General features: G+C 70.2%; 49 protein-coding genes. 19 read left to right on the top strand and 30 right to left on the bottom strand.

The annotated features are described in order from the left end of the window. Nucleotides 1-126: 126 nt before the first annotated feature. Entirely contained in the window at nt 127-1191 is a 1065-nt protein-coding gene (locus tag BUQ68_RS04220; protein WP_139315147.1) for a coiled-coil domain-containing protein, read from the bottom strand. Nucleotides 1192-1458: 267 nt separating this feature from the next. On the opposite strand from BUQ68_RS04220, the gene BUQ68_RS04225 reads away from it, so the two are divergent. Next, the gene (locus BUQ68_RS04225; protein WP_075214673.1) at nt 1459-2190 is read left to right on the top strand and encodes an alanyl-tRNA editing protein; all 732 of its coding nucleotides are present in this window, start codon (nt 1459-1461) and stop codon (nt 2188-2190) included. A gap of 119 nt (nt 2191-2309) precedes the next feature. Next, the gene (sseA, locus tag BUQ68_RS04230) at nt 2310-3158 is read left to right on the top strand and encodes a 3-mercaptopyruvate sulfurtransferase (protein WP_075214674.1); all 849 of its coding nucleotides are present in this window, start codon (nt 2310-2312) and stop codon (nt 3156-3158) included. Nucleotides 3159-3539: 381 nt separating this feature from the next. Here the strand turns inward: sseA and BUQ68_RS04235 are convergent, their stop codons facing one another. Continuing rightward, complete coding sequence (locus tag BUQ68_RS04235; protein ID WP_075214675.1) at nt 3540-4979, bottom strand: peptidoglycan-binding protein; 1440 nt, start codon at nt 4977-4979, stop codon at nt 3540-3542. Between the two features lie 186 nt (nt 4980-5165). Next, complete coding sequence (gene eno / locus BUQ68_RS04240) at nt 5166-6440, bottom strand: phosphopyruvate hydratase (RefSeq protein ID WP_075214676.1); 1275 nt, start codon at nt 6438-6440, stop codon at nt 5166-5168. A 147-nt stretch (nt 6441-6587) separates the two neighbouring features. Between eno and BUQ68_RS04245 the strand changes: the two genes are divergently transcribed. Beyond that, nucleotides 6588-7274: an HAD hydrolase-like protein gene (locus tag BUQ68_RS04245; RefSeq protein WP_075214677.1), complete on the top strand. Its 687-nt coding sequence runs from the start codon at nt 6588-6590 to the stop codon at nt 7272-7274. 4 nt (nt 7275-7278) lie between these two features. Here BUQ68_RS04245 and BUQ68_RS04250 read toward each other — a convergent pair whose 3' ends face one another. From BUQ68_RS04250 to tpiA, 7 genes are all read right to left on the bottom strand, one after another. Further along, nucleotides 7279-8142, bottom strand: coding sequence for a VOC family protein (locus BUQ68_RS04250; RefSeq protein ID WP_075214678.1), 864 nt, complete (start codon nt 8140-8142; stop codon nt 7279-7281). Nucleotides 8143-8344: 202 nt separating this feature from the next. Next, nucleotides 8345-8932: a GNAT family N-acetyltransferase gene (locus BUQ68_RS04255; RefSeq protein ID WP_075214679.1), complete on the bottom strand. Its 588-nt coding sequence runs from the start codon at nt 8930-8932 to the stop codon at nt 8345-8347. 252 nt (nt 8933-9184) lie between these two features. Continuing rightward, a complete protein-coding gene (locus tag BUQ68_RS04260) occupies nt 9185-9571 on the bottom strand; it encodes a type II toxin-antitoxin system VapC family toxin (RefSeq protein WP_075214680.1) in 387 nt (128 codons plus the stop codon). Then, a complete protein-coding gene (locus BUQ68_RS04265; RefSeq protein WP_075214681.1) occupies nt 9568-9843 on the bottom strand; it encodes a hypothetical protein in 276 nt (91 codons plus the stop codon). The genes BUQ68_RS04260 and BUQ68_RS04265 overlap by 4 nt, the downstream gene beginning before the upstream one ends. Nucleotides 9844-9902: 59 nt before the next feature. Continuing rightward, nucleotides 9903-11531 carry a CTP synthase gene (locus BUQ68_RS04270; protein WP_075214682.1) on the bottom strand — a complete coding sequence of 543 codons (1629 nt, stop codon included), beginning with the start codon at nt 11529-11531 and terminating at the stop codon, nt 9903-9905. Nucleotides 11532-11770: 239 nt separating this feature from the next. Next, nucleotides 11771-12400, bottom strand: a complete 630-nt coding sequence (gene secG / locus BUQ68_RS04275; protein ID WP_075214683.1) for a preprotein translocase subunit SecG — start codon at nt 12398-12400, stop codon at nt 11771-11773. A gap of 600 nt (nt 12401-13000) precedes the next feature. Next, nucleotides 13001-13747, bottom strand: coding sequence for a triose-phosphate isomerase (tpiA, locus tag BUQ68_RS04280; RefSeq protein ID WP_075214684.1), 747 nt, complete (start codon nt 13745-13747; stop codon nt 13001-13003). Nucleotides 13748-13993: 246 nt separating this feature from the next. On the opposite strand from tpiA, the gene BUQ68_RS04285 reads away from it, so the two are divergent. The 6 genes from BUQ68_RS04285 to lexA all read left to right on the top strand — a co-directional run bounded on the left by BUQ68_RS04285 (nt 13994) and on the right by lexA (nt 20551). After that, nucleotides 13994-15880 carry a SurA N-terminal domain-containing protein gene (locus BUQ68_RS04285; RefSeq protein ID WP_075214685.1) on the top strand — a complete coding sequence of 629 codons (1887 nt, stop codon included), beginning with the start codon at nt 13994-13996 and terminating at the stop codon, nt 15878-15880. An 88-nt stretch (nt 15881-15968) separates the two neighbouring features. Next, nucleotides 15969-16994, top strand: coding sequence for an anthranilate phosphoribosyltransferase (gene trpD, locus BUQ68_RS04290; RefSeq protein WP_075214686.1), 1026 nt, complete (start codon nt 15969-15971; stop codon nt 16992-16994). After that, complete coding sequence (gene trpC / locus BUQ68_RS04295) at nt 16991-17782, top strand: indole-3-glycerol phosphate synthase TrpC (RefSeq protein WP_075214687.1); 792 nt, start codon at nt 16991-16993, stop codon at nt 17780-17782. The genes trpD and trpC overlap by 4 nt, the downstream gene beginning before the upstream one ends. A 116-nt stretch (nt 17783-17898) precedes the next feature. Then, nucleotides 17899-18381: a cyclic pyranopterin monophosphate synthase MoaC gene (gene moaC, locus BUQ68_RS04300; RefSeq protein WP_075214688.1), complete on the top strand. Its 483-nt coding sequence runs from the start codon at nt 17899-17901 to the stop codon at nt 18379-18381. 29 nt (nt 18382-18410) lie between these two features. Further along, nucleotides 18411-19622 (top strand): molybdopterin molybdotransferase MoeA, encoded by a 1212-nt coding sequence (locus BUQ68_RS04305; protein WP_075214689.1) that lies wholly within the window; start codon nt 18411-18413, stop codon nt 19620-19622. Nucleotides 19623-19843: 221 nt separating this feature from the next. Then, nucleotides 19844-20551, top strand: coding sequence for a transcriptional repressor LexA (gene lexA / locus BUQ68_RS04310; protein ID WP_075214690.1), 708 nt, complete (start codon nt 19844-19846; stop codon nt 20549-20551). Here the strand turns inward: lexA and BUQ68_RS04315 are convergent. Then, entirely contained in the window at nt 20545-22905 is a 2361-nt protein-coding gene (locus BUQ68_RS04315; RefSeq protein ID WP_083656264.1) for a ComEC/Rec2 family competence protein, read from the bottom strand. The two genes, lexA and BUQ68_RS04315, sit on opposite strands and share 7 nt — an antisense overlap. Before the next feature lie 124 nt (nt 22906-23029). Here BUQ68_RS04315 and gltX point away from each other — a divergent pair, with 124 nt between their 5' ends. Together gltX and gltA are read left to right on the top strand one after the other, a co-directional pair. Further along, nucleotides 23030-24451 (top strand): glutamate--tRNA ligase, encoded by a 1422-nt coding sequence (gene gltX, locus BUQ68_RS04320; protein WP_075214692.1) that lies wholly within the window; start codon nt 23030-23032, stop codon nt 24449-24451. Between the two features lie 421 nt (nt 24452-24872). Next, nucleotides 24873-26165 carry a citrate synthase gene (gene gltA, locus BUQ68_RS04325; protein WP_075214693.1) on the top strand — a complete coding sequence of 431 codons (1293 nt, stop codon included), beginning with the start codon at nt 24873-24875 and terminating at the stop codon, nt 26163-26165. 261 nt (nt 26166-26426) lie between these two features. On the opposite strand, the gene lpxB is transcribed toward gltA, so the two are convergent. The 19 genes from lpxB to BUQ68_RS04420 form a co-directional block, all read right to left on the bottom strand. Continuing rightward, a complete protein-coding gene (gene lpxB / locus BUQ68_RS04330; RefSeq protein WP_075214694.1) occupies nt 26427-27632 on the bottom strand; it encodes a lipid-A-disaccharide synthase in 1206 nt (401 codons plus the stop codon). Nucleotides 27633-27687: 55 nt separating this feature from the next. Then, on the bottom strand, nt 27688-28590 hold the full coding sequence (locus tag BUQ68_RS04335; RefSeq protein ID WP_075214695.1) for an LpxI family protein: 903 nt from the start codon (nt 28588-28590) through the stop codon (nt 27688-27690). Further along, nucleotides 28590-29393, bottom strand: coding sequence for an acyl-ACP--UDP-N-acetylglucosamine O-acyltransferase (lpxA, locus tag BUQ68_RS04340; RefSeq protein ID WP_075214696.1), 804 nt, complete (start codon nt 29391-29393; stop codon nt 28590-28592). The genes BUQ68_RS04335 and lpxA overlap by 1 nt, the downstream gene beginning before the upstream one ends. Nucleotides 29394-29419: 26 nt before the next feature. After that, a complete protein-coding gene (fabZ, locus tag BUQ68_RS04345; RefSeq protein ID WP_245293161.1) occupies nt 29420-29842 on the bottom strand; it encodes a 3-hydroxyacyl-ACP dehydratase FabZ in 423 nt (140 codons plus the stop codon). Between the two features lie 62 nt (nt 29843-29904). Continuing rightward, entirely contained in the window at nt 29905-30948 is a 1044-nt protein-coding gene (lpxD, locus tag BUQ68_RS04350; protein ID WP_075214698.1) for a UDP-3-O-(3-hydroxymyristoyl)glucosamine N-acyltransferase, read from the bottom strand. 138 nt (nt 30949-31086) lie between these two features. Continuing rightward, nucleotides 31087-33444: an outer membrane protein assembly factor BamA gene (gene bamA / locus BUQ68_RS04355; RefSeq protein WP_075214787.1), complete on the bottom strand. Its 2358-nt coding sequence runs from the start codon at nt 33442-33444 to the stop codon at nt 31087-31089. Nucleotides 33445-33635: 191 nt separating this feature from the next. Beyond that, nucleotides 33636-34754, bottom strand: a complete 1119-nt coding sequence (rseP, locus tag BUQ68_RS04360; RefSeq protein WP_075214788.1) for an RIP metalloprotease RseP — start codon at nt 34752-34754, stop codon at nt 33636-33638. A 177-nt stretch (nt 34755-34931) separates the two neighbouring features. Beyond that, entirely contained in the window at nt 34932-36152 is a 1221-nt protein-coding gene (gene dxr / locus BUQ68_RS04365) for a 1-deoxy-D-xylulose-5-phosphate reductoisomerase (protein ID WP_245293154.1), read from the bottom strand. A gap of 11 nt (nt 36153-36163) precedes the next feature. Further along, on the bottom strand, nt 36164-37024 hold the full coding sequence (locus BUQ68_RS04370; RefSeq protein ID WP_075214699.1) for a phosphatidate cytidylyltransferase: 861 nt from the start codon (nt 37022-37024) through the stop codon (nt 36164-36166). Between the two features lie 2 nt (nt 37025-37026). Next, entirely contained in the window at nt 37027-37788 is a 762-nt protein-coding gene (locus BUQ68_RS04375; protein ID WP_075214700.1) for an isoprenyl transferase, read from the bottom strand. A gap of 73 nt (nt 37789-37861) precedes the next feature. Further along, complete coding sequence (gene frr / locus BUQ68_RS04380; protein ID WP_075214701.1) at nt 37862-38425, bottom strand: ribosome recycling factor; 564 nt, start codon at nt 38423-38425, stop codon at nt 37862-37864. A 154-nt stretch (nt 38426-38579) separates the two neighbouring features. Beyond that, on the bottom strand, nt 38580-39299 hold the full coding sequence (pyrH, locus tag BUQ68_RS04385; protein WP_075214702.1) for a UMP kinase: 720 nt from the start codon (nt 39297-39299) through the stop codon (nt 38580-38582). A gap of 180 nt (nt 39300-39479) precedes the next feature. Further along, a complete protein-coding gene (tsf, locus tag BUQ68_RS04390; protein WP_075214790.1) occupies nt 39480-40406 on the bottom strand; it encodes a translation elongation factor Ts in 927 nt (308 codons plus the stop codon). Between the two features lie 195 nt (nt 40407-40601). Beyond that, the gene (rpsB, locus tag BUQ68_RS04395) at nt 40602-41381 is read right to left on the bottom strand and encodes a 30S ribosomal protein S2 (RefSeq protein WP_075214703.1); all 780 of its coding nucleotides are present in this window, start codon (nt 41379-41381) and stop codon (nt 40602-40604) included. A gap of 288 nt (nt 41382-41669) precedes the next feature. Then, on the bottom strand, nt 41670-42341 hold the full coding sequence (locus BUQ68_RS24520; protein WP_175577727.1) for a hypothetical protein: 672 nt from the start codon (nt 42339-42341) through the stop codon (nt 41670-41672). Between the two features lie 257 nt (nt 42342-42598). Continuing rightward, a complete protein-coding gene (locus tag BUQ68_RS04405) occupies nt 42599-45067 on the bottom strand; it encodes a BON domain-containing protein (protein WP_075214704.1) in 2469 nt (822 codons plus the stop codon). Nucleotides 45068-45408: 341 nt separating this feature from the next. Further along, the gene (locus BUQ68_RS04410; protein WP_075214705.1) at nt 45409-46347 is read right to left on the bottom strand and encodes a porin; all 939 of its coding nucleotides are present in this window, start codon (nt 46345-46347) and stop codon (nt 45409-45411) included. A 636-nt stretch (nt 46348-46983) separates the two neighbouring features. Beyond that, complete coding sequence (locus BUQ68_RS04415) at nt 46984-48111, bottom strand: porin (RefSeq protein WP_139315148.1); 1128 nt, start codon at nt 48109-48111, stop codon at nt 46984-46986. A gap of 513 nt (nt 48112-48624) precedes the next feature. After that, nucleotides 48625-49560, bottom strand: coding sequence for a c-type cytochrome (locus tag BUQ68_RS04420; protein WP_075214707.1), 936 nt, complete (start codon nt 49558-49560; stop codon nt 48625-48627). Between the two features lie 186 nt (nt 49561-49746). Here BUQ68_RS04420 and alr point away from each other — a divergent pair, with 186 nt between their 5' ends. The 8 genes from alr (at nt 49747) to BUQ68_RS04460 (ending at nt 57655) form a co-directional block, all read left to right on the top strand. Continuing rightward, on the top strand, nt 49747-50868 hold the full coding sequence (gene alr / locus BUQ68_RS04425; RefSeq protein ID WP_075214708.1) for an alanine racemase: 1122 nt from the start codon (nt 49747-49749) through the stop codon (nt 50866-50868). 139 nt (nt 50869-51007) lie between these two features. Next, nucleotides 51008-52435 carry a DNA repair protein RadA gene (gene radA / locus BUQ68_RS04430; protein WP_075214709.1) on the top strand — a complete coding sequence of 476 codons (1428 nt, stop codon included), beginning with the start codon at nt 51008-51010 and terminating at the stop codon, nt 52433-52435. A 70-nt stretch (nt 52436-52505) separates the two neighbouring features. Beyond that, nucleotides 52506-53147, top strand: coding sequence for a CvpA family protein (locus BUQ68_RS04435; protein ID WP_075214710.1), 642 nt, complete (start codon nt 52506-52508; stop codon nt 53145-53147). Between the two features lie 198 nt (nt 53148-53345). Further along, on the top strand, nt 53346-54815 hold the full coding sequence (purF, locus tag BUQ68_RS04440; protein ID WP_095407269.1) for an amidophosphoribosyltransferase: 1470 nt from the start codon (nt 53346-53348) through the stop codon (nt 54813-54815). A 65-nt stretch (nt 54816-54880) separates the two neighbouring features. Next, nucleotides 54881-55627 (top strand): SDR family NAD(P)-dependent oxidoreductase, encoded by a 747-nt coding sequence (locus BUQ68_RS04445; RefSeq protein ID WP_075214712.1) that lies wholly within the window; start codon nt 54881-54883, stop codon nt 55625-55627. A gap of 91 nt (nt 55628-55718) precedes the next feature. Beyond that, nucleotides 55719-56192, top strand: coding sequence for a DUF983 domain-containing protein (locus tag BUQ68_RS04450; RefSeq protein WP_075214713.1), 474 nt, complete (start codon nt 55719-55721; stop codon nt 56190-56192). Continuing rightward, nucleotides 56182-56925: an NUDIX hydrolase gene (locus BUQ68_RS04455; RefSeq protein WP_075214714.1), complete on the top strand. Its 744-nt coding sequence runs from the start codon at nt 56182-56184 to the stop codon at nt 56923-56925. The genes BUQ68_RS04450 and BUQ68_RS04455 overlap by 11 nt, the downstream gene beginning before the upstream one ends. 103 nt (nt 56926-57028) lie before the next feature. Next, nucleotides 57029-57655 carry a GNAT family N-acetyltransferase gene (locus BUQ68_RS04460; protein ID WP_075214715.1) on the top strand — a complete coding sequence of 209 codons (627 nt, stop codon included), beginning with the start codon at nt 57029-57031 and terminating at the stop codon, nt 57653-57655. Nucleotides 57656-57671 lie beyond the last annotated feature (16 nt).

Below are 57671 nucleotides of genomic sequence, written 5' to 3' on the forward strand. Positions count from 1 at the left end.
TTTCACGGCTCGTGAAGGTCGGACTCGTCCGACCTTCACGAGCGCTACGGCCTGACCGGCCGGCGCCCGTTCGGGCTTGCCTGCGCCCGCAAAGGTCCGACACGTCGATACCTTACGGGCTTGGCATCACTTCTCCAGCATGGCGGCCTGGACGGTGTCGGCGTCCAGCACCTGGTCAACGGCGGCGAGGTGGCCGGCGACGGCCCGGGCGGCGTCGGCGAGGCGGCCGAGGCGGGTCTCGGCGATGTCGAGGCGATCCTCCAACTCTTGATTGGCGAGCATGAGGGCGGCGTTCTCCGTCTCGGCGGCGGCGACGCGCTTGGCGAGGTCGACGAGCTGGGTCTCGCGGGCGCTGGCGGCGGCGAGCGCCGGCACGAGGCGGTTGTTGGCCTCCACGATGGCCTTGCCGATCTGCTCGCGCTCGATCTTCATGGCCGCGATGGCGGTGTTGAGGTCGCGCAGCTGGTGCTCGTGCTCGAGGACCGTGACGGTGGAGCGACGGACGACCTCGTCCGCCTCGGCCTTGCCGCGCAGGGCCTCGCCGAGTTCGGTCTTGCGGTAGGCGATGGCGGCGGTCAGCGACGTGACGGTGTTCTCAAGGCCCACCACCTCGCGGGCGAGGCGCTCGCTGGCGGCGGTGAGCTTGTCGCCCTCCACCTTCCAGCGCTCGGCCTTGGAGACCAGCTCCTTGTTGCGCTCCACGGAGGCGATGAGGCCGGTGAGTTCGGTGCGCCGGGCGCCGACGGCGGCGGTGAGGGAGACGTGGGCGTTGGAGAGCTGGCGGACGGCCGGCTCCAGCACCTTGTTCTCCTTGTCGAGGGTGGTGAAGAGGCTCGAGGCGGCACGCTCGGCGGTGGTGGCGCTCAGCGCCTTGGCTTCGACCACCTGCAGCTTGGCGGCGGCCTTTTCGACCTGCGACGCGCGCGCATTCGCCGCAGCCGAGGCGGCGGTCAGGGCGTTCTCCACGCGCACCAGATCGCGCTTGGCGCCGGCGATGTCGTCGCGGAGGGTGCCGGCGGTGCTGGCGTCGAGGCCGACGGCGGCAAGTTCGGCCCGAAGGCCGGCGATCTCGTTGCGGCTCGCATAGGTTTCCGACCAGCCGACGGTGGCGGCGACGACCGCCGCGCCGAACCCCAGGATGACGCCGCGCGAGGCGCCGTCCGTCCAGCTTTTCCGTGTTTCCCCACCCATGGCCATCCCCCTTCGTGTTTGTTCTCGGGGATGCGTCGACCGGCGCCGGTCGGGTCGACCGGCGGGGATCTCGCCCCCGTCGCAAGCTTAAGCGGGGCAAGTGTGCGGCCGCGGGGGGTGCGAATCAAGACTGGGAACGGGGATGCGGCCGGCGCGGATGGCGGCCGAAGCCGGCGGGGCGCCGCAACGCGGTTGAAACCACGATTAAAACCGCCGAAGCTGCGGCCCCTGGACGGCACGCCGCCGTTCGGCTTGGAGCCCTGCCCGATGACCGATGCGCTCTTCCGCGACGACGCCTACCTCTCCGTGGCGGAGGCGACCGTGGTGGCGGCGGACGGCGACGGGATCGTGCTCGACCGGTCGATCTTCTATCCGGCCGGCGGCGGCCAGCCGGGCGACGGCGGCAGCCTGGAGCTTGCCGACGGGCAGGTGCTGGCGATCGCCACGGCGGTCTACGAGGCCGACCGGACGCGGATCCGCCTGAAGGCGGCGGACGAGGGTGTGGCGCTGCCGGACGTGGGCGCGCGGGTGGTGCAGCATCTGGACTGGGCGGTGCGCTACCGGCACATGCGCATCCACACGGCGTTGCATCTCCTCTCCGTGGTGCTGCCGTTTCCGGTGACGGGCGGGCAGATCGGGGCGGACGAGGGGCGGCTCGACTTCGACATGCCGGAGGGCGGCGTCGACAAGGAGGCGGTGACGGCGGCGCTGATGGCGCACGTGGCGGCCGACCACGCCATCACGACGGAGTGGATCACCGACGACGAGCTGATGGCCAATCCGGGGCTCGTAAAAACCATGAAGGTAAAGCCGCCCATGGGCCAGGGCCGGGTGCGGCTGGTGCGCATCGGCGAGAGCCTTGACCTGCAGCCGTGCGGCGGCACGCACGTGCGCTCCACTGCGGAGGTGGGCGAGATCCACGTGGCCAAGGTGGAGAAGAAGGGCAAGATCAACCGCCGCGTCCGCCTGCGGTTCGGCCCCCTCCCCGCCGAGGGCTGATCCCCGGCCGCGCCGGCGGCTCACACGCGGCCGCGCCAGCGGCTCACCCGCGGCCGCCTCGGCGGCTCACCCGCGGCCGCCTCGGCGGCCGCCAGACGAACAACGACGAGGAGACGCTGATGGCGACGAACCGCGACGACGTGCTTGTGTCGGTGGACTGGCTGGCCGACCGGCTGCGGGCCCCGGACGTGGTGCCGGTGGACGCCACCTGGCACCTGCCGACCACCGGCCGGCTGGCCGCGGAGGAGTATCTGGCCGGGCACATCCCCGGCGCGGTCTTCTTCGACATCGACGGCATCACCGACCAGGCCTCCGGCCTGCCGCACATGCTGCCCCCGCCGGAGGTGTTCTCCAGCCGCATGCGCCGGCTCGGCATCGGCGACGGCCAGACGGTGGTGGTCTACGACGCCTACGGGCTGTTCTCCGCGCCGCGGGCGTGGTGGACGTTCAAGGTGATGGGCGTCAAGGACGTGAAGATCCTCGACGGCGGGCTGCCGGCCTGGGTGGCGGAGGGGCACATGCTGGCGGAGGGGCCGACCCGGCGGACGGAGCGGCACTTCACCGCGCGCATGGACCACACAGCCGTGCGCGACTTCGCCGCCGTGAAGGCCGCGCTCGACGGCGGCACGGCACAGGTGGTGGACGCCCGCCCGGCCGGGCGCTTCCGCGGCGACGACCCGGAGCCGCGCCCGGGCCTCAAGGCCGGCCACATGCCGGGGGCGGTGAACCTGCCGTTCGGGGAGCTGGTGGAGGACGGCCGGCTGAAGGATCCGGCGGCGATCCGCGCCGCCTTCGCCGCGCGGGGCGTGGACCTCGACAAGCCGGTGATCACCACCTGCGGCTCCGGCGTGACGGCGGCCATGCTGACGCTGGCGCTCGAAACGGTGGGGGCTCGGACGGTGACGCTTTACGACGGCTCGTGGGCGGAATGGGGCGGTCGGGAGGACGCGCCGGTGGAGAAGGGGTAGGAGCGGCAGTCGGGGTTCGGGATTCGGCAGTCGGGCTTCGGCAGTCGGGCTTCGGCAGTCGGGCTTCGGCAGTCGGGCTTCGGGTGTCGGACGTCCAGCCCTGGGCTTTGCGACCGGTGCCGTCTGCGCTAGGGGCTGGAACGGCTGATCGGCGACGGGCTGTTCATCTTCGACGGCGAGACCCGGGCGGCGCGCCGGCCGCTGGTGACGAACATCGTGGACGAGAGCGGGCAGCTGGTGTCCGGCCCGGTGACGGAGGCCGCGGCCGGTGATCGAGCCGCTCCTTCGCGAGCGGCTCGATCGATGGTTCTGGCTGGACAATCGGCTGCAGGGATGAGGCGAGTTCCTGACGACGTCAGGAGGTGCTGGTCCCTCCCCCGATCATCGGCCGAGGTGGAGGCCCTGTCGGTGGTCCTCGACGCGGCGCTCCTGGGCCTTGCCGGCGAGACGGGTGACCAGAAGGCCGCCGACGAGGGAGAGGATGGAGGCGCCGCCGAACGGGATGAAGGGCCCGACGAACTGGACGAGGAGATCCACGAGGGGCACCGTGCCGCTGGCGCCCGGCGTCGTCAGGACCGTGAGGAGGCCGCCGATACCGCCGCCTTCCACCGCCTGCTGGACGGTCCTTCCGAGGGCGGCGCAGCCTTCGAGCACGGCCGCCGGGGCATTGTTGGTCGAGACCACGAAGGCGCAAACCTCGCGGACGCTGGACTCCACCCCTCCCGTGACGGCGCCGACGGCGCTGTTCGCCGCCACGTCGGCGGCGGTCTTGCCGAGGCCGAGTGCGCCGAGAGCCGTCGCGATCCAGCCGACGATGCGCGCCTTGTCGAGGGTGAGGATGATGGTGGAGCCTTCCGCCCGGAGGGTGGCGGTGGTGGCGCCGACCCTGCCGGCCGAGAGCTGCCGGTCCGGCGCGCCGGCAAGCGCCGCGAGGGTTTTGGCGTCCGCCATGCCGGTGACAGGCAGGCCGTGGTCGCGCTGGAAGGCCAGCACGGCGGCGGCGGTGAGGGTGCCGAAGATGCCGTCCGACTTGCCGACCGCATAGTTCTTCGCTTTCAGGAGGTTTTGCAGGCCCTTCACCTCGTCGTGGGACATCGGCACGCCGGCGGCAGCTGGCGTCGGGATCACGGTCGCAGCGGTGCCGTGGCCTCCCGTATCGGAAAAGGCGAACCCGGCCGAGCTTGTCGTCGATGTGGCGGCGAGGATCCGGCGCACGCGGGCGAGCGTAGTCCGCCGCTCCTCATAGCTGTCGGTGTAGCGGTTGATGATGGCGGTCACCTTGTCGAGAGAGCCGCGGTCGGCGACTTCGTTGACGTCGTTCACCGTCCACCAGCCGGCGGCCACATCCCAGGCGAACGCCGGGTCGGCGGCCTTGTCCGGGTTGGCGACGAGGTCGATGCCGATCGCCTCCCCGACCTCCCGGTAGTTGGCCTTGCCGGTGATCTGGATCAGGCCGCGGCCGCGGTATCGCCAGCCATCGCCCGGCTGGTCGTTGCCGAGGTCGGCGCGGTTGCCATAGACGCGGTCGGCGAGCGCTTCCTTGTTGCGCACGAAAGGCGCGGCGTCGGCCTCGTCGGCGAAGCGCTTCGGCCACACCTCCAGGATCCGGGCGGCGGTGCGGTAGGTGAGGTTCTCCTCAAGACGCACGTGCGGTCCGGTTTCGTAGGCGGTCTGGGCGAGGAAGAAGGCGAGCCGGGTCTCGCTGTCGAGGATGCCGGCCTTCTTGAGCGCGGCCTCGCCGCGCGTCCGGTAGGCCTCGGCGATGGCGGCGCTGTTCGGGCCGTAGATGGCGCGGATCTGCTGTTCGGTCAGGGACTGCATACGGTAACCCCCCTTCAGATCGGGACGAGTTGTCCCGGACCCGAGGAGGCCCGATCGTCAAATACGTGTCAACGTGGATATCTATCGCTTTGGTTGTGCAACTTGAGTGAAGCGGTTGAACGGAAAAGGCCGCGCATGGGGACACGCGCGGCCTTCTGACATGTGGATGTCCGCGTCCGGCGGGCGTCAGCCCTTGAGGATGCCGCGGCCCATGTAGCGGGCCTGGGAGCCGAGCTCTTCCTCGATGCGGATGAGCTGGTTGTACTTGGCCACCCGGTCGGAGCGGGCGAGCGAGCCGGTCTTGATCTGCCCGCAGTTGGTGGCGACGGCGAGGTCGGCGATGGTGCTATCCTCGGTCTCGCCGGAGCGGTGCGACATGACGGCGGTGTAGGCGGCCTTGTGGGCGGTCTCCACGGCGTCGAGCGTCTCGGTGAGCGAGCCGATCTGGTTGACCTTCACCAGGATGGAGTTTGCCGTGCCGGTGGAGATGCCGTGGCGCAGGCGCTGGGTGTTGGTCACGAAGAGGTCGTCGCCGACGAGCTGGCAGGTCTTGCCGATCTTGTCGGTGAGGAGCTTCCAGCCCTCCCAGTCGTCCTCGGACATGCCGTCCTCGATGGAGATGATCGGGTACTTGGCGGCGAGCGAGGCGAGATAATCCACCTGCTCCTCGATGGAGCGCACCTTGCCCTCGCCCTCGTAGTGGTAGGCGCCGTCCTTGAAGAACTCGGTGGCGGCGCAGTCGAGCGCCAGATAGACGTCCTCGCCCGGGCGGTAGCCGGCCTTCTCGATCGACGACATGACGAAGTCGAGCGCGTCGGTGGCCGAGGCCAGATTCGGCGCGAAACCGCCCTCGTCGCCCACGTTGGTGTTGTGGCCGGCGGCCTTAAGGCCCTTCTTCAGGGTGTGGAAGATCTCCGTGCCGATGCGGACGGCGTCGGCGATCGACTCCGCGCCGACCGGCATGATCATGAATTCCTGGAAGTCGATCGGGTTGTCCGCGTGGGCGCCGCCGTTGACGATGTTCATCATCGGCACCGGCAGGACGCGGGCGTTCGGGCCGCCGATGTAGCGGTAGAGCGGCAGGCCGGCGGCTTCGGCGGCCGCCTTGGCGGTGGCGAGCGAGACGCCGAGGATGGCGTTGGCGCCGAGGCGGGCCTTGTTGGGGGTGCCGTCGAGATCGATCATGGTCTGGTCGATCTGGATCTGGTCTTCCGCCTCGAGACCGCCGATGGCGGCGAAGATCTCGTCGTTGACCGCGGCCACCGCCTTGGTGACGCCCTTGCCGAGATAGCGATCGCCGCCGTCGCGCAGCTCGACCGCCTCGTGGGCGCCGGTGGAGGCGCCGGACGGCACGGCGGCGCGGCCCATGGAGCCGTCCTCCAGGATGACATCGACCTCGACGGTCGGGTTGCCGCGGCTGTCGAAGATCTGACGGCCGACGATGTCGATGATGGCGGTCATGGAAAGGCTTACTCCGTGCGGGGGTGGGATGCGACTGAAGCCGGGCGTTCTATAGCCTGCCCGGCCCGCGCTGCAAAGGTGCGCCGCCAAGCCGAAGCTGGTAGACGAACGGCGTCTTGCCCCACCCTTCCGCCGCAGGTGCCATGGATGACCGCCCCTGTTCCGCCGCCCGGCAACCCGGTTCCGGGCGCGCCGAGGCTGGCGATGTTCGACTTCGACGGCACGCTCGCCGACAGCTTTCCGGTGTTCGCCGCGACCCTCGGCGCAGTGGCCGACCGGCATGGCTTCCGCCGGTTCGGCCCGGAGGAGATGGACGACTTGCGGGCGCTCGGGGCGCGGGAGATTCTCGCCCGCGCGGAGGTGCCGCTCTGGAAGGTGCCGGCGATCGCCGCGGACATGCGCCGGCGGATGGCGGCGCGAATCGAGGAGATCCGCCTGTTTCCGGGCACGGCGGAGATGATCGAGGATCTCGTCGCGGCGGGCGTGAGGATTGCGGTGGCGACCTCCAACAGCGAGGCGACGGTGCGGCGGGTGCTGGGCGCGGATCTCGCCGGGCGGATCGACCACTATGGCTGCGGGGTGGCGCTGTTCGGCAAGGGGCGGACGATCCGGCGCCTGCTCGCCGCCGCCCGGGTGGCGCCGGGCGAGGCCGTGCTGGTGGGCGACGAGCTGCGCGACCTGGAGGCGGCGCGCGAGGCGGGCGTGCGCTTCGTGGCCGTCGCATGGGGCTACACGCTTCCTACGGCATTGGCGGCGGCGGGCGCAGACCGGCTGGTGGATCGGATGGACGGGTTGGCGGCGGCGGTTCTGGAGGGCGGCGGCGCGGCAGGCTGATCGATCAGCCGAACACGAAGGTGGTGCCGAAGAGATCGGAGGCCGGGACGAGCGTGCCGAACGGGCGCGACAGGGTCGTGAGGCCGGCGGCGCGGGCGCGGTCGGCCATGTCGCCCCGGTCGGTGCCCTTGATGCGGACGACGGCGATCCGCGGCGTGGGGGAGAGGCCCGGCAGGGTGTCGAGCCCGTAGAGGATGCTCGCCGCGCCGGGGGTGCGGACGGAGAGGACGCCGCGGCCGGTGTCGATGTCGAAGCCGTGCGGCGGGGTGCGGACGGCGGGCGCGTCGGCGAAGGCGGTGAAGAAGGGCTCCAAGGCGGTCGGGTCGCGGGCGATCAGGTCGACGCGCTCGATGCCGGCGGCGCCGTTCGGGTGGCGCTGCAGATCGGCCGACCAGAAGTTCTCCGGAAAGTGCTGCTCGCAGGTGAAGGCGCCGACCTCCGGCATCAGCGGCGAGGCGGTGAAGGCGAGCGAAAAGGCCACCGTGCGCACGCTGCCGTCCGGCCGCGCCGCCTGCCGTTCGAAGCGGAAGGGGGCGAACACCGGCAGGCCGGCGGCGATGAAGGCGGCGCGATCGGCTTCGGCGCTCCGGCTCTCCAGCACCAGCATGGACGTGCCCTCGCGGACGGCGAGGACATCGCGGTTGAAGGCGCCGAACGAGAAGGCGCCCGGCTCCGCGTCCGGGATGGCGGCGGGATCCGGCACGGCGAGGAGTTCCAGGAAGGCGCCAGGGAACTGGACGAGGCTGTTCTCCGTGCCCCAGGGATGACGCGCCACCGGCGTGGTCAGAAAGCCGAGCGTCTGGAACCGGGCGCGGGCGACGCCGAGATCACGGACCGGCATGACGAGGTGGTCGATCGCACGGGGCAAGGGGGGTGTCCTTCAGTACCGGAGGGGAGACATTGGCCAGTGAGTCGGGGCAACCACCGGTGACACCGGAACCATGGCAACCCACCGCCCCGGTGAGAAGATCGAAGGGCAGATTATTGTCATTTCTGCTTAATGGCGGGAGATGTGCGGTCGCGCTGGGAGGCGCCGGCGGTCCGTCAGCCTCGGCACGCCGTGGGGATCGTCACGCTTCATGAAGGACGAGGCGCATCAAAGGGCGACGGGGGGAGCGGCGGGCGACTTCGACGAAGCCGAGGCGGGTGAAGACGGGCGTGAAACCCACGAAGCCCTCGCCCCATATCGCCGGCCGGTCCGGATCGAGCGCGCAGGCCTCGACCGCGCGGGCGCCGGAGGCTCTGGCCAGATCCACGGCGGCCTCGGCCAGGACGGACGTCAGCCCTTGCTTGCGGTGGCCGCTGCGGATGAAGAAGCAGGTGATGGCCCAGACGTCGTCACCGTCGAAACCGTCGGTGGGGCGGCTCGCCTTGGCGGTCTGGAAGCGAAGGTATTCGGGCCGGGGACGCACCGCGCACCAGCCGACCGCCCGGTCGCCGTCATAGGCAAGGAGGCCCGGCGCGGGCCCCCGATCGACGATGCCGTGGAAGCCGTCGCGACGGGCCTCGCGGGACATCGCCTTCCAGTCCCCGCCCTGGAGCCGCGGCCAGAGGCACCAGCAGCCGGAATTGGCGCCCCGTTCGGGTCCGAAAAGATCGACGAGGTCGTCCCAACGATCGGGGGTCAGCGGGTGGATTGCGGTCGTTTCAGGCGCCACGGGGTCTGGTCTCCGATGCTGTCTCGGGATGGACAGTCTACCGGACGAACCATCGGGAAATGTCAGGAGCGAGTAGCGGGTTCTTTTGCAGGCCCCGCACGCTCACACAGGCTGACGTGCCGAGGGTTTCACCGGGTCTACCGCGGCTGCAACGGTTCGCCCGCTGACTGGGATTGCGCCAAGCCACTCCGGGAGAGGACCTGCGTCATCCGTGACCGGCGTGGCTGCTGTTTGCGAGGCGGACCGTAGCTCTCACCAGAGCCGCTCCACCCCAAAGCCGTCGAGAGCCGTGTCGGCGGAGAGCAGGAAAAGCCCGTTCACGAGCGCCTGGGCCGCGAGCATGCGGTCGAAGGGGTCGCGGTGGGTGGAGGGGAAGGCGGCGGCGCACGCGGCCTCGTCCGGTCTGAGGTCGATCAGCGTGAAACCATCCCGTGCCAGGATCGCTTGCCAGTCAGAGATGAAACGACCGGCCTGAGGAAGTTTCCCAATCATATGCTTTCGTACAATTTCGTAGATCGAAATGGCGCTGACGATCAACTCATTCGCTGCGTCGTCCAGTGCTCGACGTGCATTTGACGAGATTCTGTTCTCCTCGCTGTAGATGAATAAAATGACGTGAGTATCGAGGAGGATTTTCAATCGCCCTCCCAAGCTCTCAACTCGTCTTCCGGCAGAGGATCAAAAAAACTGTCCGGAACAACGAGTTCGCCACGCAACAGGCCGTAGCTCAGGCGCCGCGTCGCCGACGGTGGCGTATTCAGCCGTTCGCGCGCCGTTGGCGATAGCTCGGCAATCGACCGCTCCAACGCCGCCAGCCCTTCGTCGTCGAGGTCGTCGGCGCGGACGAGCGCGTCCGCCAGGGCGACCCGGCGGGCGAAGCGGTCGAGAGCGGACTTGTCGCGGGCGTTCACGAGCGGCACCTCCGCAGGCAGTCTAGCGCAGGACGACGCCGGGGAGAACGCCCCGCCCGTCAGACCAGCCGGCTCTGCTCCATCGCGGCTTCGATGAAGCTGGCGAAGAGGGGGTGGGGTTCGAAGGGGCGGCTTTTCAGTTCGGGGTGGTACTGGACGCCGATGAACCAGGGGTGGTCCTTGATCTCGACGGTCTCCGGGAGGACGCCGTCCGGCGAGAGGCCGGCGAAGACGAGGCCGCAGGCTTCCAGCTTCTCCCGATAGTCGATGTTCACCTCGTAGCGGTGGCGGTGACGCTCCGAGATGCGATCGGAGCCGTAGATGGCGGCGATCTTGGAGTCCTGCGCGAGGCGCGCCTCGTAGGCGCCGAGCCGGAGCGTGCCGCCGAGGTCGCCGTCGGCCTTGCGCTTTTCAAGGGCGTTGCCCTTCAGCCACTCGGTCATCAGGCCGACCACCGGGTGCTCGGCCGGGCCGAATTCGGTGGAGGTGGCGTCGTCGATGCCGGCGAGCGAGCGGGCCGCCTCGATGACGGCCATCTGCATGCCGAAGCAGATGCCGAAATAGGGCACCTTGCGGGTGCGGGCGAAACCGGCCGCGCGGATCTTGCCTTCCGAGCCGCGCTCGCCGAAGCCGCCCGGCACCAGGATGCCGTGGACGTGCTCCAGATAGGGCGTCGGATCCTCCTTCTCGAAGATCTCGCTCTCGATCCACTCGATGTTGACGCGCACATTGTTGGCGATGCCGCCGTGGACGAGCGCCTCGATCAGCGACTTGTAGGCGTCCTTCAGCACCGTGTACTTGCCGACCACGGCGATGTTGACCTGGCCTTCCGGGTTCTTGACCCGGTTAACGATGCCCTGCCAGCGCTCGAGGTTCGGCGCCGGCGCGCCGGTGATGCCGAAGGCGGCCAGCACCTCGGTGTCGAGGCCTTCCTGGTGGTAGGCGAGCGGCACCTCGTAGATGGACGAAACGTCGAGGCCCGGGATGACGGCGCTCTGGCGCACGTTGCAGAAGAGCGAAAGCTTGCGCCGCTCGCCGTCCGGGATCGGCCGGTCGCAGCGCACGAGCAGGATGTCGGGCTGGATGCCGAGGGAGCGGAGCTCCTTCACGGAATGCTGGGTCGGCTTGGTCTTCAGCTCGCCGGCGGACGGGATCCAGGGCATGAGCGTCAGGTGGATGTAGACGCACTGGCCGCGCGGCAGCTCGTTGCCGAGTTGGCGGATCGATTCCAGGAAGGGCATCGCCTCGATGTCGCCGACGGTGCCGCCGATCTCGGTGAGGACGAAGTCCACGTCGTCGTTGCCGTCGAGCACGAAGGCCTTGATGGCGTCGGTGACGTGGGGAATCACCTGCACGGTGCCGCCGAGATAGTCGCCCCGCCGCTCCTTGGCGAGGATCTCCTGGTAGATGCGGCCGGTGGTGATGTTGTCCTGCTTGGTGGCCGGGCGCCCGGTGAAGCGCTCGTAGTGGCCAAGGTCGAGGTCCGTCTCGGCGCCGTCGTCGGTCACGAACACTTCGCCGTGCTGATAGGGCGACATCGTGCCGGGGTCGACGTTGAGGTAGGGATCGAGCTTGCGCAGGCGGACCTTGTAGCCGCGGGCCTGCAGGAGAGAGCCGAGCGCGGCCGAGGCAAGACCCTTGCCAAGGGACGAAACCACGCCGCCGGTGATGAAGATGTACCGCGCCATGGGCCTTGAACCTATCCGTAATTCAGACTGCAGCGAAGACGGCTTTTCGGGTTATCCGCACCTTTCAAAAACGCCCGAGGCCGACGCGGCGAAGGACTGTCGCCACGCGGCCGGCGTTCCGGATCGGATCGGGTCCCGAAGGACGGCGGCCGTGCCTGAAGGCCGGCCACCGGAACGGCCGCCGGAGGCAGGCGGCCGAAGACGCGCGGAGCGGGCGCGGAAGAACGGACGGACCGTCCTCACTGACCCGGCGTCGGCGCGGTCGGCGCCGGCGATTCGGGCGCGGTCACGGCCGGCGGGACCGCCGGAGCCGGCGCCTCGGGCGCGGTCGCGGCGGGGGGTGTCGGCGCGCCGGGCGCGGGTGCGGCCGGTGCCGGATCGACCGTGAAGGGCGCGTCGGCGGCCGGCACGTCCGGCGTCACGGGAGCCTGGTCGAGGGTGGCGCCGCCCGACGGCGCGGCCGGAGCCGGAACGGCGGGGACCTGCGGGGCGCCGGCCGGCGCTTCCGGGATCTGCGCGCCCGGCGCGGGGGTCCGCCGCAGCTGGTTGAGGTCGTCGAGCACGCCGCCGCTGCCGCCGCCGACGGCGCCCGGATCGGTCGCCGGCGCGGTGGCGCCCGGTACGGTGTCGAACACGGATCCCGCGTCGCCCATGAAGCGCGGCAGCACGGAGAGGGCGAGCGAGGTGAGGAAGAACACGGTCGCCAGGATGGCGGTGGTGCGGGTGAGAACGTTCGCCGTGCCGCGGCTGGTCATGAACCCGCCGCCGCCGCCGATACCGAGCGCACCACCTTCGGAGCGCTGCAGGAGTACGACGCCGACCAGGGCGACCACCACCATGAGGTGGACGACGAGAAGAACCGTTTGCATGAGGTCAGGAAACCTTGTCCAGAAAGCACGGCACGAGGGCGGCGCACGCGCCAACGGGCCCTCGCGGGTACTCGAGCCGGCGGCGTTGTACACGAAGGCTCGTCGGCTTTCCACCCTCGCCGTGGCTATGGGCCCGACGGCCGATGCCGGTAGATAAGGCGACGGGCGTTCCGGCACCAGGGTGGGGATGCGGGAAGGTTGGGGGAATGGGGAGTTGGCGGAGGGGATGGGGCGGTTGGGGGTGGAGGGGCTGGGCGGTTAGGGGCGGAGGTTCCCCCTCTCCCCAACCCTCTCCCTCAAGGGGAGAGGGGGTCGGTTGGAGGTGGGGGTGAGGCGATCGCCTGCCCATGAACTCCAAGATCCTCATGGTCCGCGAAGGCGGACCAGCCACGCATTGAACGATCGCCGAACGGGCGCCGGGGTGCTTGCGCAAATGCGTGGGTGGTCCGCCTTCGCGGACCATGACGGATGTTGCGGCAGGGCGGGGGGCACTTTTGCCACGGCATTTTCGTTGCGCCCTCTCCTTCAAGCCCTCCACCCTCTCCTTCAAGCCTCCCGCCCTCCCCTACACGGGAGACGAAGCGACGACCGCGCCCTTGCTCAGCGGTAGGCGTCGATGATGGCGAGCAAGTCGGCGGCTTTCAGGCTGGCGCCGCCGACGAGGGCGCCGTCGACGTCGGGGACGGCCATGAGCTCGCGGGCGTTCGACGGCTTGACGGAGCCGCCGTAGAGGATTCGGACCGCCGCGCCGGCCTCGCCGAAGCGCGCCACGAGCGCGCCCCGGATGGCGTGGTGCACCTCCGCGACGTCGGCGGTCGTGGGGGTGAGGCCGGTGCCGATGGCCCAGACGGGCTCGTAGGCGACGACGGTGTTGGCGCCCGTGACGCCGTCCGGCAAGGAGCCGGCGAGCTGGGTGCCGACGACCGAAAGGGTCTGGCCAGCCTCGCGCTCGGCGCGGGTCTCGCCGACGCAGACAATGGCGGCGAGGCCGGCGCGCCAGGCGGCCTCGGCCTTGGCGCGGACGACCGCGTCGGTCTCGCCGTAGTCGGCGCGGCGCTCCGAATGGCCGACGATCACGAAGGCGCAGCCGGCGTCCTTCAGGGCCTCGGCGCTGATGTCACCGGTGTGGGCGCCGGCGGATTCCGCGTGGCAGTCCTGGCCGCCAACGGCGAGGGTGCCGCGGGCCGCGAAGGCGGCGACGAGGGTGGCGGGCGGGCAGATGAGCACCTCCACGCGGGCAGCGAGCGCCGGGTCCAGCCGCTCCGCCATGGCGTCGAACTCGGACATGGAGGCCTTGAGGCCGTTCATCTTCCAATTGCCGGCGACGAGCGGGGTGCGGTGGACCATGGGGGACTACTCCTTTTGACGAGGATCCGGCTCTAGCCCAAGTGCGCGGTGTCGGCCATTGGGCGTTTGGTGCATCGGCTGGCGGGCGGAGGGGGGCTGCCCGGGGTGGAAGGCGCACTGGCGGGTCGCCTTGTGTCGGCCGGGCGGCGTCCTTATGATCCGCCCGCTTCGCGCCGGGGGGTCCGGCGCCTGACGACAGACATGGGACCGGCGCCGGGCGGCGCCCCTCCTTCATCGGACGGATCAATGCTTGACGCTCTGCGCCGCGGCGCCACCACCTGGGTCGCCAAGATCCTTCTCGGCCTCCTGGTTCTCTCCTTCGCCATCTGGGGCATCGCGGACGTGTTCCGGGGCGGGCAGACCCGCGCCGTCGCCGAGGTGGGCGACACGGAGATCGACCTGCCGGCCTTCCAGAGCACCTACCAGCGCGAGCTGCAGGCGCTGTCGCGCCAGATCGGCCAGCCGCTGACGGCAGACATGGCGGCGCAGTTCGGCCTGCCGCAGCGGGTGCTGGGCCGGATGATGGCGGAGGCGACGCTGACGGAATCGGCGCGGCGCCTGGGGCTCGGCGTCTCGGACCAGACGGTGGCGACGACGATCGCGGCGGACCCGTCCTTCATCACGGGCGGCCAGTTCAATAGGGCGCAGTTCCAGCAGCTGCTGCGGCAGGCGGGGCTGACGGAGGTGCAGTATCTGGCCGACCAGCGCGAGCTGACCATCCGCCAGCAGGTGTTCGAAGGTCTCGTCGGCGGCCTCCGGGTGCCGACGGCCCTCGTGGAGCCGATCGCGCGGTTCCGCAACGAGGTGCGGACGGTGGACTATGTGGTGCTGGAGCGCGCCGCCGTGGAGCCGATCGCGCCGCCGACGGAGGACGAGCGGACCGCTTACTTTGAAGAGAACAAGGCCGCCTTCCGGGCGCCGGAATATCGCAAGCTGCAGGTGGTGGCGCTGACGCCGGCCGCGCTCGCCGACCCCTCCGCGGTGACCGACGAGGCGGCGCGGGCCGAATACGAGCGCACGCGCGGCCAGTATGGCCAGCCGGAGCAGCGGCGGGTGCAGCAGATCCTGTTCCCGACCGTGGAGGAGGCCGAGGCGGCCGCCACGCGGATCGCCGGCGGCACGACCTTCGAGGCGGTGGCGGAGGAGCGCGGGCTGTCGGCGACGGACCTGGACCTGGGGCTCCTGGCCAAGAGCGCCATGGTGGACCCGGCGGTGGCGGACGTGGCCTTCGGGCTCGCCCCGAACACGGTGAGCGCCCCGGTGAAGGCGCGCTTCGGCGGCGCGCTGGTGCGCGTGACCGAGGTGGTGCCGGAGAGCATCCAGCCGTTCGAGGCGGTGGCGGGCGGGATCCGCGACGCGATCGCGCAGCGGACCGCCGAGCGGACGCTGCTTGAGACCGAGCAGGAGATCGAGGACGCGCGGGCGGGCGGCGCCACCCTGCAGGAGGTGGCGGACCGGTTCGGCCTGACGCTGCAGACCATCGAGGCGGTGTCGGCCGAGGGCACGGACCCGGCCGGCCAGATGGTGATGCTGCCGGACGCCGAGGGGCTGCTGGCGGCGGCCTTCGAGAGCGACGTGGGCGTGGAGAACGACCCGCTGGCGGTGACCGGCCGGGGCTATGCGTGGTTCGAGGTGGTGTCGGTGACGCCGGCCCGCGACCGCACCCTGGAGGAGGTGTCCGACCAGGTGGTGGAACGCTGGACCAACGATCAGGCGGCCGAGCGGCTGGCCGAACGGGCCGACCAGCTGGTGGCGGACGTGAAGGGCGGCAAGCCCTTCGCCGAGGCGGCCGCCGGCGCCGGGCTGACGGTGACCCGCTCGCCGGCCTTCGCCCGCAACGGCGATCTGCCGGGGCTCGGCGAGGTGGGCGTCGACGCGGCGTTCGGCGGGCCGGACGGCTATGTGACGTCCGTGGATGCGGACGACGGGCGGCAGATCGTGCTGCAGGTGGTGAACGCCGTGGTGCCGCCCTTCTTCGCCGAGGAGGCGGGCAACGCCGAGGTGGCGACCGCCTTCAGCGAAGAGATGCGCGAGAGCCTGATCACCCGCTACGTGGACGGCCTGCAGGCGAGCCTCGGCGTTGCGGTGAACCAGCAGGCGCTGGATCTGGCGATCGGCGTCTCGGGGCGTTGACGCCCGGCGGCGGCGGTCCGCAGAGTGGCGGGCGGCGGCGGCGATCGGCGGCGCGATACGGGGACAAGCGGGGGCGAAGGTCACCACCATGAGCGAGTTCAAGGCGTTGATCGGCAAGGTCGCGACCGGCGCGGCCCTGTCGCGGGAGGAGGCCCGGGCGGCCTTCGGCGTGATGATGTCGGGCGAGGCGACGCCGGCCCAGATCGGCGGCTTCCTGATGGCGCTCCGGGTGCGCGGCGAGACGGTCGACGAGATGACCGGCGCCGTGGAGGTGATGCGGGCGAAGATGCTGCGCGTCGCCGCCCCGGCGGACGCCCTCGACATCGTCGGCACCGGCGGCGACGCCTCGGGCAGCCTCAACATCTCCACCGCGTCCGCCTTCGTGGCGGCGGGCGCCGGGGTGCCGGTGGCCAAGCACGGCAACCGGGCGCTGTCGTCGCGCTCCGGCTCGGCGGACGTGCTCGCCGCGCTCGGCGTCGGCATCGATCTTTCGCCGGACCAGATCGCCCGCTGCATTTTGGAGGCGGGCTGCGGCTTCATGTTCGCGCCGGCACACCACGCGGCCATGAAGCACGTGGGGCCGAGCCGGGTGGAGCTCGGCACGCGAACCATCTTCAACCTGTTGGGGCCGCTCTCCAACCCGGCCGGCGTGCGGCGCCAGCTGGTCGGCGTGTTCGCCGCCCCCTGGCTGGAGCCGGTGGCGGCGGTGCTGCGCGACCTCGGGTCCGAGGCGGTGTGGGTGGTGCACGGCTCCGACGGGCTCGACGAGATCACCACGGCCGGCCCGACGCGGGTGACCGAGCTGAAGGACGGCGCGCTCCGCTCGTTCGACATCACACCGGAGGACGCGGGCGTGCCCGGCCATCCGAAGGACGCCGTGAAGGGCGGGACGGCGGAGGAGAACGCCGCCGCACTCCTCGCCCTCCTCGACGGGGCGCCCGGCGCCTACCGGGACACGGTGCTGATGAACGCCGGCGCCGCCCTCCTGGTGGCGGGCCGGGCAGAAGGCCTGAAGGAGGGCGCGATGCTCGCCGCCCGGTCGATCGACAGCGGCGCCGCGCGCGGCGTGCTCGACGCGCTGAAGCGCGCCTCCAACCCGCCGGCGGACGCATGAGCGACATCCTCACCCGGATCGAGGAATACAAGCGCCAGGAGATCGCCGCCGCGGAGGCCGCGATCCCCCTCGCGCGCATCAAGGACATGGCGCTTGCCGCCGACCCGCCGCGCGGCTTCCGGGCGGCGCTGGAGCGGGCGAAGGCGGAGGGCCGCTACGGGCTGATCGCCGAGATCAAGAAGGCGAGCCCGTCGAAGGGGCTCATTCGCGCGGACTTCGACCCGCCGGCGCTCGCCCGCGCCTACGAGGCGGGCGGCGCGGCCTGCCTGTCGGTGCTGACCGACACGCCGTCCTTCCAGGGCCGGCCGGACTACTTGACCGCGGCGCGCGCCGCGACGGGGCTGCCGGCGCTCCGCAAGGATTTCCTCTTCTCGCCCTACCAGGTGTTCGAGGCGCGCGCCTGGGGCGCCGACGCCATCCTGATCATCCTCGCCGCCGTCGACGACGACCTCGCGCATGCGCTGGAGGAGACCGCCTACGACCTCGGCATGGACGTGCTGATCGAGGTGCACGACGCGGCGGAGACCGAGCGGGCGCTGACGCTCTCCTCCCCGCTGATCGGCATCAACAACCGCAACCTCCGCACCTTCGAGACGCGGCTGGAGACCACCGAGGCGCTGGCGCCGCTGGTGCCGGCCGACCGGATGGTGGTGGGCGAATCCGGCCTCTTCACAACCGCCGACCTCGACCGCATGGCGAAGGCCGGCGTGACCACCTTCCTGGTGGGCGAGAGCCTGATGCGCCAGGACGACGTGGCCGCCGCGACCCGGACGCTGCTCGGCATCTGACCCGGACTAGGGCCGCCGGGGCGGCCGCCTCCCGCTTTGGTGCAAGGCCGGCGGGCTTTCGCGCCGGCGGGGCGGCGTCTACACTCCGCCGCCCGACCGACGAGGAATGCGCGCCCGTGAGCGACCAGCTGACCCATCTCGACGCCCGCGGCGCCGCCGCCATGGTGGACGTGACCGACAAGGCCGCCACCACCCGCACGGCGGTGGCCGAAGGCCGCGTGGTGATGCGCGCCGAGACGCTGGCCGCCATCATGGACGGCGCGGTGCCGAAGGGCGACGTGGTGGCGACCGCGCGCATCGCCGGCATCATGGCGGCCAAGCGCACCCACGAGCTGATCCCGCTCTGCCATCCGCTCGCCGTCACCAAGGTGGCGGTGGAGATCGTGCCCGACCCCGCCCTCCCCGGCCTGACGGTGACCGCCACCGTGCGGGTGACCGGCCAGACCGGCGTGGAGATGGAGGCGCTGACGGCGGCGTCGGTCGCCTGCCTCACCATCTACGACATGGCCAAGGCGGTGGAGAAGGGCATGCGCATCGAGGGGCTCCGCCTTCTGGAAAAGACCGGCGGCAAGTCCGGCGTGTGGACCGCGTCCGCCTGAGGCGGCCAAGCCGCGAGGAGGCGAAGCCAATGGCTCTGATGCCTGTTGCCGAAGCCCAGGCCCGCATGCTGGCCGGGGTGGACCCGCTGCCGGCGGAGCGCGTGCCGCTGGAGGCCGCGGCCGGCCGGGTGCTGGCGGAGGACCTTGTAGCGCTCCGCACCCAGCCGCCGTTCGCCGTTTCGGCCATGGACGGCTATGCGGTGCGCGCCGAGGACCTTGACGGCGGCGGCGTGCTGACGCTCGTCGGCGAGGCGGCCGCGGGGCACCGGTTCGCCGGCACGGTCGGGATCGGCGAGGCCGTGCGGATCTTCACCGGCGCGCCCATGCCGGACGGCGCCGACACGGTGCTGATCCAGGAGAACGCCGACCGGGACGGCGCCTCCATCCGGCCCCTTCAGGCCGAGATGCGCGGCCGCCATGTGCGCCGGGAGGGCCTGGATTTCCGCGCCGGCGACCGACTGTTGAGCGCCGGCACGCGGCTGGACGGCCGGCGGATCGCGCTCGCCGCCGCGGCCAACCACGCGACGCTGTCCGTGCGGCGGCGGCCGAAGGTGGCGCTGATCGCGACCGGCGACGAACTAGTGCGCCCCGGCGCGCCGATCGGGCCGAACCAGATTGTCGCCTCCAACGGTTTCGGGCTCGCGGCCATGCTGGCCGCGCTCGGGGCAAAGCCGGTGGACCTCGGCATCGCGCCGGACGTGCTGCCCGAGATCCGCGCGCGTCTGGCGACGGCGTTCGACGGCGGCGCGGACGTGGTGTGCCTGCTCGGCGGTGCGTCGGTGGGCGACCACGACCTGACCCGGCCGGCGCTCGCGGCGGAGGGCGTCGACCTCGACTTCTGGAAGATCGCCATGCGGCCCGGCAAGCCGCTGATGGTCGGCCGGCGCGGCGCGGTGCGGGCGCTCGGCCTGCCGGGCAACCCGGTGAGCACGCTCGTCTGCGGCATCCTCTTCCTCATGCCGCTGGTGCGCGCGCTTCTCGGCGAGCCGAACCCCCTGCCCCGCACCGAGGCGGCCGTGCTTGGCGGCGACCTTCGGGCCAACGACCAGCGGCAGGACTATCTGCGCGCCCGCATCGTCGGCGAGGCGGACGGCCGGCCGGTGGTGGACGCATTCGACGTGCAGGACAGCTCCATGGTGTCGACCCTCGCCGCCGCGGACGCTCTGATCGTGCGCGAGCCGCACGCCCCGGCCGCGCGGGCGGGCGAAACGTGCCGGGTGATCCGGCTCGACCGGGGCTGACGCACGCGCCGGACCAGCCGACAGCGCCCCGGCAAAAAACCGCACGGGAACGAACGGCCACAGGCGCGATCCGTGACGGCACGCTTGCGGAACGCAGGCAGAACATGCTAACCCTGTTCGTGTTTTGTACCGAGCTTGGTGCGAACCATCAACCACTCGCGCCGCAGGCTGCGAGACGCCTGTCGCCAACCCGCCGCCTGACCCGCGCGAACGAGGGCCGTATGCTGACGAAAAAGCAGTTCGAGCTCCTGATGTTCATCCACGAACGCCTGAAGGAATCCGGCGTGCCGCCGTCGTTCGACGAGATGAAGGACGCCCTGGACCTGAAGTCCAAGTCCGGCATCCACCGGCTGATCACGGCGCTGGAGGAACGGGGCTTCATCCGCCGCCTGCCCAATCGGGCGCGCGCCCTGGAAGTGGTGAAACTGCCCGAATCGGTGCAGTCGTCCCTCGGCCGCCCGCGCCGCGGGTTTGAACCGGCGGTGATCGAAGGCACCCTCGGCAAGCCGAGGCCCGCCCCGGCCGTGGAGCCCGTCGCGGAGCGCGACACGCTGCCGGTGCCGGTGATGGGCCGGATCGCGGCCGGCGTGCCGATCTCGGCCATCCAGAACCATTCCCACACGGTGCACGTGCCGATCGACCTCATCTCCGCCGGCGAGCATTTCGCCCTGGAGGTGCGCGGCGATTCGATGATCGAGGCCGGCATCCTCGACGGCGACACGGTGGTGATCCGCAAATCCGATTCGGCCGACACGGGCGACATCGTCGTGGCCCTGGTGGACGACGAGGAAGCCACCCTGAAGCGGCTGCGGAAGAAGGGCGCGTCGATCGCGCTGGAAGCCGCCAACCCGGCCTACGAGACCCGCATCTTCGGACCGGACCGGGTGCGCATCCAGGGCAAGCTGGTCGCGCTGATGCGGCGCTACTGACGGTCCGTCCGGTCGGCTTCAGTCGGCGGCAGATGCCAAGGTCGGCGCGGCCCGGAGACGGACGCGGCGAGCGGCGTCAGCCGGAGGGCGCCGCGCTGGTCGGTGCCCGGACGAATGGCATAGGTGCGGGCACCTTGACCGGCAAGGTCGCGGGCGTCGATGACGCGGGTGAGCTTGCGGCACCAGGCGGGCGCTTCAAGCGGTGTGACCACGAGGCGCGCGGTCGCGCATTCGTCCGCGAAGGCCACGGGTCGGCGCACCAGGGCGACGAGCGTGGGGCGTTGGCCGGGCGGCGCGGCGTCGGCTGCTGAGGGGGCGTCGTCGGTCTGGTCGCTCGGGTCGGGCGCCGCCAGCACGCAGGCGTCCGGATCGCAGCGCACGCCTTGGGTGAGGCGGGGGTCGTCGGTGCCGAGCGCTTCACCGCGGGCGGCGAGCCAGAGGCCTGTCTCGAAGGCGTCGGCGCGGCCGAGCACGGCAAGCGATCCGTCGGCGAGGGCCACCATCGCCCGGTTGCCGGTGGCGGAGACGACGAGGTCGGGCCGCGGCTCCAGCGGCGCGACGGCAAGGCCGGCGAGGATGGGCGCAAGGCCGAGCCAGCGGGCCGGCGCCGTCCAGATGATCATCCAGAGGCCGCCCGCCGCCATCAGGAGCGTGCCGGCCAGGGCCGGCCGGCCGAACCCGCCGCCGCCGGGGGTCCATGCGGTCACCCGGTCGGCGATGGCCACCATGCCGTCGATGCCCGCGCCCATCAGGTGGAGCGCCGGGGCTTCGAGGCCGAAGGGCATGAGAAGCGCGGCGAGGAGGCCGGACGGCATGATGACCAGGGTGACGAGCGGCGTCGCCAGGAGGTTGGCGACGACGCCGAGCGGTGCCACGCGGCCGAAATGGTGGAGCGCGATCGGACCGGTGGCGAGCCCCGCGACCAGGGACGACGCCATGGACGCCGCCACGAAGGCGCCGAGGGCCGTGGCGGCGCGGGCGATCCGGCTCACGTCCGGGGGCGGGCGCGGCGGGCGGCGGGCGGTCCAGGCCTCATAGGCGGCAATGAGGGCGGCGACCGACGCGAAGGACATCTGCGCACCCGGATCGAGCACGGCGACCGGGTCGAGGACGAAGATGAGGAGAGCGGAGACCGCCACGGTGCGCAGCGACAGGGCGCGGCGGTGGATCATCACGGCAACGAGGGCGACGGCCACCATGACGGCGCTGCGCACCGTCGCCGTGCTCATGCCGGAGACGAGGAGGTAGCCGAGCGCCCCGGCAAGCGCGATCGCCGCCGCGATTCGCTTCACCGGAAGGAGGAGGGCGACCGGCGGCACCAGGGCGGCAGCGAATCGGATGGCATTGAAGAGGCCGAAGGCGACCAGCGACATGTGAAGGCCGGAGATGGAGAGCACATGGGACAATCCGGAAATCCGCATGGCCTCGTCCGTCTCGGGCTCGATCGCCCCTCGGTCGCCGACGAGGAGCGCGGCCGCGATGGCGCCGGTGTCGCCCGGCAGCGTGGCGCGTACATGGGCGGCCACGCGGGCGCGGAAGGCCTGGACCTTGGCCATGACGGCGACTGCCATGGGTGGCGGCGGCGCGTCCGGCCATGGCTCCGGTGGGCCGATCGCAAAGCCGGTGCCGCCGATCCGGGCGAACCAGGCGACCCGGGCGAAATCATAGCCGCCCGGATAGAGCGGCGGCGACGGCGGTTCCAGCCGGACGGCGAGGCGGACGGCGGCACCCGGCGCCAGCGCCTTGAGCGCGTCGGCCTGCCGGACGGTGACGCGGATCCGGTGCGGCGGCGGGGTCCGGCGCGGCGGATCGAACCCGGCGACGCGGATCACGGTGCGGACGCCGCGGCTTTCCCGGTCCTCTACGGTCTCCACATGGCCGAGGACGACGCCGCTGGTCGGCCGTTCCAGGCGGGGTGCGTCGAGCCGTCGGACGGAGAGGTCGGTCGCCAGCCACCCGGTGGACGCTGCCGCCAGGAGAGCGAGGAGGAGCGACGGCCGGCCGATCCGGTCGGCCACCATGGCGGCCGCGACCGCGCCTCCGGCGAGCACTATGGCGAGCGGCAGCGGAAGGGGCGGCGCGAAGAACCAGAGGCCGATGCCGGCGGCGAGCGCCACCGGCAGGGCGAGAAAGCCACGACCGGCCGCCAGATCCGCCCGCATGCCGGCGCGGATCGCGCCGACGGCGCGACCGGCGGCAGCAAGACCCGCCTGGATCCGACCGCCAAGGGTGGCGCGCGGGCGGCGCCACGATCCGCTGAACCGGGCGAACCGCCTTGGCGCGACGGAGGGCTTGGCATCGGGCGGACCGGCGGGGGTGCGGCTCGTGGATCGGGGGAACGGGCGCAGGCTCATTCCGGGGGTCCAACCTTTTGCCGCGTCGCGTGTCTCGTGCTACAGACCGCGTGCCCTCCGGACCGGGCCGCCCTTGCGGGGCGACCGATCCGGACGCGCCTTCCGATCCTCGCGAGTTTTGCCCATGACCAAGCCCGTCGTCACGCGTTTTGCGCCCTCCCCGACCGGATACCTGCACATCGGCGGTGGACGGACCGCGCTTTTCAACTGGCTCTACGCAAAGCGCACGGGCGGCATCATGCTGCTCCGGATCGAGGACACGGACCGGGAACGCTCCACCCAGGCGGCGGTGGACGCCATTCTGGACGGGCTCACGTGGCTGGGGCTCACCTGGGAGGGCGAGCCCATCTCCCAATTCCAGCGGGCCGAGCGCCACGCGGAGGTGGCGCGCGGGCTCGTGGCGGCGGGCAAGGCCTATTATTGCTACTGCACGCCGCAGGATCTGGAGATTATGCGCGAGGAGGCCAAGTCCGCCGGCCGGCCGCCCCGCTACGACGGGCGCTGGCGCGACCGCGACCCGGCGGAGGCCCCGGCGGGCGTGAAGCCGGCGATCCGCATCAAGGCGCCGCTCGACGGCGAGACGGTGATCGACGATCAGGTTCAGGGCCGGGTGGTGTTCCCCAACAAGGACCTGGACGACTTCATCATCCTGCGCTCCGACGGCACGCCGACCTACATGCACGCGGTCGTGGTGGACGACCACGACATGGGCGTCACCCACATCATCCGGGGCGACGACCACCTGACCAACGCGGCGCGGCAGGCGATCATCTACGGGGCGCTCGGCTGGGACATTCCGGTGATGGCGCACATCCCGCTGATCCACGGGCCGGACGGAGCCAAGCTCTCCAAGCGCCACGGCGCCCTCGGCGTCGACGCCTACAGGGCTATGGGCTATCTGCCGGCGGCGCTCCGCAACTATCTGGTGCGGCTCGGCTGGGCGCATGGCGATGCGGAGATCCTTTCCACCGACGAGATGGTGGACCTGTTCGACCTGGGCGGGATCGGCCGGTCGCCATCGCGCTTCGACTTCGCCAAGCTGGAGAACCTCAACGGCCATTACATCCGCACGACGCCGGACGCGGAGTTGCTGGAGCACGTGGAGATCCTGCTCGGCCACATGGGCGAGGCCGGCGCCGCGCTGAAGGCCAAGCTGGACGCGGACGGGCGCGCCCGCCTGCTCGCCGCCATGCCGGGCCTGAAGGAGCGGGCGAAGACGTTGCTGGAGCTGATCGACGGCGCCGCCTTCCTGTTCGCCGACCGGCCGCTGCCGCTCGACGACAAGGCCGCGGCGCTTCTGGACGACACCGGCCGGGCCTCTCTTGCCGCGCTGCAGCAGAGGCTCTCCGGCCTCGCCGACTGGTCGGCGCAGAGCACGGAGGCGGCCGTCCGCGCCTATGCGGAAGAGGCCGGGATGAAGCTCGGCAAGGTGGCGCAACCGCTTCGCGCCGCCCTCACCGGCCGGACGACCTCGCCGCCGATCTTCGACGTGCTGGCGGTGCTCGGCCGGGACGAGAGCCTGGCGCGGATCGCCGACGCGGCCTGACCGGCGGTGCCCCGGGGCGGTCGGGACGCGCGGGAACGCGGGCGTTGCGACGGCGCGAGGGGGGCTGCGAAGATATCGCGTCTTTTGATTGGGGAAAGGGTCGAGATCCAACGCGAGGGGGTCTAGACTCGGCTGAAGGCGGCGGCGGAGCAGCACCCGAGCGGGCATTGCTTCCGTCGGCGCCTGCCCCGTCGGACGCGGGTGGATGGTTCGGCGCGTCCTCACGCGGGTTGGTGGAATTCGACTTTTTTGCGACGCCGCCGGCCCCGGCGGGGCCAAAGGTCAGCTTGCCGCACCTCTGGTTTTCCGCTACGCACAATGCGGAGCCTTCAAGGCAAACCTGCACCTTGACGCTTACGTAAACGTCGCTTTACAGGCCTTGCCGAACGCACCCAACCGACACTTCTGGAGGTCCATCCGTATGAGCGACACCAAAGCCTCCCTGGTCATCGGCGACAAGTCCCTCGATTTTTCGGTCAAGCAGGGCTCGGTCGGCCCGAGCGTCATCGACATCTCCACGCTCTACGCCAAGACCGGCCAGTTCACCTACGATCCGGGCTTCACCTCCACGGCCTCCTGCGAATCCAAGATCACCTATATCGACGGCGACAAGGGCATTCTTCTCTACCGCGGCTATCCGATCGAACAGCTGGCGGAGAACGGCGACTTCCTGGAGACCTGCTATCTGCTCCTCTACGGGGAGCTGCCGACGGCCGCCCAGAAGGCCGACTTCGACATGCGCGTCACCAAGCACACCATGGTGCACGAGCAGATGTCGCGCTTCTTCTCCGGCTTCCGCCGGGACGCGCACCCCATGGCCGTCATGGTGGGCGTGGTCGGCGCGCTCGCGGCCTTCTATCACGACAGCACGGACATTTCCGATCCGCACCAGCGGATGGTCGCCTCTCTGCGCATGATCGCCAAGATGCCGACCATCGCGGCGATGGCCTACAAGTATTCGATCGGCCAGCCGTTCGTCTATCCGAAGAACAGCCTCGACTACGCGTCGAACTTCCTCAACATGTGCTTCTCCGTGCCGTGCGAGGATTACATCGTCAATCCGGTGCTGGCGCGCGCCATGGACCGGATCTTCATCCTGCACGCCGACCACGAGCAGAACGCGTCGACCTCGACGGTGCGGCTGGCCGGTTCGTCGGGCGCCAACCCGTTCGCCTGCATCGCGGCCGGCATCGCCTGCCTGTGGGGTCCGGCGCACGGCGGCGCCAACGAGGCGGCGCTCAACATGTTGGCGGAGATCGGCACGCCTGACCGCATCCCCGAGTACGTGCGCCGGGCCAAGGACAAGAACGATCCGTTCCGCCTGATGGGCTTCGGCCACCGGGTCTACAAGAACTACGACCCGCGCGCCCGCATCATGCAGCGCACCACCCACGAGGTGCTGGCCGCGGTCGGCAACACGGACGACCCGTTGCTGCAGGTGGCGGTGGAGTTGGAGAAGGTGGCGCTGTCGGACGAGTATTTCATCGACAAGAAGCTCTACCCGAACATCGACTTCTACTCCGGCATCACGCTCCGCGCGCTCGGCTTCCCGACCACCATGTTCACCGTGCTGTTCGCGCTGGCCCGCACGGTCGGCTGGATCGGCCAGTGGAAGGAGATGATCGAGGATCCGTCCCAGCGCATCGGCCGGCCGCGCCAGCTCTACACCGGGTCGCCGCAGCGCGACTACGTGCCGGTGGAAGAGCGCCGCTGAGGCTGCAGCCTGGACCGAGGACAGACAGGGGGGCGCCGTTCGCGGCGCCCTTTTTCGTTGGGCGGGGGCTGAGAGGAAAAACTGGACGAGGGGGGTGGTTCACCCCTCTCCCCAACCCTCTCCCTCAAGGGGAGAGGGGGCGCGTTGAGGGGAAAGAGGGGTGCGGTGGTTCACCCGTCAAGGGGGGTGGTTCACCCCTCTCCCCAGCCCTCTCCCTCAAGGGGAGAGGGGGTGCGTCGAGGATCAGATGCGAGCTTGGTGTCAGGCGGCAGGCGGGGTGCGGCGGGCGGTGGCGAGGACGACTTCGGCGGCGGCGTCGCCGGGGCTACGGCCGCCGGGAAGGGCCATGAGGGTCCAGAGGTCGGCAAAGGCGTCTACCTGGGCGCGGCGCACGGGGGTGTCGGCGAGGAGCGGGCCGAGGTCGGCGGCGAGCGTGTCGGGGGTGACGGCGGCGTCGAGCCGCTCGGGGACCACGTTGCGGCCGAGGATGATGTTGGGGAGCACCATGGAGCTGACCTGCACCTGCCCCGGCATGGCCAGCACCACCCGCTTGACCACCCGGAACAGGGCGTCGAGCCGGTAGGCGACCACCATGGGCACACCCGCCAGCGCCAGTTCCAGGGTGACGGTGCCGGAGGCGGCGAGCGCCGCATGGGCACGCCGGAACGCCGCGAACTTGGCCGCTTCGCCGGTGACGATGCGGGGCGCGATGACCCAGCCGGCAGTGCCCGCCTTGATGGTCTCCACCAGGTGCGGCACGGCCGGGATGACGAGGTCGAAGCTGGCGCCGGAGGCGGCGAGGCGCTTCACGGTTTCGCCGAAGACGGCGAGGAGGCGGCTGACCTCGCTCTGCCGGCTGCCCGGGAGGACGAGGAGCGTCGGCGGATCGGCGGCGGCGATGGGCAGGCGCTCGCCCTCGGTGCCGAGGAGGAGGTTCGGCCGGTCGATGAGCGGATGGCCCACGTAAGTGGTGGGCGGGCCGGCGAGGCGGGCGTGGATGGCCGGTTCGAACGGCAGGATGGCGAGTAGGTGGTCCACGTAGGCGGCCATCTTGCGCGCGCGCCCCGGCCGCCAGGCCCAGACGGACGGGGAGACGTAGCCAACCACGGGGATCTGCGGCCGGGCCTTACGCACGCGCTTGGCCACCTGGTGGGTGAAGTCCGGGCTGTCGATGATGACGAGCACGTCCGGATCCTCGGCCACCACGGCCGCCACGGTGGCGTAGACCCGCCGGACGATGGTGGGGAGGCGGGCAAGCACCGGGCCGATGCCCATGACGGCGATGTCGTGGAGCGGGAAGAGGGTGGAAAGGCCGAGCGCCTGCATGCGACTGCCGCCGACGCCGCTGAAGTGGACCGCGCCGCCGGTGCGGCGGATCAGCGCCTCCATCAGCCGGGCGCCGAGCTGGTCGCCGGATTCCTCGCCGACCACCAGGAAGACCTTGAGCGGCCGCGCGTCGGGGCTCATGGGCGGCGCTCCGCCCGATCCGGCGAACCGATCGTTGCGGACGCCGGGGCGGACGTCATGGGGCGGACTCCTCGATCGGGTCCATGTCCGGGGCGGCGAGGTCCTTCTCCTCGGCGACGAGGAAGAGGCGGGCGGCATCGGCGGCGGCGACCGTGGCGGTGCGGTCGACGATCATCACCCGGCCGGCCTCCACGGCGATGCCGGCAAGACCGGCCGCCGCGACGGCGGCGATCGTCTTCGGGCCGATGGTGGGCATGTCCACGCGAAGGTCCTGCTGCGGCTTGGCGGCCTTGACGAGCACGCCGTCGCGGCCGGACCACTTCAGCCGGCCTCGCTCCCGCAGATTGGCGATGCGGGCGACAAGCTCGTCGGTGCCTTCCACGCCCTCCACGCCGACCACCCGGCCGCCGACCGCAACCACCGCCTGTCCGATGTCCAGGCTGCCGAGCACGCGGGCGGCCTCGAAGCCCTTGCCGACGTCGACCGTCTGGGTGGCGGACGGGGTGATGCGGCCGAGCTGGCCGACGGTGGCGACCAGCTCCGGCGCGACCGTGTGGGCGCCGATGACCGCGTAGCCGCGATCCTCGAAGAAGCGGACGACGCCCTTCAGCACGGTGTCGTCGCCGCCGACCATGAGGGCGAGGATGCGCGGCAGGCTGAGAATGGCGCCGAGGTCGACCCGGATGGCGCTGAAGTCCGGCCGGCTGACGGAGCCGGCGATGACGAGGTCGCTGACCTTTTCCCGGACCAGGAGGTCGAACAGACGGCCGATCTCGCCCCAGCGCACCCAGTGGTGGGGGAAGTCCTGCACGGTGTGCTCCGCCTCGCCGCGGATGGCGAAGATGACCACGGGGCGGCCTTCCGCCCGGGCGGCGGCCGCGACCGTGACCGGAATCGCGCCGCCCCCGGCGATGATGCCGAGCGTCGGACGGGACGGATCGGACGGTCCGGCGAGCATCAGTCGTCGAGGTCCTTTCCGCGCGGCGTGCAGATCGCCCGGTCGCCGCCTTCCTTGAGGAAGGCGATCAGGCGGTCGACGAGCGGCGTGCCGCCGAAGGTCTCCTCCACGTGCGCGATGCGCGTGGCCAGGGGCTCGTCGCCGGCAAACAGCGCCTTGTAGGCGGCGCGGAGGGCGTGGATGGCCTCGCGCGGATGGTTCGCCCGACGCAGGCCGACGAGGTTGAGGCCACCGAGGTGGGCGCGGTTGCCGAGCACGGTGCCGTAGGGGATGACGTCGTTCTCGACGCCGGACATGCCGCCGACGAAGGCGCCCTCCCCGATCCGCACCCATTGGTGGACGGCAGAGAGCCCGCCCAGGATGGCGTTGTCGGCGACCCGCACGTGGCCGCCGAGGGTGACGTTGTTGACGAGGATGACGTTGTCGCCGACGAGGCAGTCGTGCGCCACGTGGGCGCCGACCATGATGAGGCAGCGGTCGCCCACCTTGGTGAGCATGCCGCCACCCTCGGTGCCGAGGTTCACGGTGACGTTCTCGCGGATGACCGTGTCGGCGCCGATCTCCACCCGGCTCGGCTCGCCCTTGTACTTCAGGTCCTGCGGCGCGTGGCCGAGGCTGGCGAAGGGGTAGACCTTGGTGCGGGCGCCGAGCGTGGTGCGGCCGGTGACCACCACGTGGGAATGGAGGACGACGCCGTCGCCGAGCGTCACGTCCGGCCCGACCACGGTGAACGGGCCGATGCTCACCCCGGCGCCGAGCGTGGCGGCGGGGTCGACCAGGGCGGTGGGATGGACGGTCGTCATCAGGGTCTCGGCTCCAGGGTCCGCGCTCACTCGTCCACCAACATGGCGCTGAGTTCAGCCTCCGCCACCTTGACCCCGGCGACTTTGGCTTCAGCGGCGAACCACCACATATTCGCACGCTGCTTTATCTTCTTCACGTGGTACTCGAGCACATCCCCAGGCCCGACGGGACGGCGGAACTTCACCTTGTCGATGGTCATGAAGTAGACGAGCTTCGGCCGCCGCTCCAGCGGGCGGGCGGCGACGCAGATGGCGCCGGCGGTCTGGGCCATGCCTTCGATCATCAGGACGCCCGGCATCACCGGCTGCTTGGGGAAGTGTCCCTGGAAGTGCGGCTCGTTCATGGTCACGTTCTTGATGCCGACGGCCGCGTTGTCCCCGTCGATCTCGACGATCTTGTCGACGAGCAGGAAGGGATAGCGGTGCGGCAGCACCTCCAGGAGACGCATGATGTCGAGGACGGCGAGCGTCTTCGGCCCTTCGGTCGAGGACGGATGGTCAGGAGTATCGGTCACGGCTGGTTCTCTCTGCCGGATGCAAGCTTTTGAAGGGCGGCCATCTCCCGGATCCATTCACGGAGCGGTTTGGCCGGGATGCCCGCGACGCGCATTCCGGCGGGAATGTCGTCCTTGACGGCGGACGCGCCGGCGACTTGCACGCCGGACCCGACTTTCACATGACCGGACACACCGGCCTGGCCGCCGAGGGCCACGAAATCTCCAAGCGTGGAGGAGCCGGCGACGCCGGTTTGCGAGACGAGGACGCAGTGGCGGCCGATGACCACGTTGTGGCCGATCTGGACGCCGTTGTCGATCTTGGTGCCCTCCCCCACGATGGTGTCGCGGTTCGACCCGCGGTCGATGGTCGTGTTGGCGCCGACCTCCACGTCGTCCTGGATCACTACGCGGCCGATCTGCGGCACCTTGAGGTGGCCGGTCGGCCCCATGGCGAAGCCGAAGCCGTCCTGGCCGATGCGGACGCCCGCATGAAGGATGACCCGATTGCCGACGAGGGCGTGGGTGACGGAGGCGTTCGGGCCGACGTAGCCGTCCCGGCCGATCCGCACGCCGGCGCCGATGACGGCGTTGGCGCAGATCACCGTGCCGCGGCCGATCTCCGCGCCGCGGCCGATGACGGCGCCGGCCTCCACGGTGGCGCCGTCCTCCACGGCCGCGTCCGCATGGATATGGGCGGCGGGCGAGAGGCCGCTCTCGCCGGTGACGCCGGGCGGACGGGTGGCGTCGGGGAAGAGGGCCTGGAGCACCAGGGCCATGCCGCGGTAGGGCGACGGTGCGACGATCGCGGCCGTGCCCTCCGGCACCGCGGAGAGGTGCTTGTCGGCGAGGATGACGGCGGCGGCCGTGGTGGCGCGCAGGTGCGGCACGTAGCGGGGGTTGTCCAGGAAGGTGAGATCGCCGACGCCGGCCCGGTCGAGCGGAGCGACGCTCGACAGCACGAGCGCCGGATCACCGCGCTCCAGACGGCCGCCCGAAAGGGTGGCGATCTCGGCGAGCGAGAGCCGGCGCGCCGGAAAGAAGAATTGCGGGTCGGCCATCAGCCTCGTCCCCTTCGACAAAGACGCATCTCTTGGCGGAAACGTCCGGTCGGCTTGGATGTTTCGCCGTCTTCTCTAAACGACACGGCCGCCGCGGTGAAGCGGCGGCCGTGCATCCGTTCGTACGACGCCTGTCCGTCAGAACTTGGTGCCGCCGGAGAAGCGGAAGATCTGCGTCTCGTCGGCGTCGTCCTTGGAGACAGGGAGGGCGAAATCGGCGCGGAGCAGACCGAAGGGCGACTGCCAGAGGAGGCCGAGGCCGACCGAGGCGCGCAGGGTCGGGTCGTCGCCGACCACGTTGATGCCGGCGCCGGCATCGTCCACGCTGTCCTGGTCCACGTCCCACACGGTGCCGGCGTCGGCGAAGAGCGAGCCGTAGAAGCCGAACTCCTTGGGGATGACCGGCAGCGGGAAGACGGTCTCGGCCGTGGCGGCGGCGTAGAACTGGCCGCCGAGCAGGTAGCCGGACGTGTCGTCGCGCGGGCCGATGCCTTCCGAGGCGAAGCCGCGAATGGTCTCGCCGCCGAGGCGGAAGTGGTCGATGAAGCGCAGGTCCTGGCCGAGGCCCATGATGTGGCCGGCCTTGACGCCGACGCGGCCGATCAGACCCCAATCCGGCACCAGTTCCTTGTAGTAGTCGGCCTTGACGGTGGTGCGGATGAACTGCACGTCGCCACCGACGCCGGCGAACTCCTGGCCGAACTGGGCATAGATGCCGTCGCGCGGGAAGAGGCGGCTGTCGATGGTGTCGTAGGTAAGCGTGTAGCCGATCGACGAGACGATCGCCTCCTCCTCGTCGATGAGGTTCGGGCCGATGCCGTCCTCGTCGGTGAAGGCGTCGTCGATGTCGAAGATTTCCTGGCTGTAGATGGAGTACTTCAGGCCGAGGGTGGTGTTTTCCGCCACCGGGATGCCGAAGCGCAGGGCGCCGCCGGTCAGGGTCTCCTGGTAGGGATGCACCTCGTCGCCGCCCTCGTCATAGGACCGGCGGTAGAGATCGAAGCCGGCCGACAGGCGGCGATCGAGGAAGTAGGGCTCGGTGAAGGAGAGCTCGTAGGTCTCCGCCTCCTCGCCCCGGCCGACGGCGGCCCGGACGTACTGGCCTCGGCCGAGGAAGTTCTTCTCCGACAGGGAGAGTTCGGCGATGAAGCCGTTGGACGTGGAATAGCCGGCGCCGACCGACACTTCGCCGGTCGCCTGGTCTTCCACCTGCACGTTGACGATCACCCGGTCCGGCGACGAGCCGGGCTCGGAGAAGACGCGCACGGTCTTGAAGTAGCCGAGGTTGCGCAGACGGCGCTCGGCCTTCTCGATCAGCACCTGGTTGTAGGCGTCGCCCTCGGCAAGATCGAACTCGCGACGGATGACGTAGTCGCGGGTGCGGGTGTTGCCGATGACGTTGATGCGCTCCACGTAGGCGCGCGTGCCCTCGTCGATGAAGTAGGTCACCGAGATGCGGCGGTTCGCGTAGTCGCGGTCGCCGCGCGGGCGGACCTGCACGAAGGCGTAGCCGCGGGCGGCGACGGCGACCGTGATGTCCTCCAGCGTCTTCTCGACGGCGGTGGCGTTGTAGACGTCGCCCGGCTGGGTGGAGGCGAGGCCGCGAAGCGCCTCGGGGTCCAACTCGGACAGGGTCGTTTCGACGTTGATGTCGCCAAAGGTGTACTGCTCGCCCTCCTCCACCGTGAAGGTGATGAAGAAGGCGTTCTGCTCGCGGTCGAAGTCGGCGACCGCCGAGATGATGCGGAAGTCGGCGTAGCCGCGGCTGTAGTAGAAGCGGCGCAGCAGCTCCTGGTCGGCGTTGAGCCGGTCCGGGTCGTAGTTGTCGGTGGAGCGGAGCCAGCCGAGGATGCCGGACTCCTTGGTCTGGATCACGTCGCCCAGGCGGCCGTCGGAGAAGGCCTGGTTGCCGACGAAGTTGATCCGGTTGACCTCGGTGCGCGGACCCTCGTTGATCTGGAAGACGAGGTCGACGCGGTTCTGCCCGAGGTCGATAACCTGCGGCTCCACGGTCGCGTTGTAGCGGCCGGTGCGGCGGTAGAGCTCCAGGATGCGCTGGGTGTCGGACTGGACCTTGGCCTCGGTCAGCACCGAGCGGGGCTGCAGCTCCACGGTGGCGCCGAGCACGGCATCGTCGTGCCGGTCGTTGCCCTCGAAGGCGATGCGGGTGATCACCGGGTTCTCGACGACGGTGACCACGAGGGTCGAGCCGGAGCGCGAGATCCGCACGTCGGAGAAGAGGCCGGTGGCGAACAGCGTCTTGATCGACTCGTCCACATCGGCGGCGCCGAAGTTCTGGCCCGGCTTGATGGTGAGGTAGGAGATGACCGTCTCGGGTTCGACTCGGGTGGAGCCGGCGACGGTGATGCGCGACACGACGTCCGCGTAGGCCTTTTCCATGCCGAGGCCCGGAAGATCGGCACCAACCAGCGGCATGACGCCGCCGAGTGCGACCGAGAGGCCGACGACTTTGGTCCAGTTTTTGGTGGCGCGCATGAGATACTCGAACCCGTTGATCACGTCGGTGTTCCGGGCCGTACGGCGACCCTGAAGCCTCGACTTTCGGTTTTTACAGTGTTCCGGGGGGCTGGCAAGGCGGCATGCGGGGGCAGAACCGTTTATGCCCAAACAGTTGCCGCACCGCCACGGTCGCCGGGTTCGGCTTCTGAGGCTCGAGCGCGTCCGGATCATCCGGACGCCAGCTGCATCAAGTCGTTCCATGTCGCGAACACCATCAACGCCAGTACAATCGCGAATCCGACCCTGAACCCGTAATCCTGCGCCCGTTCCGACAAGGGACGGCCGCGGATCGCCTCGATCGCGTAGAAGACCAAGTGTCCCCCGTCGAGCAACGGTATCGGGAAAAGGTTAAGCAGACCGATCGAAACTGATAGGATCGCAGCAAGGTTAATAAGCGGTGCAATGCCGAGGGTCGCGACCTGTCCGGACACCTGGGCGACCCGAATCGGACCGCCCAACTGGTCCGCCGATTCCCGGCCGACGATCACGCCCCAGAGATAATCGAGCGTGCGGGTGACGATGAAGGTCGTCTCCTTGACGGCCTCGGCGACGGCGCCCGGTGGCGAGAAGGTCTGGATGGTGACCTCCTCGGCGGTGTGCTGCAGGCCGAGCATGCCCACCCGGTGGACGTTGCCGAACCGGTCCGTGGTCTCGCGCCGCTCCGGCGTGGCGGTGAGGGTGACTGGCCCGCCGGCGCGCTCCACCACGATGGTGAGCGTGGTGCCGGCGCTGCCGGAGACGATGCGCTGCAGGTCGCTGAAGCTGGCGATCGGGTCGCCGTCGATGCTGACGATGAGATCGCCCTCGGCAAAGCCGGCCGCCTCGGCGGCGCTACCGGGCTGCACCGCGTCGACCGTCGGCGGCGAGACGGGCTTGCCGGCGAAGAGGAAGAGCGAGGCGAAGATCACGATGGCCAGGATGAAGTTGGCGATCGGACCCGCTGCCACGATCGCGGCGCGCCGGCCGACGCTCTTGCCCTGGAAGGATCCCGGCTGGTGGGCGATCACCGCATCCCGGTTGGGGGTGCTCGCAGCGCTCATGTCGTCGATGAACTTGACGTAGCCGCCGAGCGGGATCGCGGCGAGCCGCCAGCGGGTGCCGTGCCGATCGTTGAAGCCGACGATCTCCGGCCCGAAGCCGATGGAGAAGGTGCGCACCGCCACCCCGCACCAGCGGGCGACGAGGAAATGCCCGAGTTCGTGAAAGAAGACCACGATGGTCAGCACGAAGAGAAAGGGGATCAGCGTGCCGAGTACCGAGCCGCCGAATCCGGTGATCATGTCCATCGTCTCGTCCTCCAGGCCCCACCGCCGGTGCGCCGCCGTGACGGCGGCGGCCGGACCGCATCCAGCGGGGCCGATCATTCGTCCCAAAACCGCCAGCCCGGTCGGGCCATCGGCATGTCAGCCGCAGAAACCGGCCGGAAAAATTCACCATCCCTCACCCGCGCGGGGCCAAGGTGCTCAGGTGGCGCGCCGGACCACCTCGTCACGGGCGAGCCGCCGGCCCTCGGAATCGAGGGCGTAGGCTTCGTCGAGCGCCGCCGGCTCGCGCATCATGCCTGCCCGGCTTGCGCGGGACAATGTCTCCGCCACGACCGCGGCAATATCGAGGAAACCGATCCGCCGGTCGAGAAAAGCCTCGACGGCGATCTCGTTCGCCGCGTTGAGAACGCAGGGCGCGCCTGCTCCGTCGCGGAGCGCCGCCTCGGCGAGCGCGAGACAGGGAAAGCGCGTCCGGTCCGGTGCCTCGAAGGTGAGCGTCCCGAGGGCGACGAGGTCGAGCGGCGCGACCGGCGCCGGCCGGCGCTCCGGCCAGGCGAGGCAGTAGGCGATGGGGGTGCGCATGTCGGCGCTGCCGAGTTCGGCCAGCAGCGAGCCGTCCGTGTAGCGGACGAGGCCGTGCACCGCCGACTGCGGGTGGACCACCACCTTCAACTGGTCGGGCGTGACGGGGAAAAGGTGATGAGCCTCAATGAGTTCCAGGCCCTTGTTCATGAGGGTCGCGGAATCGATGCTGATCTTGCGGCCCATGGTCCAGTTGGGGTGCTTCAGCGCCCGCTCGGGCGTCACGTCCGCCATGTCGGCGCGCGAGACGGTGCGGAACGGGCCGCCGGACGCGGTGAGGATGATCTCCGCCACCTCGCTGACGTTGTCGGCCTCGAGCACCTGGAAGATGGCGTTGTGCTCGCTGTCGACCGGCAGGATGCGCGCGCCGCGGCGGAGCGCCTCGCGCATGTAGAGCCGTCCGGCGCAGACGAGGGTCTCCTTGTTGGCGAGCGCCACGGCGGACGCGGCTTCAAGGGCGGCGAGCGACGGCGCGAGGCCGGCGGCGCCGACGATGGCCGAGACCGTGAGGTCGGCCGGGCGGGCGGCGGCCTCGATCACCGCGGCCGGGCCGGCGGCGGCCTCGATGCCGGTGCCGTGGAGGCGGGCGGCAAGGTCCGCGTAGGCGGCCGGATCGGAGACGACCGCGACGGCGGCGCTAACCTTTACGGCCCACTCGGCGAGGGCGGCGGCGTTGGACTGGGCCGTGAGGGCGACCACCTGGTAGCGGTCCGGATCGCGAGCGATGAGATCGAGCGTGGAGCCGCCAACGGACCCGGTGGCGCCGAGCACCGAGATGCGCTGCCGTCCGGTCCGCGTTCGCTGCAGCGGGACGTCGGGCCGGGACAGATCCATCATCGGGTCTCCTCTCACCAGGCCAGCAGGCCGCTGGCCGTGTCGACGCCGCCGGATCGGGCGACGGCGATGACGGCCGCCAGCACCAGCGCGACGGCCAATCCATCCACCCGATCCATGACGCCGCCGTGTCCGGGAATGAGGTGACTGGAATCCTTCACGCCGAAATGGCGCTTGAGGGCGGATTCGAAAAGGTCCCCCAGCGTCGATCCGACCGCCAGGAGCGCGATCACGGCCGCAACCGCGACGCTGGCGCCGTAGCCGGACCATTCGGCGAAGGCGAGGCCGGCTGCGATGGCGCCGACGAGACCGCCGAGAGCGCCGGACCAGGTCTTCTTCGGCGAGACCCGCGGCCAGAGCTTCGGTCCGCCCACGGACCGGCCGACGAAGTAGGCGGCGCTGTCGGCCGCCCACACCACCACGAAGACGAAGCCGAGGGCGACGAGACCGGCGGTGATCACCCCGGGCGCCCCCTCCCCGCGCAGCACGATGGCGGCGATGCCCGGCAGGCCGGCATAGACGAGGCCGGCGCCGAGCCAGGGCAGCTTCCGGTCGGCGGAGCCGAGCAGGAGCATCACCAGCGCCACGGCGGCGAGCGCCGCCAGCGAGCCGAGCGGATCCCAGATGGCGGCGAACACGGAGACGACGACGAGGACGAGGCTGGCCTTGTCGGCGGCGCGGACGGTGAACGGACCGGACATGGCGATCCATTCGTGGAGGACGAGCCCCGCCCCGATCGCCACCAGCCCGGCGAACACATAGCCGCCGACGATGACGGCTGCGGCGGCGATCGCCATCATGACGAGCGCGGAGGCCAGACGCAGCGGCAGATCGGACCTCGGCCGGCGCGGATCCTCTGGCACTCCGGGGGCCATGATCAGGCCTCGGCGCCCACGGCGATGCCACCGTAACGCCGGTCGCGCGCCCCGAAGGCCTCCAGGGCGACGTCGAACTCGGCGGCGGAGAAGTCCGGCCACATGACGGGGGAGAAGTAGAATTCCGCGTAGGCGGCCTGCCAGAGCAGGAAGTTGGAGAGCCGCTGCTCGCCGCTCGTCCGGATGATGAGGTCCGGATCCGGAATGTCGGCGGTGTCGAGACGCGCGCCGATGGTCGCCTCGGTGACCGCGTCGGCGTTGATCCGCCCGGCCGAGATGTCCGCCGCGATGGCCCGCATGGCACGGGCGATCTCGTTGCGGGCGCCGTAGTTGAAGGCGACCACGAGGGTGAGGCCGTCGTTGCCGGCGGTGCGGGCTTCCGCCTCCAGAAGCAGGCCGAGAATGTCGGCGGGAAGGTCGGCGCGCTCGCCGATCACCCGGACCTTGACGTTCGAGGAGACCAGCTCGGCAAGATCCCGGCGCACGAAGATCTTGAGGAGCAGCATGAGAGTCTGCACCTCCTCGATCGGCCGGCTCCAGTTCTCCGACGAGAAGGAATAGAGCGTCAGGTAGCGCACGCCGCGGTGGCCCGCGTGACGGACGATGTCCCGGAGGGTCTGGACGCCGCGTCGGTGCCCCTCCGTCCGGGGCAGCCCGCGGGCGCGCGCCCAACGGCCATTGCCGTCCATGATGATGGCCACATGGCTCGGCATCCGGGACGTGTCCCGGACAGCCGTTCTGATCGCTGTTTCACTCGTCGTCATGGAGCCCCCGGGATCCGCGCGACGGCCGCCGCCCGCCGCACGTCCACACCACGCGTCGGCAGATCCGATGCCATCAGACCTGCATGATCTCCTGTTCCTTCTGGCTCAGGAGCTTGTCGATGTCCGCGATCGTATCGTCCGTCAACTTCTGGACCTTCTCAGCATAGGACCGGCCGGCATCCTCGCCGATCAGTCCTTCCTTCTCCAGGTCCTTCAGCTCGTCCATACCATCGCGACGAACATGGCGCACGGAAACCTTCGTGGCCTCGGCGTACTTGTGCGCGATCTTGACCAGTTCCTTGCGGCGCTCCGTATTGAGCTCCGGGATAGGCAGGCGCAACAAGGTGCCTTCCATGATGGGGTTCAGTCCGAGGTTGGATTCGCGGATGGCGCGGTCGACGGCACCGACCATCTGCTTGTCCCAGACCTGGACCGACAGCATGCGGGACTCCGGGACGCTCACGGTCGCCACCTGGGTCAGCGGCATGGTCGAGCCATACGCCTCCACCACGATCGGGTCGAGCAGGCTCGACGACGCGCGCCCCGTGCGCAGGCCCGAGAGCTCGTTCTTGAAGACGCTGATCGCCCCTTGCATGCGGCGCTTCAGATCTCCGAGGTCGAATTCATCGTCAGCCATGGTGTCATCCTTCCTTGCGGCCGCCGGCCTCGGGTCGGCGGCGATCGGGCGGTGCGGGTCGAGCGGACGGACTGGCCGTTCAACGATCCGGCGAACGCCCTGTTCCCTCATGACGGCGCCCCGGGCCGGGAGCGTCCGCCACGCTGGCAGTCCATCACGGAGTGACGGTGGTCGCGCGTCCACGTCCGAGCAGAACATCCACGAAGGAGCCCGACTCGTGAACGGAGAAGACGATTACCGGAATCCGATTGTCGCGGGCAAGGGCAATTGCCGCCGCGTCCATCACGGCCAGGCCCTTTGCCAGCACATCCTGATGGGTGATCGTCTCGAAGCGGGTGGCGGTCGGGTCCTTCTTCGGGTCGGCCGAATAGACGCCGTCCACCTGGGTGCCCTTCATGAGGGCGTCGCAGTTCATCTCGGCGGCCCGGAGCGCGGCGCCGCTGTCGGTGGTGAAGAAGGGATTGCCGGTGCCGCCGGCGAACACGATCACCTTGCCCGCCGCAAACGCCGCGTCGGCGGCGCGCTGGGTGAAGGTGTCGCAGATCGTCGGCATGGGAACGGCCGTCAGAACCTCGGCCGGCACGCCCTTGGCGACGAGGGCCGCCCGGATGGTGAGCGAATTCATCACCGTCGCCAGCATGCCCAGGTGATCGCCGGTGGTGCGGTCGCCGCCCGCGGCCACGACGGACACGCCGCGGAAGATATTGCCGCCGCCGACCACGATGCCGATCTCCACGCCGAGCCGGTAGGCCTCCACCACGTCCGCCGTGATGCGGTCGACGACCGCGTCGTCGATGCCGAAGCCCTTGGCGCCCATCAGCGCCTCGCCGGACAGCTTCAGGAGGACGCGCTTGTAGAGCGGCTTGTCAGCCATGCGGAAACGCTCCTTCGGGGGAAGTTCGACAATTGTGAGCGGCGCGATGATAGCCGGCACCGGCCCGCTTGGCACCGCAGAAAAGCGACGGGCCATCCGTTTTTTTCGCATTGCAGCATGACTGTGCTCATGCGAAAGGGGCGCCGGTGGTCCGGCGCCCCTCGTGTCGGTCGGTGTCGATCAGCCCTTGCCGGCCGCGGCGGCCACTTCGGCGGCGAAATCGGTCTCTTCCTTCTCGATCCCCTCGCCGAGGGCGAAGCGCACGAAGGCGGTGACCTTGATCGGGGCGCCGACGGTGGCCTCGGCAGCCTTCACGGCGGCTTCGACCGTCAGGTCCGGATTGATCACGAAGGCCTGCTTCAGGAGCGTGGACTCCTCGAAGAACTTGCGGATGCGGCCTTCCACCATCTTCTCGATGACGCCGGCCGGCTTGCCGCTTTCCTTCGCCTGCTCGGAGAAGATCGCGCGCTCGCGCTCCACCACAGCCGGATCGATCTCCTCGGCGGAGAGCGCCAGCGGATTGGTGGCGGCGACATGCATGGCGATCTGACGGCCGAGCTTCATCAGCTCGTCCGTGTTGCCGGCGGACTCCAGAGCGACCAGGACGCCGATCTTGCCGAGGCTGTCGGCGATCGCCGCGTGGACGTAGGGCGCCACGACGCCGGCCGAGACGGTGAGCGCCTTGGAGCGACGGAAGGTCATGTTCTCGCCGATGGTGGCGACCAGTTCCTTCACCTCGTCCTCGACCGAATGGCTCTTGCCCGGGTAGGCAGCCGCGGCCGTGGCGTCGCGATCGCCGCCGTTCTTCACGGCGACGCCGGCGACGGTGCGCACGAGGCCCTGGAAGGCGTCGTTGCGGGCGACGAAGTCGGTCTCGGAGTTGACCTCGACCACCGCGGCGGTGGTGCCTTCGAGCGCCACGCCGACGAGGCCTTCGGCGGCCACGCGGCCGGCCTTCTTGGCGGCCTTCGACAGGCCCTTGGCGCGCAGCCAGTCGACGGCCGCTTCCAGATCGCCACCGGTCTCGGTGAGGGCGGTCTTGCAGTCCATCATGCCCGCGCCGGTCTTGTCGCGGAGCTCCTTCACCTGTGCAGCCGAGATGCTCATCGGATCCTCTTCCATCTCATGAACGGCGAAACGGCGGACCGTCCGTCCACCGGGGCTAGCGGCGTTCGCCGACACCCTGATGACGCTGGACCGGACAGGCTCGCACGCACGAACGTACGGAACACTTCAGGAAAACGGCGGGCGAACCGATAGGGGTCCGCCCGCCGCTCGAACGTAGAGAAAGGCGGGCCCTCGTCAGGCGGCGGCGTCGCTCGCCTCGGCAAGCGCGGGCTCTTCCACGGCGATCTCCTCGGCGGCGCCGATGTCGACGCCCATGGAGCCCTGGCCGCGCGAGATGCCGTCGATGGCGGCGCGGGCGACCAGATCGCAGTAAAGCGCGATGGCGCGGCCGGCGTCGTCATTGCCCGGCACCGGGAAGGTGATGCCGTCCGGATCGCAGTTGCTGTCCAGGATGGCGGCGACCGGGATGCCGAGGCGGCGGGCCTCGTCGATCGCGATCTTCTCCTTGTTGGTGTCGATCACGAAGATCAGGTCCGGCGTGCCGCCCATGTCCTTGATGCCGCCGAGCGCGCGCTCCAGTTTGTCGCGCTCGCGGGTCATCACCAGGCGCTCCTTCTTGGTGAGGCGCTGGGCGGCGTCGCCGTTCAGCGTCTCGTCGAGCTTGCGCAGGCGCTGGATCGACGCCGAGATGGTCTTCCAGTTGGTCAGCATGCCGCCGAGCCAGCGGGCGTTGACGAAATACTGGGCCGACATGCGGGCGGCGGCGGCGACCGGCTCCTGGGCCTGGCGCTTGGTGCCGACGATGAGCACGCGGCCGCCGCGGGCAACGGTGTCCGACACGGCCTTCAGCGCCTGGTGCAGCAGCGGCACCGACTGGGCGAGGTCGAGGATGTGGACGTTGTTGCGCTCGCCGAAGATGAAGGGCTTCATCTTCGGGTTCCAGCGGTGGGTCTGGTGACCGAAATGCACGCCGGCTTCCAGAAGCTGGCGAAGGGTGTAGTCGGGGAGAGCCATAGAAAGACGTCCTTGATTTTCCGGTTCAGCCTCCGCGGGACTTCGGATGATGGTGCCCGGACCGTCTCAAGGACGTGACCGGCATCCGACCGGACGGACGCGCAAAACAAGATGCGCACCCGCGGCTCCCGCGTGTGGGATGGGGCGGCATATAGGCCAGGAGTGCCCTGGTGCGCAAGCCCAATCGGGCCGAAAAGCCGCGCTCGTGCGCGGTTCGGCTTGTGGCGAAGGGCCCATGCCGGCTTCAGACGACCCGCCGCGATGGGAAGGCACTGCGCCGGGGCGGCTTCAGCCGGTGAGCGCCCTCGCCTGCTCGATCCACTTCTCCCGCTCGATGCGGCCCGGGAAGGCGAGGTAGGTGCCGACCCAGCGGGCCTCGTCGACCGTCCAGTCGGCAATCTGGGCGAAGTGGTAGATGCCGAGGGCGTTGAGGCGGGCCTCGTTCTGCGGGCCGATGCCCTTGATCCGCTTCAGGTCGTCGGTGTTGCCGTCGCGCGGGCCGGCAAGGGCCAGCGGCCGGACGCCGACCTGGTCGGCGGTGGCGGCGCGCTCCGCGTCGATGATGCCGTCGGCGACGGCCGGGGGCGGCTCGGCGGGGGCGGGATCGGTCGGGGTCGAATCGACCGGGGCCGGAGCGGCATCAACGGCGGCGGCGGGCGCAGGGGGCGCCGCGACGGGCGCGGGTTCAGGGTCGGCCGCGGTCGCCACGGGGGTGAGGTCGGCCGTGATCGGCGCCTCGGCCACGGGGGGCGGCGGGGCGGACGGTCCGAGATCCGCCGCGGCCCAGACCGGCGCGGGGGGCGGCGTCGCCATGCCGGGCGCCACCGTCGGCGGCACGATGCCGGCAAGCGCGGGTGCGCGCCCGGCGAAGCCGTGGCGGGCGGATGCGCCCATCACCACGCCGAGCAACGTGGTCAACGCCATCAGGATGAAGATTTCCAGCACAAGCCAGACCATCACGTCGATCTCCCCCCTAGAGCGTTCAGTCTAGAGCAGTTTCTTGTCGATCCGACGACCCCGTCAGGCATGACGATTCTGTCAGAAAGGACAAGCGCTCTCGTGGACCGGATGGTCCATATGTCGGTCAGCCCTCGCGGCTCGGCCGCGCCGTGAACCAGCCTATGGCCAATCCGAACAGGAGCGCCAGGGCCAGATAGGGCCAGAGCGCGAACGTCAGATAGATCATGTCAGTCTCCCATGCGCCGTGTGTCCTGCCGTCACGGGGTGGCGGGCAGGACGGTGATGGCGATCCGCCGGTCCGCCGCGCCGGCAGGGCCGGTGGTGGGCGGCAGGCTTTCCACGCCTGCGGTCTCGATCGCGTTGAGGTTCATGCCGGTGGTCTCCAGGAAGCGCGCCACACCGGTCGCGCGCTTCTTTCCGAGCTCCGCCCCCTGCCCCGGCTGGTCGCCGGTCGCCTCGATGCGGAGGCGAATGCCCTCGCAGCGCAGGAGCGCCCCGGCGAGCCGGTCGAGGAAGCCGTGGCTGTCGTCGGCGACGGCGGCGACGCCCGGTTCGAAATAGAGGGCGTTGGCGGCGAGCAGCGGATCGATGATGCCCTGGCAGGCCGCGGCGGGAACCGGCGGCTCGCGGCGGGCGACGCTGATGGAGGTGTCGAGCCGGTAGCCGGACGGCAGGTCCGTCGCCACGTCCGTGGAAAGGCGGGTGGCGCCGACGCCGGTGAAGGCCTTGCCCTGGACGGTGAGGACGGTGCCGGAAAGGTCGACCGTGCCGGTGGCGAGCAGCGAGGCCGCCCGGACCGCCGCGATGGCGGCATCGGCCGCGTCGGCCGGGAGGCCGGGGAACTCCTCCAGGCTCATCTCCACGTCGATCGTCCCGAACGCGCGGCGGACCACCTCGGCGATCCGGTCGCGTGCCGCGGCATCGGCCACGGTGCCCTCCAGGACGACGGCGTCGAGGCCGCGTTCGATGGTGAAGGTCAACGCCGGCGGCGCGTCGAGGGCGATTCGGCTCGGGCGGGTGCCGGCCGGCAGCGCGGTCTCGAAAGCCTGCCGGACAGCGACCGCCGTGCGGGCGTCGCCGGTGGCGCCGATGAGCGTGATCGCGCCATCCTCCAGGACGACGCGGCCGGTGTCGAGCCGAGCGAGCTGTTCGGCGGCGAAGGCCGCGACCGCCTCGGGCGCGATGTCGGGGGATAGGCCGCTGGCGAGTTGGCTGCGGTCCGCCACCGCCAGGTCCTCGGACGCGGCCTCGGACGCCTCGCGGACGGCGGTCTTCACCTCCTCGGACGGGGAATAGCCGGCGACCACGAGGCTGTCGGCGGTCTTTTCCAGCGACCAGACGTAGGGGGAAACCTTCGGCGGCACCACGGTGAGCGCCACCTCGAAGCCCTCCGGCGCGGCGGACGCGACGAGCGCGCGGAGTTCCAGGAGTTCCGCACCGCTTTCGGCGGTGCCGTCGATGACGATCCGCCGGTCGGCGAGCGAGGCGGTGCCGGCGGAGAGGTGGTCGAGTGCCTGGATGGCGAAACCGGCGGCGGCGGCGAACGCGTCGGGCGCGCCGTCGGCAAGGGTCGCTTCCACGACCGCCCCCTTGAGGCCGGCCACCTTGGTGGCGGTGGACTTCAGCCCTTCGAGGACGGCATCGGTCGGCACGAAGCCGGAAACCGTCACCTTGTCGCCGGCACGGACCGCCGTCAGCGTGTAGGGCGAGACGACGGGGAGGCCCACATCGGCCTCGACCGTGTAGCCGGCGGGCGCCCAGGCGCCGAGGTGGGCGTTGAGCGTGCGCCAGGCGGCCGGATCCGCGGCGGTGCCGCTGACGACGATGCGGCGGTCGGCGATGTCGACCCGGCCGCGGACGAGGAGCGGCAGGAAGTCGAGCGCGTCAGCCGCCACCTCGGCGAAGCCATCCGGCGCGCCGGACGCAAGATCGACCCGGTCGCCGATCGGCGCCTGTCCGGCGGCGGTGCGGGCAAGGCCGAACAGGCGGTTTCGGGTGTCCGGATCCGGCGCGAAGCCGGAGACGACCACGCCGGTGTCGTCGACGGCTGCGGAATAGATGTAGGGCGAGGCGACCGGGCGGGTGACGGCGACGTCGGCCACGGCGTAGCCGGGCGGGAGCGGCGGCAGGCCCGCCTGCAGGCGGGCGTAGGCCTCGTTGCTCGCCGCCTCGCCTGCCACCGACACGGTGGTGTCGGAGAGGATGATGGCGCCGGTCTCGAACGCGGCGAGCAGCGGATAGAGCGCGGCGAGGGCCTCCGCGAAGCCGTTCTCGGGCGCGCCGCGGGCGAGGGTCAGACGGTCATTGTAGGCAAGGTTCGGGACGGCGCGGGTGAAAGCGTCCACCATGCGGGCGCGCTCCGGCCCCGAGGGGGCGCTGCCTTCCAGCGACAGCACGCCGTTCTGGCGAACGAGGCGGACCTCGTAGGGCGACTGCTCCGGCAGAAGGTCGGTGCTCGACATGTCGACGCCGCGCACGCCGAAGAGGCGGGCGACGCGCTGCTCGGCAAGAGCACGGGCGGCCTCGGAGGGGGCGACGCCGGTGAGTGCGACATCGCGGCCGTCAATGTCGGCCGTCGCCCAGCCGGTGATCTCCGGTGCCAGCACCTCCGCCGCCCGGTCGCGAATGGACTGCTCGATGGCGCCGCCTTCGAAGGCGACCGCCCCGATCGTCAACACCCCCGCGACCGTCGCAATCGACGCCGCCTGGACCTTCCAGTCCGCCATGCACGCAACTCCCCACCCGAATCATTTTGCCGACGGGTCTCACGACCCGGGAACTTTTGTCCGGGAGGGTATGTGCGGGCGGCAGGCGGCGCAACGGCGCAAGGGGTCCGGACCTGCGTCATTCTGGGACATGGTTGCCGGAATGCCGCAGCGGCCGTGCGGCGACGCGCGCGGCAGTCCTCTGGCGGCTGCAAAGGCCGGCCGGGACGGAGCGGTGCCAGCGGGATGCGCCGTTCGGGAGGGCGTATCTGGGCCTGCGGCATGGCGCAGACGCGCGAATGGAACAAGGCCCGGCGGGTGCCGGGCCTCGTCCTTGTCGATCGGTAAGGGGCCGAAGCCGATTACCAGGTGCGGGACAGCATGACGAGGCCGGTGAACTCGTCGGTCTCGTCGTAGACGACTTCGGTGGTCAGGGTCAGACCGGACACGATCCCGTAGTCGGCACCGACGGTCGCGCCGAACTCCTCGGCATCGACCTCGTAGCCGACGTTGGCGTAGACGGTCAGAGCCGAAGTCGCCGTGTAGGAGGCGCCGAGAGCCAGGTAGGTCTCTTCCTTGGCATCGTCATAGGCGGCGGAGGCCGCGACCGACAGTTCGTCGGTGACGGTGAACTCGGCGCCGGCCTTCACGAGGAAGGACTCGGTGGCATCCAGGTAGGAGGCCGCGATGGCCGCGGAGCCCCACGGCTGACCGGAGATGCCGACGATGCCCTGAACTTCCCAATCGCCGTCGGACGAGGCAACCAGCTTGTCGCCGCTGTCCGAGATGATGCCGGCGAGACCGACGTAGAAGCCGCCGCCGAGGTCGTCGACCATCACCTGGGCGGTGAGGTCGGTCGAACCGAAGTTGTTGCGATCGGTGTCGCCGTAGACGCCGCCGAAGCCGTCCATGAAGTCGGCCGCGAAGCCGATGGTGAAGTAGCTCAGCTGGATGAAGGCCTTGCCGACTTCGAAGCCAGCGGCGTTCGTGGTCTTGATCTCGAGGAACGACCGCAGGGTGTCGTACTCGGTGGCGGTGCGGGCGTCGAACTGGACGCGACCGTCGGCCTTGAAGGTCACGGCGTCGTCGAAGTCGATCTCGGCCTTGGCGCGGACGCGGCCGGAGATGTCCAGGCAGGTCTCGGTGCCGGGGATGTAGAAGAAGCCCTTGCCGAAGGTGTCGCACACCTTCACGTAGTCAACGGCAGCCGGAACCGGCTCGCCCGGAAGATCGGCGGCAGCAGCGGCCGACACGCTCATGAGGCCCGCGGCGGTGCCGAGCAGGATCGTCTTGATGTTCATAACTTGACCTCCAAAGTCAACCAGAGGAGGAATCCGCTCCGCCGTTCGCGCCGCGCGACCGCCGTTTCCCGGCTATCGCGACCGCATCCCAGAAGCGTTTCCCGTTCGGCGCCGCGGTTCGCCGAGGTCCTCTTCGGGACCCGCCGTATCGCGGCAACTGCGAATGTCCTTGTCAGATTTCGCAGGCTCATGAATTGCCGATGGAGGGGTTCGGATCAACGGCTGAGAGCGCTCCGCCGCCGCAAACAGGCCAGTCGTCCTAGAGTTGTTGCGTTTGTGCAACATGGTATGTAATTACTGAAATATTTTGCGTACTATTTTGGTACTCTCATGCAGCTATAAATTGTTCTGTTGGCCGGGCGACCCCATTGTTCCGGGACTGGCGATGGGGAATCGGTCCGCCGGAAGAACACGGGCCTGAAACGACAAAAGCCCGGCTGGAGCCGGGCTGTTTGCGGTCGGAATCGTGTGTCGAGCTCGCCTCGGGCGACCGGGCCGCGTCAAGCGGCGGTCATCGGACGGCCGGTTCGGATCGCACGGCGTCGGCGCGACCTGGACGTCCTTCGACGGAAACGAAAAAAGGCCCGGCCGAAGCCGAGCCTTTCTCCACCAGTTCCCTTTGGAGGGGGGACCGTCTTACCAGGTACGCGAGAGCTGGACGATGCCCTGGAGGCTGTCGTCGTTGTCGATCTCGGCGTAGGACACTTCACCCGTCAGCACGAGGCCGGAGGTGACGGTGTAGTCGACGCCGATGTTCGCGAAGAGGTCATCGTCCGACTCGTCCTGCATGTCGTAGCGCAGACCGGCGTAGACAGCCGCGGCGTCGCTGAACGCGTAGGACACCGCGCCCGAGAGCATGATGGTCTCGTCGCCGTCGGCGACACCGCCGCGAGCGAACTCTTCCGGCGAGTCGCTGAAGTAAGCGGCAGCCAGACGAGCCGAGAGGCCCTCGAAGACGGTCAGGTCGGCAGTGGCCTTGACCGAGAAGCGATCATCGCTGCCGATGACGCGCTCTTCGTCCGGGATGTACTGCAGCGACAGGTCGAACGAACCCCAGGGCTGGTCGGCGATGCCGATGGCAGCCTGCAGCTCGGGCAGGTAGTCGTCATAGAACTCGTCGCGGAGGTCGTAGTCCGCGGCGGACATGATCGACGCACCGACGTAGAAGCCGCCGCCGATGTCGTCCACGAGGACGGTCAGCTGGGTGGCTTCGTCGTGGTTCTCAACGGCGGCGTCGTTGATGCCGTAGAGGACGTCGGCGTTGTAGAGGTCGCCAGCGAGACCGGCGGTCACGTAGCCGAGCTGGATGAACGCGCCCTCGACGAGGATGCCATCCGAGCTGTTGGTCGCCAGACGGAAGAACGACCGGAGCTGGCCGTATTCGGTCATGGTACGGGCGTCGAAGTCGACGCGGGCGTCGGCGCGGAACTGGACGGTGAAGTCGTCGTCAGCGCCGCTCTCGTAGGCGGTCACGCGGAAGCGGACACGGCCGGAGATGTCGAGGCAGGTCTCGGTGCCGGGGATGTAGAAGAAACCAGCGCCAAAGGTATCGCAAACCTTGACGTAATCCACAGCGACCGGAACCGGCTCACCCGGCAGGTCCGCAGCCTGGGCGCCGGTGACGGCCATCAGGCCGGCGGCCGTGCCGAGCAGGATGCTCTTGATGTTCATTTCCTGACCTCCAAAGTCAACCAGAGGAGAAATCGCCCTGAAGCCTTGTTCCGACAGACGCCGGGAGATCCTGGCATCAGCGGCGTCCGTCACGCGGGCCGATTTCTGTTGTGTCACCGCGCCGCCTTGAAGCGACTGCCACCCCAGACAGTCGGCGGAGCGGTGTTTCACAAGCTCGGTTCGTCCGAACTCGTGCAGTCAAACTGACCGATCGGCCCGTTCCATTCAACAGCGAACATATATCCTGGCGACTACTTGTGGCCGTTTGGAATGCGTTGTTGCATATATATCACGAGCACTACATGCGCCCGAAATGCCTTCGTAAACACGGAGTTAACCCAAAGCCGCCGCACGTGGGGCGGCTGCGGCTTTCCGGGCGGTTTGTGCGGGCTGTGTGACCGGCAAGGGACAGGACGGGCCGCCCGATCGGTCGACGGCTAAGGCCGGCAGCGGGCGATTCCGTAAGCCTAGGCGGCTTCGGAGCGGATCAAGGGTCGACGCCGCGGGCGACGCCGGGCGTGCGGCGCGGAGAGGTATGATGCGCGCACATGGAGCCGCCGGCGCGGTCTCGGCGTGCGGCGGCCGGGGCGAACGAGGACCGTCGGATCAGGACCCCGGTTCGGCCGAGACGGCGTCCGGATGGGGCGGAATCGCCGCCAGATAGGCGGCGATCGCGTCGCGGTCCTCCGCGGGAAGGAGCGCCATGTTCTCCTGCACGGCCACCATGCTGCCGCCGAAGGAATCGTAGTCCGGCTTGAAGCCGCTCTCCAGGGCGTAGGCGATGTCGCTCTCCGACCAGGACTCCAGACCCTCGGCGTGCGGCGTGAGATTGGGAATCACGCCCTTGCCTTCCGGGTTGGCGGCGCCGGCGAGCCAGGTGGCGGTCTGAAGTCCGCCGATCGGACCGCGCGGGGTGTGGCACTCGCCGCAGTGGCCCGGCCCCTCCACCAGATACTGCCCCCGGCGCATCGCGTCGGAGGCATCGGCGGGGAGCGCGACCACGGGCGACGGATCGAGGTAGAGGCGCTTCCAGAGCCCGACGCCGCGCCGCACCGAGAAGGGAAAGCCGAGCTGGTGATCGGCCACCTGGTTGACCACCACCGGCAGGGTGTCGAGGTAGGCCTTCAGGTCGATTACGTCCTCCACGCGCATACGCGCGTACGAGGTGTAGGGAAAGGACGGGTAGTAGTTGGCGCCCTCCGGCGAGGTGCCGTGCATCATGGCGTTGACGAGATCGACCGTGCTCCAGCCGCCGATCCCGGTCTGCGGGTCGGGCGAGATGTTGGGCACGTTGAAGACGCCGAAGGGGGTGTTGAGCGCAAGACCGCCGCCGAGCTTCAGCTTCTCCTCGCCCTTGGCGCCCGGGGCCGCGTGACAGGAGGCGCAGCCGCCGGCGTGGAAGATGCGCTCGCCGTTGGCAAGATCCGCCACGTGGTTCGGCAAGGCCGCCTCGGCCGTGCGAGTCGGCGCGGTGATGAACCAGAAGGCACCGGCGCCGACGACCGCCAGCCCGGAGGCGGCGGCAAGGAGGGTCTTCAGCATCAGGGCGCGGCTCCGCTCGTTGGTCCGCCGACAGCCTAGTGGCGTCAGAAGCCATGTCAAAAAACGGATCGGTGATCGGGGCGGCGAGAAAGCGGCGCCGAAGCGATCCGGTCCGCATCCGGCGCAAGGCTGGCCACCGCCGCCCTCTGGCGACTTCCTCGTCGGAATCACGTAGGCTCCAGCCTTATGCAACCGTCGCATCCTCTCTCCTCGCTCCCGGCCGGCGGACGGCTGACCATCGGCCTCGACGCCCTGGTGGCGAACTGGCGCGACATCCGGGCGCGCGTCGGCGCGGCGGAGACGGCGGCCGTCGTCAAGGGCGACGGCTACGGGCTCGGCGTGGAGCCGGTGGCGCGGGCGCTCGCCGCCGCGGGCTGCCGCACCTTCTTCGTCGCCCTGCCGCGCGGAGGCGTGCGCCTGCGGGCCGTGCTGCCGGACGTGACCATCTATGTGCTGAACGGCTTCTTCGACGGCGCCGGCGCCGTCTACCGGGACGCGCGCCTGCGGCCGGTGCTCGGCAGCCTCGCCGAAGTGGACGCCTGGCTCGCCGAGACGGGTGGCGACGGCGAGCCGGTGGCGCTCCATGTGGACACGGGCATGAACCGGCTGGGGCTGTCGGCGGCGGAGGCAGCGGCGCTGTCGGCCGACGCGGGGCGGCTGGCGCGGCTCCGCCCTGCCCTTCTGATGAGCCATCTCGCCTGCGCGGACCAGCCGGAGCATGTGCTGAACGGCGAGCAGATCCGCCGGTTCGCGGCCGCGCGGGCGCTGTTTCCGGGGGTGCCGGGCTCGCTGTCGAACTCCGCCGGGGTCGATCTCGGGCCGGCGGTGCACCAGGATCTCGTCCGGCCCGGCATCGCGCTCTACGGCGCGCGCTGGGCGGCCAACGTGCCGCCGCTGCGGACGGTGGCGACGCTGGAGGGGCGGCTGATCCAGGTGAACGACGTGCCGCCGGGGGCGGCGGTCGGCTACGGGGCGACGTTCCGGCCGGCGCGGCCGAGCCGGATCGGCGTGGTGTCGGTCGGCTACGCGGATGGGTTCCTCCGCCGGATCGGCGGCGGCGCGACGCCAAGCGGCGCGGTGGCGGCGGTCGCCGGCGTGCGGGTGCCGATCGCCGGACGCATTTCCATGGACATGCTGGCGGTGGACCTCACCGACGCGCCCCGCGAGGCCGCGGTGCGCGGCGGCTGGGTGGAACTGTTCGGCCCGACGGTGCCGATCGACGAAGTCGCGGCGCACGCCGAGACGATCGGCTGGGAGCTCCTCACCGGGCTCGGCGACCGCTACGAGCGGCGCTATCTGGGGGGCTGATCGGGACGCGGGTTATCCGCAGCGGAAATCCACAGCTGCCGGCCGTCGGCGCGTCCCGATCCGCTTGCCTTTCGGCGGCCAAGCCTGTACAAAACAGGAACATCCCCATCCGCATCGCACCTGGAAAGCCCGCCCGCCGATGGCCAAGCGCTCCACCCATTTCGTCTGCCAGACCTGCGGGGCCACCGCGCCGAAATGGACCGGCAAGTGCGAATCCTGCGGTGCATGGAACTCCTATGTGGAGGAGACGGCCGGCAGCGGCATCGGCGGCGCCATCATCGGCCAGAAGGGGCGCCCCATGCGCAAGGGGCGCGTGGTGCCGCTGGTGGCGCTCTCGGGCGAGATCGACCAGGCACCGCGCGTCGCCACGGGCATCGCGGAGTTGGACCGGGTAACCGGCGGCGGTTTCGTGCGCGGGTCGGCGCTCCTTGTCGGCGGCGATCCGGGAATCGGCAAGTCGACGCTGCTGATCCAGGCGGCCGCCACGCTGGCCCGGCTCGGCGCGCGGGTGGTCTACGTGTCCGGCGAAGAGGCGGTGGCGCAGGTGCGGCTGAGGGCCGAGCGGCTCGGCCTTGCGGACGCGCCGGTGGCGCTGGCCGCCGAGACCAGCGTGGAGGACATCCTGACGACGCTCGCAGACGGTCCGGCGCCGCACCTGGTGATCATCGATTCCATCCAGACGCTCTGGACCGAGGTGGTCGATTCGGCCCCCGGCACGGTCGCGCAGGTGCGCACGTCGGCCCAGGCGATGATCCGCTACGCCAAGGAATCGGGCGCGACGGTGGTGCTCGTCGGCCACGTCACCAAGGAGGGCACCATCGCAGGCCCGCGGGTGGTGGAGCACATGGTGGACGCGGTGCTCTATTTCGAGGGCGACGGCGCCCGGCATTTCCGCGTGCTCCGGGCGGTGAAGAATCGGTTCGGCCCGACCGACGAGATCGGCGTGTTCGAGATGACGGGCCGGGGCCTCAAGGAAGTGCCGAACCCGTCGGAGCTCTTCATGGGCACCCGGGACGCCTCGTCGCCAGGGGCGGCCGTGTTCGCCGGCATGGAAGGCACGCGGCCGGTGCTGGTGGAGGTGCAGGCGCTGGTGGCGCCCTCCTCCCTCGGCACGCCGCGACGAGCCGTGGTCGGCTGGGACGGCAACCGGCTGTCGATGATCCTCGCCGTGCTGGAGGCGCACTGCGGCATCCGGTTCGGCCAGCACGACGTCTATCTCAACGTGGCTGGCGGTCTCCGGATCCAGGAGCCGGCGGCGGATCTGGCGGTCGCCGCCAGCCTGGTGTCGTCCCTGGCCGGGGTTGCCCTCGGGCCGGATTGCGTCTATTTCGGCGAAGTCAGTCTGTCGGGTGCGGTCAGGCCGGTGGCCCATGCGGCCAGCCGTCTCAAGGAAGCCGAAAAGCTGGGATTCTCCCGCGCGGTGGCGCCGAAAGGCGGACCGGGCGAAGACTCCTTGACGGCCATCCGAGTCGGTGAGGTCATGGAGCTCGCGGATCTGGTCGCACGGATCGCCGGGGGCTCTCGCCCGCGGGTCACGGCGGCCGAGCCGCGCGCGGTCCGCGCCTGAGGCTGTCGCGGCGCGGATCGACCGACAGGCCCAGACCGGGGGGCCCGGTGACATCGGGGAATGGCTGACGATGCCGATCACACTCCTGGACGGGATCCTTCTCGTCATCATGCTGATCTCGGCCATGCTCGCCATGATCCGAGGGTTCGTGCGCGAGGTGCTGTCGATCGCCGCCTGGGTGTCGGCGGCGGCGGCTGCCTTCTTCTTCTATGACGACGTGCTGCCCTTCGTGCAGCAGCACGTGGCGCAGCGCCAGATCGCCATCGCGGTGGCGGCCGGCGGCGTGTTCCTGATCACCCTGATGGTGGTGTCCTTCATCACCATGCGCATCTCTGACTTCGTGCTCGACAGCCGGATCGGGCCGATCGACCGCACCTTCGGCTTCGTGTTCGGGGCGGCCCGCGGCCTCCTCCTGGTGGTGGTCGGCATGCTCTTCTTCAACTGGTTCATCCCGGAGGAGCGGGCGCAGCCGAGCTGGGTGGTTGACGCCAAGTCCAAGCCGCTTCTGAACGCCATCGGCGGGCAACTGCTGGCGGCGCTGCCGGAGGATCCGGAGAAGGAGATCCTGGAGCAGTTCCAGAACCCGCTCCGCGACGACGGCTCCACGCCGCCGCCGGACGGCGAGACCGGCCGCACGGATCCGGCCTACCGCTCCGGCGAACGGCAAGGCCTCGACCAGCTGATCCAGTCGACCGAGGCGCCGCGCAATTGAGACCTGCCGGCTTCCTTTAGAGCGATGTCTTGTCGACCTGACCCGTCCGTCAAGCCGGCAATCGTTTCAGTGCTTCGGCGGCTTGGCGGCGAGGCCCGACGAAAGCCGATGGTCCGGCCGTATGATTCGCCTGTCATCGGGACTATATAGAGGGCGCAAACGGGCGCCGGCGCCCGAATGGCCTTCCGGAGACGAGACATGGACGACTTCACGATGCACCCGTTCGACGCGGGTGAGGATGACCGATTCCACGAGGAATGCGGCGTCTTCGGCGTCTACGGCGCAGCGAACGCGGCGGCGCTCACCGCCCTCGGTCTCCATGCGCTCCAGCACCGCGGCCAGGAGGCGGCGGGCATCTGCTCCTTCGACGGCCGGCAGTTCTACACCGAGCGGCACATCGGCCTCGTCGGCGACAACTTCACCAAGCCGTCCGTGATTGCCCGCCTGCCCGGCGACCGAGCGATCGGCCACACCCGCTATTCCACGACGGGCGGCTCCGGCATCCGCAACGTCCAGCCGCTGTTCGCCCAGTACACGGGCGGGGGCTTTGCCATCGCGCACAACGGCAACCTCACCAACGCCATGACGCTGCAGAAGGAATTGCAGCGCCGCGGCTCCATCTTCCAGTCCACCTCGGACACGGAGACCATCCTGCATCTGGTGGCGACGAGCCCCAAGGTGCGCCTGGTGGATCGGCTCGTGGACGCCATGTCCCGGGTGGAGGGCGCCTATTCGCTGGTGGCCATCTCCAACAAGAAGATGATCGGCTGCCGCGACCCGCTCGGCATCCGCCCGCTCATCCTCGGTGACCTGGAGGGCGCCCTGGTGCTCGCCTCGGAAACCTGCGCGCTCGACATCATCGGCGCCCGTTTCGTGCGCGAGATCGAGCCCGGCGAGATGGTGATCATCACCGACGAGGGCATCGAGAGCATCAAGCCGTTCGGTCGCACGGCCTCGCGCTTCTGCATCTTCGAATACGTCTACTTCGCCCGGCCGGATTCGGTGTTCAGCGGCACCTCGGTCTACGAGGTGCGCAAGCGGATCGGCGCCGAACTGGCGCGCGAGAGCGGCGTCGACGCCGACATCGTCATTCCGGTGCCGGACAGCGGCACCCCGTCGGCCATCGGTTTCGCCCGGGCGGCGGACCTGCCATTCGATCTCGGCATCATCCGCAACCACTATGTGGGCCGCACCTTCATCGAGCCGACCGATTCGATCCGCCACATGGGCGTGAAGCTGAAGCACAACGCCAACCGGACGGTGATCCAGGGCAAGCGCATCGTGCTCGTCGACGATTCGATCGTGCGCGGCACCACGTCGGTGAAGATCGTGCAGATGATGCGCGATGCCGGCGCGACCGAGGTGCACATGCGCATCGCCTCGCCGCCGACCCGCGACAGCTGCTTCTACGGGGTCGACACGCCGGAAAAGGGCAAGCTCCTCGCCTCGCGCATGTCGATCCAGGAGATGACCGCCTACATCGGCGTCGACAGCCTCGCGTTCCTCAGCATCGACGGGCTCTACCGGGCCGTCGGGCAGGCCAAGCGGGACAATGTGATCCCGCAATACTGCGACGCCTGCTTCACGGGCGAATATCCGACCGCGCTCACCGACCAGTCGTCCGACCCGTCGGTGCGCCAGCTGACCCTGCTGGCCGAAGCCCGCTGACACCCCGCATCGTCCGGCCGTTCGCTACGGCCGGACCTCCTGATGATCGACGCCGAAGAGATCCGATGTCCGAGACGACCGACAAACGCATCGCCCTCGTCACCGGCGCCTCCCGCGGGATCGGGCAGGCGGTGGCGATGGAACTGGCGCGCGCCGGCCACCACGTGGTGGCGGTGGCGCGGACGGAAGGCGGGCTGACCGACCTCGACGACGCCATCCGGGCGATCGGCGGCACGACCACGCTGGTTCCCATGTCGCTGACCGACACGGACGCCATCGACCGGCTCGGCGCAGCGCTGTTCGAGCGCTACGGCCGGCTGGACGTGCTGGTGGCGAACGCCGGCATGCTCGGCCCCCTGTCGCCGGTCGGCCACGTGAAGCCGAAGGCCTTCGACGAGGTGATGGCCGTGAACGTGACGGCCAACTTCCGGCTGATCCGATCGCTCGACCCGCTGCTGCGACGCTCCGCCGCCGCCCGCACCCTGTTCGTTTCCGCGGGCACCGCCCACAAGTGCCGTCCCTACTGGGGGCCCTATTCCGTCTCCAAGGCGGCGCTGGAGGCGCTGGTGCGCACCTATGCGGCGGAGGTGGAATCCTTCGGCATCACAGCCAATCTCCTCAGCCCCGGGCCGCTCCGCACCCGCATGCGGGCCGAGGCCATGCCGGGCGAGGATCCGATGACGCTGAAGACGCCGGAGGATCTGGCGCCGTACGTGGTGGCGGCCGTCTCGGTGGCCGAGACCCGCACGGGCCTCATCTACGATTTTCCGTCCCTCTCCTGGACGGAACCACAGGCCCCTCGCCCGGTTTGACCAGCGACCGGCCGAAGCCCCCGCGACCCTGCGTCTCCTTCCAGGCGACGGGTTCGAGGGGCTAAGCCTTGGATGACTGAAAGGAACCGTTATGACGGTCGAAACCTGGACGCCCGCCCACGCCCCCGCGACGGTCGACGCGCTGCCGAAGCGCGACACTTGGCTGTCGATCCGGCGCGGGCTCACCGGGCGCTGCCCCCATTGCGGCGAGGGGAAGCTGTTCGGCCGCTACCTAAAGGTGGTCGACCGCTGCGCGGCCTGTGGCGAGACCTATTCGCACCACCGGGCCGACGACCTGCCGCCCTACCTCACCATCATCATCGTCGGCCATCTGGTGATCCCGGCGGTGCTGTGGACCGAGCAGGCCTTCTCGCCCGCCGATTGGGTGCAGATGGCGGTCTGGGTGCCGGTGACGCTGATCCTGACGCTTCTCATGCTGCAGCCCATCAAGGGCGGTGTGGTGGGCCTGCAATGGGCCAACTACATGCACGGCTTCCATCCGTCCGGGCCCGACGATGCGGACCCGACCTACGTGCCGAACCCGGAGGGCTCGCGTGGCGGCTGACGTCGCGGCAACGATCGCCAAACCCGTCCCCCCCAAGAAGAAGGCGCTCGTCCCACGGGACGCCGCCACCCTCCTCGTTCTCGACCGCACCCTGTCCGGCGTCCACGTGCTGATGGGCAAGCGGCGCGACGACCTCGCGTTCAATCCGGGCGCCTATGTGTTCCCGGGCGGGCGCGTGGATCCGACCGACGGGTTCGTGTCGGCGGATGTCGACATGCCGGACCGGTTGCGCGACCGGCTTCTCGACCGCATGCGGCCGAAGCCCTCGCGCCGCCGGGCGCGGGCGCTGCTGGTGGCGGCGCTCCGCGAGACCGCGGAGGAGACCGGCTATCTGATCGGCCGCCGCGACGGCGGCTTCGCCAAGGCGCCGCCGGACGGCTTCCAGCCGTTCGTCGACAAGGCGGTGGGCCTCGACCTCGCCACGCCGGTGCTGATCGGGCGCGCCATCACGCCGGTGAAGCGCCCGCGCCGGTTCGACGCCCGCTTCTTCGCCGTGTGGGCGGACGACGCGGTGGCGGTGGTGCCGGAGTCGCCCGTGCCGCCGGACAACGAGCTTTCGGACGTGCGCTTCGTGCCGCTCGAAGAGACCGGCCGGCTGGACCTGCCGCGCATGACCAAGATCATGCTGGCGGAACTCGACACCCGGCTCGCCGCCGATCCGCGACTCACCCTCGATCTGCCGGCCCCCTTCTTCGTGCCGTTCGGCGAGAAGCACCGGCGGGACGAAATCTAATCCGTCCGCCGAAACCGGCTTTCACTGTGGCGGCGCTCGGCAGGCTTGCGGCGACGGCGAGGGTCGGGTCATCTGCGCGCAGGTCCCGACCGGAGCATTCCTCATGCAGCCCCTCGCCGACGGCTACCACCCGCTCGCCCCCGGCAAGCTCGCCACGCTCGTCACCTTCCTGGAGATGAAGGCCCGGCCGGCGCGGCCCCTTCGCCCTGCCCCGGCCGGCTATCAGCTGAAGCCGGTGGAGCGCTGGGACATCGCCGCCTACAAGACGCTCTACACCGAGATCGGCTGGGAGTGGCTGTGGACGTCGCGCCTCCTCATCGACGAGGCGGACCTCGACCGGCGCCTGCACGCGCCGGAGACGCTCTCCTTCGTGCCGGAGCGGGACGGGCGGCCGATGGGCATCCTGGAGATGGACTTCACAGAGCCGCGCGAGCCGGAGATCGCCTTCTTCGGCCTGGTGCCGGACGCGATCGGCGGCGGTGTCGGCGGCTGGCTGATGGACGAGGCGATCGCGCTCGCCTTCGACCGGCGGCAGGCGCGGCGGCTCTGGCTGCACACCTGCCACTTCGACAGCCCACAGGCCCTGCCCTTCTACATGGCGATGGGGTTCACGCCTTTCGCCCGCGCCGTGGAGGTGTTCGACGACCCGCGCCTCCTCGGCAAGCTCGACCCGGGGGCCGGCCCGCACGTGCCGGTCATCGCCAACGCCCGGCTGCCGCACGAGGGATGAGCGAAGGTCCGGGCCG

Origin of the sequence: Mongoliimonas terrestris (assembly GCF_001927285.1) — a bacterium.
Taxonomy (GTDB): Bacteria; Pseudomonadota; Alphaproteobacteria; order Rhizobiales; family Pleomorphomonadaceae; genus Chthonobacter; species Chthonobacter terrestris.

Excerpts from the sequence above, each read along its gene's own strand:
- BUQ68_RS04450 (WP_075214713.1), top strand. The coding sequence starts at position 55,719 with ATGACGGTCGAAACCTGGACGCCCGCCCACGCCCCCGCGACGGTCGAC.
- sseA (WP_075214674.1), top strand. The coding sequence starts at position 2,310 with ATGGCGACGAACCGCGACGACGTGCTTGTGTCGGTGGACTGGCTGGCC.
- BUQ68_RS04225 (WP_075214673.1), top strand. The coding sequence starts at position 1,459 with ATGACCGATGCGCTCTTCCGCGACGACGCCTACCTCTCCGTGGCGGAG.
- lpxA (WP_075214696.1), bottom strand. The coding sequence starts at position 29,393 with ATGACGACCGTCCATCCCACCGCCCTGGTCGACCCCGCCGCCACGCTC.
- BUQ68_RS04315 (WP_083656264.1), bottom strand. The coding sequence starts at position 22,905 with ATGAGCCTGCGCCCGTTCCCCCGATCCACGAGCCGCACCCCCGCCGGT.
- BUQ68_RS04245 (WP_075214677.1), top strand. The coding sequence starts at position 6,588 with ATGACCGCCCCTGTTCCGCCGCCCGGCAACCCGGTTCCGGGCGCGCCG.
- gltX (WP_075214692.1), top strand. The coding sequence starts at position 23,030 with ATGACCAAGCCCGTCGTCACGCGTTTTGCGCCCTCCCCGACCGGATAC.
- lpxB (WP_075214694.1), bottom strand. The coding sequence starts at position 27,632 with ATGAGCCCCGACGCGCGGCCGCTCAAGGTCTTCCTGGTGGTCGGCGAG.
- trpD (WP_075214686.1), top strand. The coding sequence starts at position 15,969 with ATGAGCGAGTTCAAGGCGTTGATCGGCAAGGTCGCGACCGGCGCGGCC.
- lexA (WP_075214690.1), top strand. The coding sequence starts at position 19,844 with ATGCTGACGAAAAAGCAGTTCGAGCTCCTGATGTTCATCCACGAACGC.
- tpiA (WP_075214684.1), bottom strand. The coding sequence starts at position 13,747 with ATGGTCCACCGCACCCCGCTCGTCGCCGGCAATTGGAAGATGAACGGC.
- lpxD (WP_075214698.1), bottom strand. The coding sequence starts at position 30,948 with ATGGCCGACCCGCAATTCTTCTTTCCGGCGCGCCGGCTCTCGCTCGCC.
- BUQ68_RS04445 (WP_075214712.1), top strand. The coding sequence starts at position 54,881 with ATGTCCGAGACGACCGACAAACGCATCGCCCTCGTCACCGGCGCCTCC.
- purF (WP_095407269.1), top strand. The coding sequence starts at position 53,346 with ATGGACGACTTCACGATGCACCCGTTCGACGCGGGTGAGGATGACCGA.
- BUQ68_RS04285 (WP_075214685.1), top strand. The coding sequence starts at position 13,994 with ATGCTTGACGCTCTGCGCCGCGGCGCCACCACCTGGGTCGCCAAGATC.
- rpsB (WP_075214703.1), bottom strand. The coding sequence starts at position 41,381 with ATGGCTCTCCCCGACTACACCCTTCGCCAGCTTCTGGAAGCCGGCGTG.
- bamA (WP_075214787.1), bottom strand. The coding sequence starts at position 33,444 with ATGCGCGCCACCAAAAACTGGACCAAAGTCGTCGGCCTCTCGGTCGCA.
- radA (WP_075214709.1), top strand. The coding sequence starts at position 51,008 with ATGGCCAAGCGCTCCACCCATTTCGTCTGCCAGACCTGCGGGGCCACC.
- BUQ68_RS04335 (WP_075214695.1), bottom strand. The coding sequence starts at position 28,590 with ATGCTCGCCGGACCGTCCGATCCGTCCCGTCCGACGCTCGGCATCATC.
- trpC (WP_075214687.1), top strand. The coding sequence starts at position 16,991 with ATGAGCGACATCCTCACCCGGATCGAGGAATACAAGCGCCAGGAGATC.
- BUQ68_RS04375 (WP_075214700.1), bottom strand. The coding sequence starts at position 37,788 with ATGACGACGAGTGAAACAGCGATCAGAACGGCTGTCCGGGACACGTCC.
- rseP (WP_075214788.1), bottom strand. The coding sequence starts at position 34,754 with ATGGACATGATCACCGGATTCGGCGGCTCGGTACTCGGCACGCTGATC.
- secG (WP_075214683.1), bottom strand. The coding sequence starts at position 12,400 with ATGCAAACGGTTCTTCTCGTCGTCCACCTCATGGTGGTGGTCGCCCTG.
- BUQ68_RS04305 (WP_075214689.1), top strand. The coding sequence starts at position 18,411 with ATGGCTCTGATGCCTGTTGCCGAAGCCCAGGCCCGCATGCTGGCCGGG.
- BUQ68_RS04420 (WP_075214707.1), bottom strand. The coding sequence starts at position 49,560 with ATGCTGAAGACCCTCCTTGCCGCCGCCTCCGGGCTGGCGGTCGTCGGC.
- alr (WP_075214708.1), top strand. The coding sequence starts at position 49,747 with ATGCAACCGTCGCATCCTCTCTCCTCGCTCCCGGCCGGCGGACGGCTG.
- dxr (WP_245293154.1), bottom strand. The coding sequence starts at position 36,152 with ATGATGGATCTGTCCCGGCCCGACGTCCCGCTGCAGCGAACGCGGACC.
- frr (WP_075214701.1), bottom strand. The coding sequence starts at position 38,425 with ATGGCTGACGATGAATTCGACCTCGGAGATCTGAAGCGCCGCATGCAA.
- BUQ68_RS04370 (WP_075214699.1), bottom strand. The coding sequence starts at position 37,024 with ATGGCCCCCGGAGTGCCAGAGGATCCGCGCCGGCCGAGGTCCGATCTG.
- BUQ68_RS04410 (WP_075214705.1), bottom strand. The coding sequence starts at position 46,347 with ATGAACATCAAGACGATCCTGCTCGGCACCGCCGCGGGCCTCATGAGC.
- BUQ68_RS04460 (WP_075214715.1), top strand. The coding sequence starts at position 57,029 with ATGCAGCCCCTCGCCGACGGCTACCACCCGCTCGCCCCCGGCAAGCTC.
- BUQ68_RS04270 (WP_075214682.1), bottom strand. The coding sequence starts at position 11,531 with ATGGCGCGGTACATCTTCATCACCGGCGGCGTGGTTTCGTCCCTTGGC.
- BUQ68_RS04220 (WP_139315147.1), bottom strand. The coding sequence starts at position 1,191 with ATGGGTGGGGAAACACGGAAAAGCTGGACGGACGGCGCCTCGCGCGGC.
- tsf (WP_075214790.1), bottom strand. The coding sequence starts at position 40,406 with ATGAGCATCTCGGCTGCACAGGTGAAGGAGCTCCGCGACAAGACCGGC.
- gltA (WP_075214693.1), top strand. The coding sequence starts at position 24,873 with ATGAGCGACACCAAAGCCTCCCTGGTCATCGGCGACAAGTCCCTCGAT.
- BUQ68_RS04235 (WP_075214675.1), bottom strand. The coding sequence starts at position 4,979 with ATGCAGTCCCTGACCGAACAGCAGATCCGCGCCATCTACGGCCCGAAC.
- BUQ68_RS04405 (WP_075214704.1), bottom strand. The coding sequence starts at position 45,067 with ATGGCGGACTGGAAGGTCCAGGCGGCGTCGATTGCGACGGTCGCGGGG.
- BUQ68_RS04435 (WP_075214710.1), top strand. The coding sequence starts at position 52,506 with ATGCCGATCACACTCCTGGACGGGATCCTTCTCGTCATCATGCTGATC.
- pyrH (WP_075214702.1), bottom strand. The coding sequence starts at position 39,299 with ATGGCTGACAAGCCGCTCTACAAGCGCGTCCTCCTGAAGCTGTCCGGC.
- fabZ (WP_245293161.1), bottom strand. The coding sequence starts at position 29,842 with ATGCGTCTCCTGGAGGTGCTGCCGCACCGCTATCCCTTCCTGCTCGTC.
- eno (WP_075214676.1), bottom strand. The coding sequence starts at position 6,440 with ATGACCGCCATCATCGACATCGTCGGCCGTCAGATCTTCGACAGCCGC.